Source organism: Streptomyces sp. NPDC055189, assembly GCF_053606765.1.
Genome location: NZ_JBSGSG010000017.1, coordinates 114186 through 155306 on the forward strand (window position 1 = coordinate 114186; position 41121 = coordinate 155306).

Genomic DNA, 41121 nt, shown 5'->3' on the forward strand with positions numbered 1-41121 from the left:
GGGAAGGCGGAGGTCGCGCCGAGGAAGGCGGTCTGTACGCCGTCGATGAGCGTGATCGGCGAGAAGAGGCCGAGCCAGGCGATGGCGTCGGTGCTGCCCTGTTCGTAGGCGATGGCCTGGACCGTGGACACCGCTCCGTAGCTGATGGTCAGGACGGCGATGACGGCGGCGATCCCGAAGCCCCGGCGGGGTGTGATCGCCGAGATGATGAGGGCGATGCCGGAGAAGAGGAGCGAGAGCAGCGCCACGGAGACGAGCCCCTGGCCGAAGCCCTTCGTCTGGTCCGCGAAGTCGAGCTTGGCGAGCAGCGCCCCCACGTAGAGGACGAGCAGCGGTGCGGCCGTGAGGACGAAGAGGGCCGAGGCCATCGCCGCGAACTTGGCGCGTACGTAGTCGCTGTGCTCGATGGGGCGGGAGAAGTAGAGGGGGACGGTCTTGAAGCGCAGGTCGCGCGAGACGGTCTGGGGGGCCTGGGCGGCGAGGTAGAGACTGATGACGGCCTGCAGCACGATCGCGTATCGGGTGTAGTCGAGGGGGAGGTCGTTCGCCTTGGTGGTCACGGCGACCGCCACCATGATCGCGGCGGGAACACACATCACCGCGAAGAGGATCATGGGCAGGACCTTGGACTTGGCCGAGCGGCCGAGTCCGTACGCTCCGCGCAGGCTCTGGGAGAAGAGCGAGCGGCGGGCGTAGGCGCGGCCCAGGCGCGCGCCGTCGTACTTGCGATAGCCGATGTTGTGGATCTGGGTCTGTTCGCCGGCGCGTGCCGGGGGCTGCTCAACCGCCATGACGGACCTCCTCCTTCCGCGCTTGCGTCTTCTCGGACGGTTCGTTCCGATCCGTCCGCTCGGGCTGGTCGGTCTGGAATACCTCTGCGATGTGGTGCCTGCGCTGTTCCATCCGGACCAGGCCGAGGCCGAGGTCGGCGACGAGATCACGGACCAGGTCGTACGTCTCGTCGCCGTCCGCCTCGAGCAGCACGGTGTGCCCGGCACCGGGCAGGCCGCTTCCCTCATGGGTGGCGACCCCGCGGCCCTGCAGCGCCTCGCGGAAGACCTTCGTTCCGTCGGGGTGCTCGTCCGTGTCCGTGACCTCGACGGCCAGCGTCGTGGTGGTCTGGGTGAAGTCGGTGGTGGAACTGGACCGCAGGAGCTTGCCGCCGTCGATGACGACCACGTGGTCGCAGGTGCGCTCCAGCTCGCCGAGCAGGTGCGAGGTGACCAGGACGGAGATGCCGAAGTCCGTGTGGACGCGGCGGATGAGGCCCAGCATCTCGTCACGGCCCACGGGATCGAGACCGTTGGTCGGTTCGTCCAGGAAGACCAGGTCGGGGTCGTGGACGAGGGCCTGTGCGAGCTTCACCCGCTGCTTCATCCCCGTCGAGTAGCCCCCGATGGGGCGGTAGCGCTCCTCGTAGAGACCGACGTGCCGCAGGGTGTCCGCGGTGCGTTCGCGGGCAGCCGTGGGCGGCAGCCCCGACATGCGTGCCATGTGGACGACGAACTCGGTGGCCGACACGTCGGGCGGCAGGCAGTCGTGCTCGGGCATGTAGCCGACGCGCTCGCGGATCTGGCCGCCACTGGTGGCGACGTCCAGGCCGAGCACGGCGGCGGTGCCCTCCGTGGCGGGGGACAGACCCAGCAGGATCTTGATCAGTGTGGACTTGCCGGCTCCGTTGGCTCCGACGAGTCCGGTCACACCGGGCCCGATATCCATGGAGAGCCGGTCAAGCGCGGTCACCCTCGGGAACCGCTTGCTCAGGCTTTCGGTCGCGATCACAGTCACGGTTCGAAGTTAGTGGCGCAGGCCACACCAAGGCGTCAGACCAGGGGCCTGTCCTCGCCTCACTCTCGGGTATTACGGGCCCGTAAGGGTCCTCCTGAGGTCGACCCCTCGGGGACAACCCGCAGACGTCCCCGGACTCGGGCCCGGCTCGTGCACAGCTATTGACGTAGCCGCTGAGCATTGTCACATTCACCAGTGTCAAGTTACGGACGCGTACTGCGATGGACCGGACACGCGTACTGCGATGACGGACACGGACGGACGGTGGCATGACCTCAACAGTGGCAGGTGAACTCTCCGCGGACCTGCGGGGGTTCAGGGAAGTGCAGACCCTCGCGTATGAATGCGCGGAGGCGGTCGCGGCGCAGCTCAAGCCGGGTGTGACCGAGCGCGAGGCGGCTCGGATGCAGCGTGAGTGGCTGCGTGAGCGGGGTGTGCGGGACTGGTTCCACCTGCCTTTCGCCTGGTTCGGGGACCGCACGGCGTTCGTGAACTTCCGGATACCGCTGCAGTTCTTCCCCACCAACCGCCGCCTCGAGCCGGGGATGCCCTTCATCCTCGACATGGCCCCGGTCCACAAGGGATATACGGCGGACATCGGCTACTCGGGCTGCCTGGGCCTCAACCCCGTGCACGACAAGCTGCTCGCCGACCTCGAGGCGCATCGCGAGCTGCTCCTGCGCGAGGTGCGTGAGCGCCGCACGTTGCGCGAGATCTATGAGGACGTGGACCGGCTCATGGTCCGCCAGGGCTATGCGAACCGCCATCGCGCGTATCCCTTCGGCGTCATCGCGCACAAGATCGACAGGGTCAAGGAGCGCCGCAGGTCGCCGCATGTGTTCGGCTTCGGCACCCAGTCCCTGAAGGGCCTTGCGAGCGACGCGATCCACGGCCACCGGGACGGCTGGTCCCCGCTGTGGTCGCCGTACAAATTCTCCGACCACCCGCCCCGGCCGGGGCTCTGGGCGGTCGAACCGCACCTTGGATTCAGGGGTACGGGCGCGAAGTTCGAGGAGATCCTGGTCGTCACCGACTCCAAGGACCCCGAACAGAGCGCGTTCTGGCTGGACGACGATCTGCCGCATGTGCGGCGCTGGGCTGAGGAGAGGGCCGCCGCATGAGCACCGAAGCAACCACCAAGGGGATCAAGGGCGCCCGCGAGCGCTGGGTGCGCACGGGCGGAGTGGAGCTGTGCGTCGCCGAGCTCGGCGACCCGACGCAGCCCACGGTCCTGCTCGTGCACGGCTATCCGGACTCCAAGGAGGTCTGGTCGGAGGTCGCCGAGCGCCTCGCGGACCGCTTCCACGTCGTGCTCTACGACGTGCGCGGCCACGGCAGGTCGACGGCTCCCAAGCCCCTGCGCGGCGGCTTCACGCTGGAGAAGCTCACCGATGACTTCGTGGCCGTCGCCGATGCGGTGAGCCCGGACAAGCCGGTGCATCTGGTCGGCCACGACTGGGGTTCGGTGCAGGCCTGGGAATTCGTCACGGTCAAGCGCACCGAGGGGCGGATCGCGTCCTTCACCTCGATGTCGGGGCCTTCGCTCGACCACTTCGGGCACTGGATCAAGAAGAGGATGACCCGGCCCACCCCGCGCAAGGTCGGCCAGCTCCTCGGCCAGGGCGCCAAGTCCTGGTACGTGTACATGCTGCACACGCCGGTGCTCCCCGAGCTCGCCTGGCGCGGCCCCCTCGGGAAGCAGTGGCCCAAGATCCTCCAGCGCATGGAGAAGGTGCCGGCGGGCGACTACCCGACGTCGTCGCTGCCGTCGGACGCCGCGCACGGAGCATGGCTCTACCGCGACAACGTCCGCGCGCGGATGCGCAGGCCCCGCGCCGACGCCTACGCACACGCGCCCGTGCAGCTCATCACGCCGTCCGGCGACATCTTCCTTTCGGAGCGGCTCTACGACGAGCTGGAAGTCTGGGCTCCGGAACTGGTGCGTCGCAGCATCCCGGCAAAGCACTGGGTGCCCCGTACGCGGCCCGACCAACTGGCCGCGTGGATCACGGACTTCGTCACCACCAACGAGGACGGCGTGCCCGCGAAGGACAGTGTGGCCAGGGGGAAGCACGCCGATCGCTTCGGCGGCCAGCTGGTCCTGGTCACCGGCGCGGGCAGCGGCATCGGCCGGGCCACCGCCTTCGCGTTCGCCGAGGCGGGCGCGCGCGTGGTGGCCGTGGACCGGGACGCGGAGAGCGCGGCGCGCACGGCGGAGATGTCCCGTCTTGTCGGCGCCCCCGAGGCATGGGGCGAGACGGTGGACGTCGCCGACGAGCAGGCCATGGAGAAGCTCGCCGAGAAGGTCGCAAGCGAGTACGGCATCGTCGACGTCCTGGTGAACAACGCGGGGATAGGCCTCTCCGGCTCCTTCCTCGACACGAGCGCCGAGGACTGGAAGAAGGTCCTCGACGTCAATCTGTGGGGCGTGATCCACGGCTGCCGGCTCTTCGGCAAGCAGATGGCCGAGCGCGGCCAGGGCGGCCACATCGTCAACACCGCGTCCGCCGCGGCGTATCAGCCGTCCAAGGCCCTGCCCGCCTACAGCACTTCGAAGGCCGCGGTCCTGATGCTGAGCGAGTGCCTGCGTGCGGAGCTCGCGGGCCAGGGCATCGGGGTGTCCGCGATCTGCCCGGGCTTCGTGAACACGAACATCACGGCGACCACGCACTTCACGGGCGTCGACGCCGATGAGGAGAAGCGCCGCCAGAAGAAGACCTCGCGCCTGTACGGCCTGCGGAACTACCCGCCGGAGAAGGTCGCCGACGCGATCCTGCGCGCCGTCGTCAAGAACCAGGCGGTCGTGCCGGTCACCCCGGAAGCCCGTGGCGCCCACCTCATGTCCCGCTTCACGCCCAGGGCCCTGCGTGCGATCGCTCGAATGGAGCCGCCGCTGTGAGCACGGAGAAAAGCACCGACACGAACGCCGAGGAGCACTACACGATCGTTCCACGCCGGGTCTCGTTCGACTGGGAACGGACCCCGCTGCACTGGATACCGGACGAGCCCACCGCCACCCACGTCATCAACGTGCTGCATCTGCTTCTCCCTGCGGGGGAGCGGTGGTTCGTGAAGGTCTTCAAGGAAGGCCTGCCCCTGATCACCGATCCGGTGCTGCGGGGGGACGTCAAAGGGTTCATGGGCCAGGAGGCCACGCACAGCGTGCAGCACGCGCACGTGCTGGACCACCTGGCGGCGCAGCGGCTCGACACCGCCGCGTTCACCAAGTACGTCGACTTCCTCTTCGAGAAGCTTCTCGGCGAGAAGCCGCCGATGGGGGCGCCGATACCGACGCAGGAGTGGCTGCGCTTCCGCCTCGCGGTCGTCGCTGCGATCGAGCAGTTCACGGCGGTCCTGGGGAACTGGGTGCTGCACGCCGAGGGCCTGGACCACGCGGACGCCGACGCGGTCATGCTCGATCTGCTGCGCTGGCACGGCGCGGAGGAGGTCGAGCACCGCTCGGTCGCCTTCGACATGTACCAGCACTGCGGTGGTGAGGGCCCGGCCCGTTATGTCCGCCGCATCGCGGGCATGACGGTCACGGCGCCCGTGATGCTGTACCTGTGGATCTGGGGCACCGCCTATCTGATGCGCCGGGACCCGCAGCTCGCGGGGCGCCTTCGCTACTCCCTTGCCGAGCACAACAAGGCGGTCGGGAAGGGCCTGCTGCCCACGTGGCGAGAGCTCGGTGCGGCCGTACCCCGCTATCTGCGGCGGTCGTACCATCCCTCGCAGGAAGGCTCGCTGCGCAAGGCCGTCGCATACCTGGCGGAGTCACCCGCGGCACGGGCCGCGGCGGCTGCGGTCGGCCGGGCGGCCATCGCCTAGCACGAGGTTCAACGGAGGCGGGGAGCGTGGACGATCAGTCGGGCGCGGGACAGGTACCGGTGGGTCACCACGGCACCGGGCACGGTACCGAGCAGGGGCCCGTGGACCGCCATGGCCCCGAGCACAGGCCCGTGGACCGCCACGGACCCGGGCACAGGCCCGTGGAGTACCGCATCGAGGACCTGGCGCACCACAGTGGCGCCACGGTCCGGACGATCCGCGCCTACCAGGACCGCGGCCTGCTCCCCCGGCCCGAGCGGCGCGGCCGGGCCAATGTGTACGGCGACGCCCATCTGGCCCGGTTGCGGCAGATAGCCGATCTGCTCGACAGGGGCTACACCCTGGCGTCGATCAAGGAGCTGCTCGAGGCCTGGGACGCGGGGCGTGGGCTCGGCGGCGTCCTGGGGCTCGCCGCCGAGGTCGACGGCCCGTGGACGGACGAGAAGGCCGACCGGATGACCCGGGCGGAGCTGGACGCGGCGTTCGGCGGCGAGCCGGACGAAGCCGCGGTGGCCGACGCGATCGCGCTCGGCGTCCTGGAGCCCGTGCCGGGCCGGGAAAACGAATTCCTGGTTCCGAGTCCCCAAGAGCTGGCGGTAGCGGTTGAGTTGCATGCGGCCGGTGTTCCGTTGTCCGCGATCTCGGGCCATCTGCGGGAGTTGAGGGGACAGGTCGAGCACATAGCCTCCCGTTTCCTGGAGTTCACGACCGAGCACGTCTTCGCGCGTTATCTGGGTCATAACCCGCCGAGCGAGGTGGACGCGGCGGAGGCGGCCGCTCTCGTTCGTCGCTTGAGGCCGCTCGCCCAGCAATCCGTCGACGCCGAACTGGCGCGTGCCATGCGTCTGTTCGCCACCCGTCACCTCAAGCACCACCTCGCCTCGGGGCAACCGGCCCGACCCACGGACGAGCCGTTCCCGGTGGCACTGCCGGCGTCGACAATGCAGGCCGTCGAGGCGCTGGTTGGCCGTGAGAACGCTGCGGCGTTCGTTGCCGCTGCCGCTGAACGCGAGGTCCAGGCCCGGACATTAGACGCACTTGCGGCAAGTCATGCCAATAGTGGATCTGTTGACCAAATAGGTTAAATAGCTTGGCCGTTGTCCACAGAATCGCCAATTACCCTGTGGATAACTGGACTTGGCTGTGGATCAAACCTGTGGACGAAAAGTGTCGGATGAAAAGTCGGTGGACGAAAATCAAGTGCGGGAAGAACGGCTCGCAGCGAGGCTGAACGGATGAATGGAGAACCCCCCGCCGACGAGGCGTCCGGCGATCGACGCGCGGCGGACGAACAGCGCACGGTGAAGGTGTCGAAATACCTGTCCAGGCATCTGCGCCACCAGCCCCGGCGGATCGGGCTCACGCTCGACGAGAACGGCTGGGTGGAGATCGACGCACTTGTCGCCGCGGCAGAGGCACACGGTTTCCGCTTCACCCGTGCCGAGCTCGACCATGTGGTGGCCGTGAACGACAAACAGCGCTTCGCCGTGGAAGACGGCAGAATCCGCGCCAGCCAGGGCCACTCCGTCGACGTCGACCTCCATCTGCCTCCGGCGACCCCGCCCCCGTACCTCTTCCACGGCACGGTGGCCCGCAACACGGCGGCGATCCGTGCCGAAGGACTGCGGCCCATGAACCGCCATGCCGTGCACCTCTCGCCCGACCGCGAGACCGCCACCCGTGTCGGCGCCCGCCGCGGGCGGCCCGTCGTGCTCTCCGTGGACACGGGAGCGATGCACCGCGACGGGCATGTCTTCCAGGTCAGCGCCAACGGCGTCTGGCTCACCGCCGCCGTGCCCCCGGGCTACATCCGCTTCCCGGCCAAGCACTGACGGGCTCCCTGCCGCCCGCCGACCGCACCGCGGCGCGCAGCAGAAGAAGCGTCGCTCCCCGGGGCATACGCTCTGATGCATGAGTTTGCGTCTGAGCACCGTGATCCTGCCCGTCCGCCGCTGGCACGAGGGCGGCAAGGAGCGTTGGCAGCGGGCAGAGGAGCTCGGCTTCCACACCGCGTACACCTATGACCACCTGTCCTGGCGGACCTTCCGCGACGGGCCGTGGTTCGGCGCGGTGCCGACCCTGACCGCGGCCGCGGCCGCCACCGACCGGCTGCGCCTCGGCACCCTGGTCACCTCGCCGAACTTCCGGCACCCGGTCACCCTCGCCAAGGACCTGATCACGCTGGACGACGTGTCCGACGGCCGGATCACCCTCGGCATCGGCGCGGGCGGCAACGGCTTCGACGCCACCGCGCTGCTCAAGACCGGCGAGGAGCCCTGGACGCCGCGCGAGCGTGCCGACCACTTCGGCGAGTTTCTGCCCCTGCTCGACCGTCTTCTTACGGAAGACGTCGTTTCGCACGAGGGCGAGCACTACTCGGCATCCGAGGTGCGCAACATCCCCGGCTGCGTCCAGCGCCCCCGGCTGCCCTTCGCCGTGGCCGCCACCGGGCCCCGCGGCCTGAAGCTCGCCGCCCGCCACGGGCAGGCCTGGGTGACCACGGGCGACCCGAAGCTCTTCGAGAACGGCACCCCGGAACAGTCACTTCAAGCCATCCGCGGACAGGCGGAGAAGCTGGCAACGGCGTGCGACGCGATCGGCCGCGACGCCGCCGAACTCGACAAGATCCTGCTCACCGGGTTCACCCCTGACCGCCCTCTTGACTCCTTCGACGCCTTCGTGGACTTCGCCGGCAACCACGCTGAGCTGGGCTTCAACGAGATCGTTCTGCACTGGCCGCTTCCGGGGACGGATTTCGCGGCCGACGAGAAGCTCTTCGAGCGGATCGCCACGGAGGCCCTGGTCCAGCTGGGCGGCGGCACAGCAGGGGCGTAAAGGCACTCAGATGTGCGACCCAGCGCACGCCCGTGCAGCCATGTGCGGGACAATCGATGGCGTGACCTCAGCTACCGAACGGCCCGAGACCCCGGCCGCCTCCGTCCCTCACCGGCCCAAGGCCCGGCTGATCGCCACGGACCTGGACGGCACCCTGCTGCGTGACGACAAGTCGGTCTCCGACCGCACCGTCGCCGCACTCGCCGCCGCCGAGCGGGCCGGAATCGAGGTTTTCTTCGTGACCGGCCGCCCGGCCCGCTGGATGGACGTCGTCAGCGCCCACGTACACGGCCACGGCCTCGCCATCTGCGGCAACGGCGCCGCCGTGGTCGACCTGCACGACGGCTCCGGCGGCCATCGTTTCGTGAAGGTGCGGGAGTTGCGGCGCGAGGACGCGCTGGACGTCGTCCGCCTGCTGCGCGAGGCGGCCCCCGGCACGTCCTTCGCGGTCGAGCGGACCGGCGGCCTGCACCACGAGCCGACGTATCCGCCGCTGCACCTGGAGCCAGGCGAGAGCGTCGCCCCCGCGGAGAAGCTCCTCGCCGAGGACTCGGACAACGCGACCCAGCCCATCCTGAAGGTGCTGGCCTTCCACCCCGAGATCGCGCCCGACGACTTCCTGGTCGTGGCCCGCAAGGCCGTGCGCGGACAGGTGGAGATCACCCGCTCCAGCCCCAGCGCCCTCCTGGAGATCAGCGGTCCCGGCGTCTCCAAGGCCAGCACCCTGGAACTGTGCTGTGCCGAGCGCGGCATCATGCCCGAGGAGGTCGTCGCCTTCGGCGACATGCCGAACGACATCGAGATGCTCAGCTGGGCGGGCACCTCGTACGCGATGGGCAACGCGCACCCGGACGTGCTCGCAGCCGCTTCGGGGCGCACGGTCGCCAACAACGAGGACGGCGTCGCGGTCGTCATCGAGCGCATCCTGAACGAACAGCGGGACTAGAGAAGCTAGGGGGCCGGAGGCCGGCGGGGCCAGAGGCCGGCGAGGGAGACAAGAACGGCCCGGCGCCCAGCGCTAGAGCCGCACCCCCCGCCCCTCCAGCCACTTGCCGGGATCCACCGCCGACCCCTGACGCGGCGTGAGCCGCACCTCGAAGTGCAGGTGCGGCCCCGTCGAGTTGCCGGTGGTGCCCGCCTGGCCGAGCCACTGCCCGGGCCGCACCCGTTCGCCCTGGTCGACGGTGACGGCGGCCAGATGCGCGTACTGCGTGTAGTAACCGCCCTTGTGCGACACCACGACCTCGATGCCGAAGCCGCCTCCGCACGACACGGACTTCACCCGGCCCGCGCCGACCGCCCGCACCGGCGCCCCGATGCCGACCGCGAAGTCCTGCCCGGTGTGCCGGTGCGCCCAGCGCGCACCGGCGCTGTCGAAGCCCGCCGACAGCTCGTACCTCTTCACCGGCGTAACCCACGCGCGCGTGGAGGCCCTTTTCGGCTGATCAAGACGTACGGAGCCCCTGCACTTCCCGGCCGCGACCGACCGGTCGGCCTCGCCCTGCAGGGTCCACCGCGCCGACTCCAGCTTGTTCTCGATCCCGCGCTTCAGCTTCGCGAGGCGTGCGTTGCGCCGGTCGAGGACGCGTTCGGCGCGGTCCGCCCTGCCTTTGGCGTCCGCGAGCCTGGCGGCGGCCCGCCGGGTCTTGCCGACGGCGTGGGTGACGGCGAGGTCCGCCCGCCCCATCAGCCGACGGCCGCGCATCAGCTCCTCCGGGCTCTCCGCGAGCAGGAGCTGGGCGGTCAGCGGAAGACCGCCTCCGCTGCGGTACTGGGCGCCGGCCATCCGACCGAGGTCTTCATGCAGCACATCGACCGCGCGCCGCTCCTTCGTGCGGAGCCGGTCCAGCTTCCGGACCTTCTTGCGTTGCACCTTCGCGGCGCGCCGCCCCGCTTCGTAGCGCACGGTCGCCGCGGAAGCCTCCTCGTAGAGGCGGGCCACCTCGGCGCTCGTACCCGGCCCTTCAGCGGCATCGGCGGTATCGGCAGCATCGGCAGGCCCAGGGCACAGCAGCGCACACAGCAGTACCGACACGATGACGAGCGGGCGGCGGCTACCGCGGTGACGTAAGCGCATGTCACGGATCGTTGCCCTGCGGCCGTCGCCGGTCCCGTGCAACTCCTGCACCTGGGGCAACCGGTGCCACGAAAGGCCGACTGCGGTACGGCTGAACAGGGCCCCAGAGACGCTTGCGGAGCCTCCTGGGGAGAGCACCCGTCAGCACCCGTCAGCACCCGTCAGTACGGCGCCTGCCACACCACCGTCGTACCGGCCCCGTCCTCCCCGATGCCGGCCCCGTACCAACTGTCTCCGCCGAGCGACTCCGCACGCCTCTTGAGGTTCTTCAGGCCACTGCGCCGGCCGCCCTCCGCGATGCCGACCCCGTCGTCCGACACCGTCAGACGTACGCCCTGCTGCCCGTCGGGAAGGATCACCGTCGAGTCGACGACGACGTCGATACGGTCGGCTCGCGCGTGCCGGAACGCGTTGGACAGCGCCTCGCGCAGCGCCGCGATGAGGTTCTTGCCGGTGAGCTCGCCGACCACCGTGTCCACGGGCCCCGCGAAGTGGTGCGTGGGCTTGAAGCCGAGCGGCACCGCGGCCATATTGATCTCGCGCAGGACGCGCGTGCGCAGCCCGGAGGGAGCCTCGGCCGGACCCTGCTGCAAGGCGAAGATCGCCGTCCGGATCTCCTGGATCGTCACGTCGAGTTCGTCGACGGCCTTGCCGACACCCGTCTGCACCTCGGGCACGACGGACCTTCGCTGGGCGCTCTCCAGCATCATCCCGGTGGCGAACAGGCGCTGGATGACCAGGTCGTGCAGGTCCCGCGCGATGCGGTCGCGGTCCTCGTACACCGCGAGCCGCTCCCGGTCGCGCTGCGCCTCGGCCATCATCAGGGCGAGCGCGGCCTGCGAGGCGAACTGGGTCGCGAGGGTCCGCTCGGTCTCGCTGAACGGTCGCGCGCCACGCGCGCGTGGCGTGACGAGCGTCCCCATGACGCGGCCGTCGCTCTGCAGCGGCAGCATCATGACGGGGCCGTAGCCGCGGGCGAGGTCGGTCAGGACGCGCGGGTCCGTGGCCGCGTCGTCGAGGAAGACGGAGTCCCCGGCGAGCAGTTCGCCGATGATGTGGCTCTCCGGAGGGACGATCACGCCGAGCATCCCGGAGGGCTCGTCCGAGGAGACGGCGACGATCTCCATCCCGCCCTCATCGTCGGGCAGGAGCACGATCCCGGCGGCCGAGTCGGCCAGGTGGCGGGCCTGTTCGGCGACGACGGCGAGCGCCTCCTCCGCGTCGCTGCCCGAGAGCAGCGCCGTGGTGACCGCCACGGAGCCGTCGATCCAGCGCTCGCGCTGCATGGCGGCTTCGTAGAGACGCGCGTTGCCGATGGCGATGCCCGCCTCCGTGGCGAGCACGCGGACCATGTGCACGTCGTACTCGTTGAAGTCGGCGTCGCCCCGCTTCTCGGTGAGATAGAGGTTGCCGAAGATCTCGCCCTGGACGCGGATGGGAACGCCGAGGAAGGTCCGCATCGGCGGGTGGTGGGCCGGGAAACCGCACGAGCGCGGGTCGGTCGAAAGGTCCGCGAGGCGCAGGGTCTCCGGCTGGTGGATGAGCGCGCCGAGCAGCCCCTTGTGTCCGTCGGGCAGGCGTCCGATGCGCTCGGCGGTCTCCTCGTCGATGCCGGTGTAGACGAAATCGGAGAGCCCTTTGCCGTCCTCGGACACGACGCCGATCGCCGCGTAGTGGGCGTCCGCGAGCTCGGCCGCCGTCTCGCAGATGCGGTCCAGCGTGGTGTGCAGTTCGAGCCCGGCGCCGACGGAACGCATCGCCTCGAGGAGCTGCGGCACCCGCGCGGTGAGCTCGGGGGAGAGCCCTTGGAGGCCGCGGGTCGCCTGCTGGGCTCCCTCAGCCGAGCCCGATGCGCCAGGCGCGCCCGATGCACCCGATGTGTCTTCGGGTTGCGGAGAGGCGGCGGAGGCCGAGGGGGCTGACATGCCTTTGAGAGTAGTTAGTCCTATTTGGCGAGGAAAGTCGGCGTACGTGGTCGACCGGTCGCGGGCGACGGCCTTCCTATCCCGCCACCACCAGTCCCGCCGCCACCAGCAGATCCGCCGCCCGCTCCCGCTCCCGCATGCGCCGCAGCGGCCCGTCCACCACCACGAGGTCCGCGTACGCACCGCGCTGCACCACCTGCCCCGCGTCCAGGACGATCACCTCGTCCACCGCGTCGAGCCCGGCGAGGCGATGCGTGATGAGCAGCGTCGTACGTCCTTCGGTGGCGGCGAGGAGATCGTCGGTGAGGGCGTCGGCGGTCGGCAGGTCGAGGTGTTCGGCGGGCTCGTCCAGGACGAGTACGGGGAAGTCGGCGAGCAGCGCGCGGGCCAGTGCGATGCGCTGGCGCTGGCCCCCGGAGAGGCGGGCCCCGTGCTCGCCGACCAGGGTGTCGAGCCCTTCGGGGAGCGAGTCGGTCCACTCCCTGAGCCGGGCCCGCTCCAGGGCGCCGAGCAGTTCGTCGTCGCCGGCGCCCTTGCGGGCGATGAGCAGGTTCTCGCGTACGGAGCTGTCGAAGATGTGCGCGTCCTGCGCGCAGAGCCCGACGAGTTCGCGCACGGTGTCGCCGTCCAGCGTGGCCGCGTCCGTGCCGCCCAGGCTGTACGTGCCGTCGCTCGCCCCCAGGAAGCGCAGCAGCACCTGGGCGAGCGTCGTCTTGCCGGAACCGGAGGCCCCGACCACCGCGACGCGCCGTCCGCGCTCCAGCGTCAGGCTCACACCCGCGAGCGCGTCACGGTCCTGCCCCTCGTACCGGGCGTGAAGGCCCTCGACACGGAGCGGGAAGGGCGTCTGCGGGCGCTCTGCGGGCACGGCGGGCTCGGGGACGGGCTCGGGCGCGTCGAGGACCTCGTAGACGCGCTCGGCGCTCTTCATGACGCGCTGGCGGTACTGCACGGCGAGCGGGAGACCCAGGACGGCCTCGAAGGCGGCGAGCGGAGTCAGGACGACGACGGCGAGCGCGACACCGCTGAGCCTGCCGTCGTGCAGCGCCTGTACGCCGACGACAGCGGCGGCGGCCACGGTGAGCCCCGTGGCGAGTGCGCCGAGCGCGTCGCCGAGCGCGGTGGCCGTGGCGGTCCTGGAGGCGATCCGGGTCAGCTCGGCATCGGCTTCCTTCGCCTTGGCCGTACGACGGGTCAGCGCGCCTGCGACCGTCAACTCCGCGGTGCCGGTGAGCAGATCGGCCACGCGGGTGGCCAGCACCCCGCGCGCGGGGGCCAGCTTCCGCTCGGCCCGGCGGGCGACGGCTCCGGAGAGCAGCGGTACGCCCACTCCGGCGAGGAGCAGTCCGACGGCGAGGACCGCACCGGCCTCGGGCAGCAGCCAGGCCGTGAAGCCGACGGCTCCGAGGCCCACCGCCGCGGCGGCCGACGCGGGCAGGAGCCAGCGCAGCCAGTAGTCCTGGAGGGCGTCCACGTCGGCGACCAGGCGGGAGAGCAGATCGCCGCGGCGGGTCTTGCCGAGCCCGGCAGGGGCGAGGCGTTCCAGGCGCCGGTAGACGGCGACGCGGGTGTCGGCCAGCATGCGAAGGACGGCGTCGTGCGAGACGAGCCGCTCCGCGTAACGGAAGACGGCGCGGCCCATCCCGAAGGCACGGGTCGCCGTCACCGCGATCATCAGGTACATCACCGGGGGCTGCTCCGATGCCCGGCTGATCAGCCACCCGGAGGTGGCCATAAGGCCTACGGAGCTGCCGATCGCGAGAGCGCCGAGCAGGAGCGCGAGCGCGAGCTTGCCCTTACGCGCCTGCGCCGCACCCCGCACCCTGGCCAGGACCCCGGCGTTCGGGCGGACGTCCCGCGAAGCCTCCACCGCGTCACCCGCCGCCGCGCTGCCCGACACAGGCGCAGGCGCAGTCACCGGCGCCGCCAAGTCCCCCGTCACCGACACCGCCACCGGCGCCGCCAAGTCCCCCGTCACCACCGCCCGCGAGACGACAGCCCCGTTCACCCGCGGCTGCTCGCCCCCCGCGCCCGGGACGGCCTCAAGCCGTACGACCCGGTCGGCGATCCCCAGCAGCGCCGGCCGGTGCACCACCAGCAGTACGGTCCGCCCCACGGCAAGGCGCCGTACCGCCTCGACGACCCCCGCCTCGGTCTCCCCGTCCAGAGCCGCGGTCGGCTCGTCGAGCAGAACCACAGGCCGGTCGGCGAGGAAAGCCCGCGCCAGAGCGAGCCGCTGCCGCTGCCCGGCGGACAGTCCGGCCCCGTCCTCCCCCAGCACGGTCTGCGCCCCGGAGGGCAGCGCGGCGACGAACTCCCCGGCCCCCGCGGCCTCCAGCGCATCCCGCACAGCGGCATCGTCCGCATCCGGCCGCGCGAGCCGTACGTTCTCCGCGATGGAACCCGCGTACAAGTGCGGCCGCTGCGGCACCCAGGCGATCCGCTCCCGCCACCGCTCCGGCGCGACCCCGGCCAGATCGACGCCCCCGACGCACACCCGCCCCTCGGCAGGCTCGACGAACCCGAGGATCACGTCGAGGAGGGTCGACTTGCCCACGCCGCTCGGCCCGACCAGAGCCACGGTCTCACCGGGCTCCACGGCGAACGACACCGCCGAGACGGCGTCCGATGACCGCCCCGGATACCGCACCGTCACGCCCTCCACGCTCAGCGCGCCGTCCGGCACCGCCCCCGTCCCGGCGGCCCGCACCGGGGTCTCCAGGACCTCGAAGATCTCCTCGGCGGCGGAGAGCCCCTCCGCCGCCGCGTGGTACTGCGCACCGACCTGCCGCAGCGGCAGATACGCCTCGGGCGCCAGGATCAGGATCACCAGACCCACGTACAGATCCATGTCCCCGTGGACGAGCCGCATCCCGATCGTCACCGCGACCAGCGCCACCGAGAGCGTCGCGAGCAGTTCGAGCGCGAAGGACGACAGGAAGGCGATGCGCAGCGTGCGCATCGTCGCCTGCCGGTACTCGCCCGTGATCTGCCGGATCGACTCGGCCTGTGCCTTCGCCCGCCCGAACACCTTCAGGGTCGGCAGACCCGCCACCACGTCCAGGAAGTGCCCCGACAGGCGGGAGAGGAGCCGCCACTGACGGTCCATGCGGTTCTGGGTCGCCATGCCGATCAGGATCATGAAGACCGGGATCAGCGGCAGCGTCACGACGATGATCGCCGCCGACACCCAGTCCTCGGTGACAATCCTCGCGAGCACCGCCACCGGAACCACCACCGCGAGCCCCAGCTGCGGCAGATAACGCGAGAAGTAGTCGTCCAGGGCGTCCACGCCCCGCGTCGCCAGCGAGACCAGCGAGCCGGTCCGCTGCCCTCCCAGCCAACCCGGACCCAGCGCACCCGCCCGCTCAAGGAGCCGCCCCCGCAGCTCCGACTTCACCGCCGCGCTCGCCCGGTGTGCGGCGAGCTCGGTCAGCCAGGCGACGAGCGCCCGCCCCGCCGCGACCACCGCGAGCAGGACGAGCGGCGTCCCCAGGTCGCCTAGGGCGAGCCCCTTCTGGAAGGCCCCGACCACGATCTCGGCGATGAGCATCGCCTGGGCGATCACGAGCCCCGCCCCGGCGACACCGAGGACCACCACCGCGACCAGGAAGAACCGGGTGGCGCGGGCGTAACGGAGCAGACGCGGGTCGATTGGTTTCACGTGAAACACACCCTCCGAAGGAATCGGCGGCCAAGGAGATCAGCGGGCGAAGAACTCAGTGCGCCGCATCAGCAATGTGCTGCGTCCCGATCCGCTTGCGGAACACCCAGTAGGTCCACGACTGGTAGAGCAGCACGACCGGCGTCGCGATTCCGGCACACCAGGTCATGATCTTCAGGGTGTAAGGGCTCGACGAGGCGTTGGTGACCGTGAGGCTCCACTCCTCGTTCAGCGACGACGGCATGACGTTCGGGAAGAGCGTCAGGAAGAGCATCGCCACGGCGGCCGCGATCGTGATGCCCGACAGCGCGAACGACCAGCCCTCGCGCCCCATCTTGATCGCCACGATCGCACCGACAAGCGCCACCACGGCCACGACCATCGCGACCAGGCTCTTGCCGTCCCCGTTCTCCGCCTGCGTCCAGATCAGGAACCCGAGCGCCAGGACAGCGGTCACCAGACCGAGCCCGAGCGCCAGCTTCCGCGCCCGCATCCGGATGTCCCCCACCGTCTTGAGCGAGGCGAACACCGCGCCGTGGAAGGTGAACAGCGTCAGGGTGACCAGGCCGCCGAGGATCGCGTACGGGTTCAGCAGGTCCCAGACGTTGCCCACGTACTCCTTGTGGGCGTCGATCTTCACGCCGCGCGTGATGTTGGCGAAGGCCACGCCCCACATGACCGCCGGGATCAGCGAGGTCCAGAAGATGGCCTGCTCCCAGTTGCGCTGCCACTTCTCCTCGGGCCGCTTCGCCCGGTACTCGAAGGCGACACCGCGCACGATCAGGCAGAGCAGGATGATCAGGAGCGGCAGATAGAAGCCGGAGAAGAGCGTCGCGTACCACTCGGGGAAGGCGGCGAAGGTAGCGCCGCCCGCCGTGAGCAGCCACACCTCGTTGCCGTCCCACACGGGACCGATGGTGTTGATGAGGACCCGCTTCTCGGTCCGGTCCCGGGCGAGCAGCTTGGTGAGGACGCCGATCCCGAAGTCGAAGCCCTCCAGGAAGAAGTAGCCGATCCACAAAACGGCGATCAGCACGAACCAGATGTCGTGAAGTTCCATGTCGGTCAACTCCTTCAGTACGAGAAGGCCATGGGCCGGTCGGCGTCTTCGTCACTGTCCGAGCCCGATCCGGCTCCCGGCCCACCGATCTTGGTGGGCGGGTTGAGATCGGCCTCGGTGAGCTCGGGCGGGCCCTGCTTGATGTACTTGAGCAGCAGCTTCACCTCGATCACGGCGAGGATCGCGTAGATCGCGGTGAACACGATCAGCGAGGTGATCACCTCACCCTGCGAAACCCCCGGCGATACCCCGTCCTTGGTCTTCAGGACGCCGTAGACCACCCAGGGCTGACGCCCGGTCTCGGTGAAGATCCAGCCCCAGGCGGTGCCGATGAGGGGGAAGATCAGCGTCCACTGGGAGAGCCGCCACCACCAGTTGCCGAGCTTCGGCGTCAGCTCCTTGTTCTTGGTGAGCATGAGCTTGGGCACGTCGTCCTCGCCCGTGCGGTGCTCCGGCGCCAGCCAGAACTTCCGCCGCGTGAGGAAGAGCCCGGCGGTGCACAGGGCCATGGAGACCCCGCCGAAGCCGATCATCCAGCGGTAGGACCAGTAGGCGGTGGGGATGTTGGGCCGGTAGTCGCCGGGCCCGTACTTCTCCTGCGCTTCCTTGTTGAGGTCGTTGATGCCGGGGATCTCGGCGCTGAAGTTGTTCTTGGCGAGGAAGGACAGTATTCCGGGGATCTCGATGGCCACGTCGTTGTGCCCCTTGGACACGTCGCCGTAAGCGAAGAGCGAGAACGGCGCCGGCTTCTCCGACTCCCACAGGGCCTCGGCGGCCGACATCTTCATCGGCTGCTGCTCGTACATGACCTTGCCGAGGGTGTCGGCGCTGATCACGGTGAGCAGGGTGCCGACGAACGCGGTGACCAGGCCGAGTCGCATCGACATCCGCATGGTGCGGATGTGCTGCTTCTTACGGAGGTGGAAGATCGCGATGCCGGTCATGAAGGCGCCGCCGACCAGGACGGCCGCGGAGATGACGTGGGCGAAGTTGACGATCGTCGTCTCTTGGAAGAGCACCTTCGAGAAGTCGGTGAGCTCCGCGCGCTTGGTGCCGTCCCGCTCCACGATCTTGTAGCCGACCGGGTGCTGCATAAAGGCGTTGGCGGCGATGATGAAGTACGCCGACGCGATGGTCCCGGCGGAGACGATCCAGATCGTGGCGCAGTGCAGCTTCTTCGGGAGCTTGTCCCAGCCGAAGATCCACAGGCCGATGAAGGTCGACTCGAAGAAGAACGCGATGAGAGCTTCGAAGGCGAGCGGGGCCCCGAAGATGTCACCGACGAACCGCGAGTAGTCGGACCAGTTCATGCCGAACTGGAACTCCTGGACGATGCCGGTGACGACGCCCATCGCGATGTTGATCAGGAACAGCTTTCCCCAGAACTTGGTCGCCCTGAGGTAGTGCTCCTTGCCCGTGCGCACCCAGGCCGTCTCCAGGATCGCCGTGAGGGCGGCCAGGGAGATCGTCAGTGGGACGAACAGGAAGTGGTAGACGGTGGTGATGCCGAACTGCCATCGCGCCAATGTCTCGGGCGCCAGAGCCAGATCCACGTCGACTTCTCCTTACGGCCGTGATCACACCGGCAGTTTGCCCCTTTAATTCCACTGATCTTCGGAGGAACCGGGACACGCTTGTGAACGCGTTCACATTCACAAGCATTATGTCGTACCGGTTCCGAGCAATGACAGGGGGTCCCCCTTATTGACGGGAACCTCACACCACCGGCCTCGTGCGGGCACAGCGAAAGGGGCCGAGGACATGTCCCCGACCCCTCTGCGCACCACCGCCGGAGGCTAGAGCTCCTTGCGGAACGCCTCCGCCGCCTGCAGGAAGATGTCGTTGGCCTCGGTCTCCCCGATCGTGGCCCGCATCCCCTCGCCCGCGAACGGCCGCACGACCACGCCGGCCTTCTCACACGCCGCCGCGAAGTCGGCCGTACGCTCCCCGAGCCGCAGCCACACGAAGTTCGCCTGCGTCTCGGGCACCGTCCAGCCCTGCCCACGCAGCGCCTCGACCACTCGCGTGCGCTCGCCGACCAAGGACCCGACGCGACCCATCAGTTCGTCCTCGGCCCGCAGCGAGGCCACCGCCGCGTCCTGCGCGAGCTGGCTCACACCGAAGGGCACCGCCGTCTTGCGCAGCGCAGCGGCCACCGGCTCATGGGCGATCGCGAATCCGACGCGCAGGCCCGCGAGGCCGTACGCCTTGGAGAACGTACGCAGCACGGCCACGTTCGGACGGTCGCGGTAGAGCTCGACGCCGTCGGGCACCTCGGTGTCGCGGATGAACTCGCGGTAGGCCTCGTCGAGCACCACCAGGACATCGCTCGGCACCCGGTCCAGGAACCGCTCCAGCTCGGCCCTGCGCACCACCGTGCCGGTCGGGTTGTTCGGGTTGCAGACGAAGATCATCCGCGTCCGGTCGGTGATGGCGTCGGCCATCGCGTCCAGGTCGTGGACGTCCCCCGGCGTCAGCGGCACTTTCACCGACGTGGCACCGCTCACCTGCGTGATGATCGGGTACGCCTCGAAGGACCGCCAGGCGTAGATGACCTCGTCACCGGGGCCCGACGTGGCCTGCAGCAGCTGCTGCGCGACACCGACGGAACCGGTGCCCGTCGCCACGTGCGAGACCGGCACCCCGAAGCGGTCGGCGAGTTCGCTCATCAGGCCCGTGCACGCCATGTCCGGGTAGCGGTTGAACGTGCCCGCGGCGGCGAGCGCGCTCTCCATGACGCCCGGCAGGGGCGGATAGGGGTTCTCGTTCGAGGACAGCTTGTAGGCCGCCGGGCCATCGGCGGCGGCAGGCTTCCCCGGCTTATAGGTGGGGATACCCTCCAGCTCGGCACGCAGCCTCGGGCTCGTCTCGCTCACCGCAGTCCTCCTCTTGATATCCGAAACACCTGATACATCCGAAACGCCTGGAACATCCGAAGTGCCTGGCACATCTGAAACACCTGGCATGTCTGAAACACCTGGCACGTCCGAAACGCCTGAACACCTGACGTCAATACTCCTCACCTTATGAGGATTCAGCGCTGCTGCGAATGGGTCAGCGCCATCGGCTCCGACAGGCGCGCATGGAGGGGGGAGCGCTCCTCGTCATGGCGCGCGCCGGTGGCTCACTCCGTGGCGCGCATCACCCGTGAAGGTGAGTTGAGACCTCTTCGAAACCTCGCTCCATTGGCAGGCCCGTGCGCGGCGACAAGGGAGCGTCACCCCCACAACCCGTCAACTCCCTTACAATCCAAGGTCGTTGACCTACTTTCGCCATGCAGAAACGTGCCTGTCAACGAGTGAATATGCGTCCGCCCTACCCACCCCCATGAGCCCTACTATCGGCTCGCCATGACAGCAGCAGGGAACCACCAGGTGAGCCGAGCGGAGACCGCCCGCCGGGGCAACCGGCAGAGCCGAGCGGGCATCAGAGACGTCGCCGCCGCCGCCGGTGTCTCCATCACGACTGTCTCCGACGCACTCAACGGCAAGGGCCGGCTCCCGGACGCCACCCGACGCCATGTCCGCGAGGTCGCCGAACGGCTGGGCTATCGCCCTTCCGCGGCGGCCCGAACGCTCCGTACCGGCAAGTCGGGCCTGATCGGCCTGACCGTGACGACCTACGGGGATGAACCTTTCACCTTCACCGAATTCGCGTACTTCGCGGAGATGGCCAGAGCCGCGACCTCGGCCGCGCTGGCCCGCGGCTACGCCCTTGTCATCCTGCCCGCCACCTCCCGGCGCAGCCCCGTCGACGTGTGGTCGAACGTAGCGCTCGACGGCACCGTCGTCGTCGATCCGTCCGACCACGACCCCGTCGTCAGCGAGCTCGTGCGCCAAGGCCTTCCCGTGGTGTCCGACGGCCGCCCGGCCGGTTCTCTGCCGGTCACCGCCTGGGTCGACAACGACCACGAGGCGGCGGTCCTGGAGATCCTCGACCACCTCGCGGCGGCCGGAGCCCGCCGTATCGGGCTTCTCACCGGGACCACCACGGACACCTACACCCATCTGTCCACGACCGCCTATCTGCGCTGGTGCGAGCGCGTCGGCCAGGACCCGGTCTACGAGTCCTACCCGGCCCACGACCCGTGTGCCGGCGCCGTCGCGGCCGACCGGCTGCTCGCCAGACCCGACCGGCCCGACGCCGTCTACGGCCTCTTCGACCCGAACGGCACCGATCTCCTCGCCGCCGCCCGGCGGTACGGACTGCGTGTCCCGGACGACCTGCTGCTCGTGTGCTGCAGCGAGTCCACCGTCTACGCCACCACCGAACCGCCCATCACCACGCTCTCGCTCAAACCGCGCCGCATCGGCACGGCCGTGGTCCAGTTGCTCATCGACGCCATCGAAGGACTGGATTCGGGCCGTCCCGTCGAGCAGGTGATACCGACGGAGCTGATCGTGCGCACCTCGTCCGAGCGACGTCCACCGCGTACGACGGTCAGCCCACCCCGCTCGCCCGGACCGGGTTGAGCGGACCGCTCGGCGGGGAGAACCCCCGTCAACCGGGCAGTGCCCGGCACTGCCCGGTCATGGCCCGGGGGGAAACCCCTACCCAATTCGGGAGAAAACCTCGGTGAACTGGGGTTCAGCACTGATTCACCACCCCTGGTGCACCACACAGCGCGAGCCGCATTCCTATGATGGGCGGACGACACCGCGGGCCGCTGCGACCAGGCAGTCCGTTCTCGGTGCAGATGCGGCGCAATGGTGGTGGAGGGGTCGATGACTCAGGGGGCCGGTCAGGGACCCGATGTGCGGACGGCGACGTTGCGCGACTTCCGCGTTCCGGCGTACGTCCATGAGACCGGGCCGGTCCAGGGGGGTTCGGCGGATGTGGCGGCTCCGGGCGCGCCGGTGGAGATCACCGGAGTGCCCGACGAGGGCTACACCCCGACCCAGCGCGACCTGCCGGTCATCAATCGCGGGGACACCGTGCAAGTGGAGGTGCAGCCCATGCCGGAGCCTCCGCAGGCGCCGACCGACGAACACGGTCCGCTGTTCGTCGTGGGCGATGTGCACGGCTATCTGGACGAGCTGCTCGGGGCACTCCACGAGCAGGGCCTCATCGACGGGGACGGCGACTGGTCCGCTGGGAACGCGCGCCTGTGGTTCCTCGGCGACTTCACCGACCGCGGCCCGGACGGCATCGGCGTCATCGACCTCGTGATGCGCCTGTCCGCGCAGGCGGCCGCCGCGGGCGGCTACTGCAAGGCTCTGATGGGCAACCACGAGCTGCTCCTGCTCGGCGCCAAGCGGTTCGGCGACACCCCGGTCAACTCCGGCGCCGGCACGGCCACCTTCCAGGCCGCCTGGCTCCTGAACGGCGGCCAGAAGACCGACATGGAGCGCTTGGAGGACCACCACCTGCAGTGGATGGCCCGCCTCGACGCGATCGAGTCGGAGGACGGGCATCTCCTGATGCACTCCGACACGACCGCCTATCTGGATTACGGCGACTCGATCGAAGCCGTGAACGACACGGTCCGCGAGACCCTCACCCGCAACGACGCCGACGAGTGCTGGGACCTCTTCAGGAAGTTCACCAAGCGCTTCGCCTTCCGCGACGAGTCGGGCCCGGGTGCCGTACGTGAACTCCTCGACATGTACGGCGGCCACCGCATCGTGCATGGCCACAGCCCCATCCCGTATCTGCTCGGCGATGTCGGCTCAGAAGATGACTCCGACGGCGGCGGACCCGTCATCGAGGGACCACACATCTACGCAGGCGGACTGGCCATCGCCATGGACGGCGGCGTGACCATGGCCGGAAAACTGCTGGTCTGCCAACTGCCCCTGGATAACTGAGCGTTCACTGGGCAGGCGCACCCTTACACGATCACGCGGGCCGGGGGGCCTATTTCTGGAAACCCCCTGTCACCGCGTGCCGTCACGGCTCTACCATCGGCTTATCCGTAGCAGGCTCCCCTCCGTTTCTGCCCGACGGCTCGCAGCCATGCGAGCTCCCAAGCCCTACGGAGCATCGGGGGATGCACATGAACAGCGCTCCACAACTGCTCAATGAGGACCGCCCCGAGTACGAGCGGATCCTCGATGAGGCGCTGCGCACCGCACCGAACCGTCCTGATCTAGCCGCACTGGGCGAGCGGCTCAATCCCGAGCAGCTGCGCACGATGGCGCTGAACGCCACCGCGCTGATCACTGCCGCCGCAACGACCGAGTACACGCACTACGTGAAGGTCCGCGAGGAACTGCGCGAAAACGGATCCGCCGCACCATCGATCCGCGAGCGGAGCACCGAGGGCACGGCGGAAGCCGGTTCCGGCGGTCTCGGTATCGCCACCACGATGGGGGAGGTCACCGTTCAGGCTTCGGGGGCGGGCGCCGTCGCCGTCGTCGCGGTGCTCGCCCCCGTTCTCGCCGGGGCGGCCGCCGCGATCTTCCTGCTCGTCGGCTACATCCTGAAGATGCTCAACCCGGAGCCCGCCTTCGCGGACACCCTGCTCACCGCGGGATGGCTGTTCGGCGCGCTCACCGCGGGGGGCATCCTGGTCGGCGCGGTCGGTCTGCTCCTGACCGCCCTGCGCAACGGCTCCACTTCGCTCCAGGCCGGTTCGTACGGCGAACAGAACGAGGAGGTGGTTCGCGCCAGGGAAGCCTGGGGCGAGGCACTCATGGAGCGCGGCGTCCTGCCGTTCCTGCGGGAGGCGCTCGCGGATCCGGGGGCGGCTCACGCGGCCCGCACACCGGCTGCGGACCCGCACGGCCGGATGCCCCAACTCGGCTATCACAGGCCGGGATTCAGCAGCCCGGGAGGCGGCCAGGCGACGGGACCTCGCCCGAGCTTCTCGAGCCCGGACTTCTCGAGCCCGGACTTCGGCGGCCCCGACCACAAGCCGGAGTAGGACGCGGCGGGCTTCGGGGCAGTGCATGGCGCGGCTTCGGGCGGACGGCGATGACCGTCCGCCCGAAGAGCCGCGCCGTCGAAGAGCCGCGCCGTAACACGGTGCCTTAAAGCTGCTCGGTCACGTCGTGAGGTGGCGCCTTGAGGTGGCGCCCGCCTTGAATGGCGCCGGTCAGTCGGCGATCGGCAGGTACACGCGGTTTCCGGCTGCCGCGAACTCCTTGGACTTCTGGTCCATGCCGGCCGCGATCTCCTCCTGCGTGCCGCCGTGCTCACGCCGGATGTCGTGCGAGATCTTCATGGAGCAGAACTTCGGCCCGCACATCGAGCAGAAGTGCGCCGTCTTCGCGGGCTCGGCGGGGAGCGTCTCGTCGTGGAACTCCCGTGCCGTGACCGGGTCGAGGGCCAGGTTGAACTGGTCCTCCCAGCGGAACTCGAAGCGTGCGTCGGAGAGCGCGTCGTCCCAGTCCTGCGCGCCGGGGTGGCCCTTGGCGAGGTCCGCCGCGTGGGCCGCGATCTTGTACGTGATGACGCCGGTCTTCACGTCGTCGCGGTTGGGCAGGCCCAGGTGCTCCTTGGGCGTGACGTAGCAGAGCATCGCCGTGCCCCACCAGCCGATCATCGCGGCGCCGATGCCGGAGGTGATGTGGTCGTACGCCGGCGCGATGTCGGTGGTCAGCGGGCCGAGCGTGTAGAACGGCGCCTCCTCGCAGATCTCCTGCTGGAGGTCGATGTTCTCCTTGATCTTGTGCATCGGGACGTGGCCCGGGCCCTCGATCATCGTCTGTACGTTATAACGCTTGGCGATCGTGTTGAGTTCCCCGAGGGTGCGCAGCTCGGCGAACTGCGCCTCGTCGTTGGCGTCCGCGATCGAGCCGGGGCGCAGGCCGTCGCCGAGCGAGTACGTCACGTCGTACGACGCGAGGATCTCGCAGAGCTCCTCGAAGTTCTCGTAGAGGAAGCTCTCCTTGTGGTGCGCGAGGCACCACGCCGCCATGATCGAGCCGCCGCGCGAGACGATGCCGGTCTTGCGGTTGGCGGTCAGCGGCACGTACGGAAGGCGCACGCCCGCGTGCACCGTCATGTAGTCCACGCCCTGTTCGGCCTGCTCGATGACCGTGTCCTTATAGATCTCCCAGGTCAGCGCCTCGGCCTGGCCGTCGACCTTCTCCAGGGCCTGATAGAGCGGCACGGTGCCGATGGGCACGGGGGAGTTGCGCAGGACCCACTCGCGGGTGGTGTGGATGTTGCGCCCGGTGGAGAGGTCCATGACCGTGTCGGCGCCCCACTTGGTCGCCCAGGTCATCTTGTCCACCTCCTCCTCGATGGAGGAGGTCACCGCGGAGTTGCCGATGTTGGCGTTCACCTTCACCAGGAACTTCTTGCCGATGATCATCGGCTCGATCTCCGGGTGATTGACGTTGGCGGGGATGACCGCGCGGCCCGCGGCGACCTCCGCGCGTACGACCTCGGGGTCGAGGTTCTCGCGGATCCCGATGAACTCCATCTCGGGCGTGATCTCACCGCGGCGGGCGTACGCGAGCTGCGTCACCGCCTGTCCCGCGCGCCCCCTGCGCGGCTGCCGCGGGCGGCCGGGGAAGACCGCGTCGAGGTTCTTCAGGCCTCCGCGCGGCGAGGTGTGCTTGATGCCGTCGTCCTCGGGACGGGGCGGGCGGCCCGTGTACTCCTCGGTGTCGCCGCGGGCGATGATCCAGTTCTCGCGGAGGGGTGCCAGGCCCCTGCGGACGTCGGTGTCGATGGACTCGTCGGTGTACGGACCCGAAGTGTCGTACAGCGTCACGGCCTTGCCGTTGGTGAGGTGCACCTGGCGGACCGGCACCCGCAGATCGGGGCGCGAGCCCTCGACATACGCCTTGTGCCAGCCGATGGACTTCCCGGCCTCGTCGCTCTGGTGCTGCGCGTTCTGCGCGTTCTGCGTCGAGGCAGGCGTGCGTGCGTCCGATGTGGTCATGAGACCTACTCCCTACGCCGGCATTACCCGGTAACAGGTTCGGCGGTCGACGCAGCGAATCCCGTACGGCTCGTGCACTTTTTGTGCCGCTTCGTACGGAGGTCAGCGCCCTCTCAGCCCGGTGCTCCGAGCTCCCGCGATTGCAAAGGTGGCTCCACGCTAGCGTCATATCGGGCGCGCTGAACAGAGGGCCCTCTCCGTTCTTGCGATGATCGGGCAGTGACCACCACAGAGCCGCCGTCCCAGCCGCCCGTCCCGAACACGCCTCCGGACCCGCATGGGCACTCCCACAGCCACGGTCCGGCCGCGCCCGTATCGAAGCATCTGCGCAAGGTCATCGCCGCCGTGCTGATTCCTTTCGCCACCGCGGTGATCGTGGGACTCGCGGTCTTCTGGCCCGGCGGCGCACCGGCCCACGAGCGCACCGGAGTCGGCTTCGACCGCCAGACCCAGTCGGCGGACGTGACGAAGGTGCAGGAGCTCCCCTGCAAGGACGTCAACGCCTCGCAGACCCCGCCCAACGGCGACACCTCCACCGCCGAGGGGCAGTCCGCGCAGTCCCGTGCGAAGGGCGTCTGCAAGAAGGCGACGATCGAGGTGACGAGCGGCAAGGACAAGGGCCGCACGTTCACCGAGATCGTCCAGCCCGACTCGCCGCGGCAGTTGCGCCAAGGTCAGGAGGTGGTGGTCGCCTACGAGCCCACGGCCCCGGAGGAACTGCAGTACTCGGTCACCGACGTGAACCGGAAGTTCCCCATGGCGCTGCTCGCCGGGATCTTCGCCCTCGCCGTCGTCGTGGTGGGACGGCTGCGCGGCCTGATGGCCCTGATCGCACTGGCGTTGAGCTTCCTGGTCCTGACGTTCTTCATCCTGCCCGCCATCCTGCAGGGCTCGAACCCGCTGGTCGTTGCGGTGATCGGGGCCAGCGCCATCATGCTGATCGCGCTCTATCTGTGCCACGGTCTCACGGCCCGCACGTCGGTCGCGGTCCTGGGCACGCTGATCTCTCTGCTCCTCATCGGGCTGCTCGGCTCGCTCTTCATCGGCTGGGCCTCGCTGACCGGCAACACGGACGACAACACCGGCCTGATCCACGGCCTGTACCCGTCCATCGACATGAGCGGTCTGCTGCTCGCCGGCGTCATCATCGGCTCGCTCGGCGTACTCGACGACGTGACGGTGACGCAGACGTCCGCCGTCTGGGAACTGCACCAGGCCAACCCCACGATGGGCTGGCGCGGACTGTACGGCGCGGCCATCCGCATCGGCCGCGATCACATCGCCTCGGTCGTCAACACCCTGGTCCTGGCCTACGCGGGCGCGGCGCTGCCCCTGCTTCTGCTCTTCTCGATCGCGCAGAGCAGCGTGGGCACGGTGGCCAACAGCGAGCTGGTGGCCGAGGAGATCGTGCGCACCCTGGTCGGCTCGATCGGCCTGGTCGCCTCGGTACCGGTGACGACGGCGCTCGCGGCCCTGGTGGTCTCGGCCGACCGGTCTGCCCCGGCGAACCGTCCGACCCCGGCGGCCCATCCCGGCAGCGCGGGCCATCCGGGCAGTGCGGGCCATCCGGGCAGCGGTGCGACCCCCGCCCCCAAGCAGACCCGTGGCGGAAAGGGACGGCGCCGCAAGGCCTGAGCGGCCGATGCCACAAAATGCACCAATCTGCCGTACGGCTTCGCCCGGCGCGCGAGGTCAGCCCGCGCTCTGCTCCTCGGCGAGGATCCGGTCCAACGCTTCGTCCAGGTGCGTCTCGAAGTCGGCGAGCGCCCGCTCCTGACCCAGCGGGACCAGCTTGTCCGTACGGTCGAGGAAGGCGAGCAACGGCGGGATTCCTACCCGGAACAGCGCCTGGTCCGAACCCACCTGAAGCCTGATCAGCACCTCGTCGAGCAGTTCGGGATCGGTGGGCGCGATGTGCACGTCGCCCTCACCGCACGCTCCGCCCACCCCGTCGACCAGTAGCTCGCGCCCGAAGGCCCAGGTCACGGGGGCATCGCCGGGGAGGTGGAAGGTGAACCGGACGGCGTACGGATCGCCGGCCTCGTAACGCAGCTCCACCGGGATGCGAAACGACAACTCCTCGGAGACGAGGAAGTTCATCATGACCTCTGCCTGGACCGACTCTCGCATCGCCCGCCTACCCCGTCGCTGAAGCTCGACTGGCCAGGAACCAACTCCCTGACACTCTTGGCATCTTGCTTAACGTACACATCAGATCACAAGGAGTGAGTTTTCAGATGCTGATAGAGAAAGCCAGTGTCCCCAACAACTTCCCGATCTCGTCTTGCAGGCGCTCGGCTGCGGGCAGTAGTCGATCTTCCTGATAGGAGGGAACGGAGATCGCCATGGTCCCCGCTGCGTTACCCGCAGTGATCGGAATCGCGGCGCAGACCGTCCCCAACGCGTACTCCTGCCGCTCCACCACGGGCTTCATACGGCCCATCCCGTCCAGCCGGCGCAGCAGACTCCTGCCGTCACGGACCGAGTACGGAGTGATCGACTGCACCGGGTAGCGGGAGAGGTGGTCCTGCCGCTGCTCGTCGTCGAGTTGGGAGAGAAGACATTGCCCGATCGCATGGGCGTGTCCGGTCTCGCGGAAGTCGGCCCATTCCTCCACGGCGGGATTCCCGGGCGTGTCCGCGACGGCCACCACCTCGATCTCGCCCTCGCGGTAGAGGGCGAAATACACCGGCACCCCGATGACGTCACGCCAGTGCCCCAAGGCCTCCCTGATCATGCCGCGACGATTCTGCTGCGCCCCGCTCGCGCTCAGCCGCTCGGCGGCCTCGCCGAGCACGAGCACACCCTTGTCCCGGCGCAGATAGCCCTCGTGCGTCAGCGTGCGCAACAGGTGATACGCCGTGGGCAACGCGAGTCCCGCCTCACGGGCCAACTGTTTGGCGGGCGCCCCCTCCTGGTGGTCGGAGGCGGCCTCCAGCAAGCGCATCGCCCGCTGTACGGAGCCAATGAGAGTCGGCGGAGCGGAGGTTGAGGCCGTGGCCCTCGACGACGCCCCGTACGGGGCGTCGTTGGGCGAGGCGCCGGCTGTGCCGGCGGTCGCCGCGGTCTCTGCCGTCTTCGCGGCGTCTGCCGTCTCTGCGGCGTCTGCGGTCTCAGCGGCGTCAGTGGTGTCTGCGGGTGTGGCGTCAACCGTGGCCAAGGTTCACTCCCGAAACGCGTGGGGGTTCCGCCCGTGCCCGGGGATACACGGGTGGGAGCGCAGTGCGCCCGTGCGGGGCTCGCCCCGCGCCGGTTTTCGGACTCTAACCGTTGGTCACCGGCCTAAGGCGCCGCACCTGGAAACTTCCCCCACCCGAGCGAACTGTGGCCGGGAATCACCAATTGCCGCGTGACGAGGTCGAACCGGATATGAACTTCCGTACGACGTAGATGAGTCCACCCACCAGGGCGACGAAAATCAGTGCCTTGAACAACAGGCCGACGACGAATCCCACGACGGTCGCTATCACGCTGCCGAACACGACCAGGGCGATGACCGGCACCGCGATCCACTTCACCCACCACGGCAATCCCGAGAAGATTTCCTGCGCTGCCATCGTCCTTGACCTCTCTCCCGCACCTGTCCTACTTCTTGCATTCGATGCTAGGGCGGCGGAGTGCCCGACGGGGGCCTCGCATCCCTTGTCCTCCCCTGATCCTCCCCCTAGGGAACCCCGAGGTCGCAGCCCCGATAAGTCAGCCCGCAGGAGGGGAACAGCGCTTCGTAAGGGCGCCAGCCCTTCGTAAGCGGTCAGCCTTTCGTAAGGCGGTCAGCCCTCGGGCGGCGAGAAGACCACGAGCACCCGCAGGTCCTCGCTGATGTGATGGAACTTGTGGGCCACCCCGGCCGGCACATAGACGACACTGCCGCGGGCGACCTGGGTGGTCTCCATGCCGACCGTGATCGACGCCCGACCGCTGACGATCATGTAGACCTCGTCCTGCTGGTGGGGCTGCTGCGGATCGGTGTCCCCGGCATCGAGCGCGTACAGCCCGACCGACATGTTCCGCTCGCGCAGAAACTGCAGGTACGCACCGTCGTTCGCGGCGCGCTCCGTCTCCAGTTCATCCAGCCGGAATGCCTTCATCGTCCTCGTACGCCCCTTGCCCCACCTAGCGGGCCGACCGCTCTGGCCGTCCGTCTGCAACGATCAGACACATGAAGAATTTCGTAGTCAAGACGATCGCCAACGCGGCGGCCCTGGCCGTCGCCGTGTGGCTCCTCGACAAGATCACGCTGACCGGTGACAGCACGGGCGGGAAGACGATCACGCTGATCGTCGTCGCGCTGCTCTTCGGTCTGGTGAACTTCCTGGTCAAGCCGATCGTGAAGGTGCTCACCTTCCCGCTGTTCATTCTGACCCTCGGCCTGATCACGCTCGTGGTCAACGCCCTGATGCTGCTGCTCACCTCGTGGCTTGCCGACAAGTTCGACGTGAGCTTCCACGTCGAGGGGTTCTGGACCGCCGTACTCGGCGGCCTGATCATCTCGATCGTGTCCTGGGCGTTGAACGTCGTCCTGCCCGACGACAAGGACTGAGCCCGCCCCATGGCCTTCTCCGTGAGCTTCGTCTGCACCGGCAACATCTGCCGGTCCCCCATGGCCGAGTCCGTCTTCCGCGCGCGGGTCGACGAGGCCGGACTCGGCGGACTTGTCCGGGTGGACAGCGCGGGCACCGACGGCTGGCACGAGGGGGACGGCGCCGATCCGCGCACCGTCGCCGTCCTGGCGGCTGCCGGCTATGAGAGCGATCACGTGGCGCGCCGTTTCGAGGCCTCCTGGTTCTCGCGGCTCGACCTGGTGATCGCCCTGGACTCCGGCCATCTGCGGGCCCTGCGGCGCCTGGCGCCCACGGCGGCCGACGCGGACAAGGTGCGGCTGCTGCGCTCGTACGACCCCGAGGCCGTCGACCCGGGCGACCTTGACGTCCCCGATCCGTACTACGGAGAGGACGACGGGTTCGACGAGTGCCTGAGAATGGTGGAGGCGGCGAGCGAGGGACTGCTCGACGCTGTACGCGAAGCAGAGGAAAGGCGGGCGGCATGACGGACTCCGCAGGGATAACCGCAGGTACCGGCGCGGGAACAGGCACCGGGATGGGCGACGGCACGAGAGCGGTGCGGGCCGGGCTCCCCGAGCCGGTGAAGCACGAGCCGACCCTTCCGGGCCCCGTGTTCGCCGCGCACTTCCACCTGCCGGGCGATCCCACGGGTCCGTACACCTATGGACGGGACGACAACCCGACCTGGACGCTCCTCGAACAGGCGATCGGCGAGCTCGAAGCGCCGGGCGACGCAGCCGGCGGGGCCTCGGCCAATGCTTCGGGCGATGCTTCGGGCGAGGGCAGTGACGGGGCACCCGCGGCCGACGTCGAGACCCTGGTCTTCGCCTCCGGGATGGCCGCCATCTCGGCGGTGCTCTTCTCGCAGCTGCGCGCCGGTGACGCGGTGGTCCTGCCGGACGACGGCTATCAGGCGCTGCCCCTGGTCAGGGAGCAGCTCACCGCGTACGGCATCGAGGTACGCACGGCCCCGACCGGCAACGACGCCCAGCTCGACGTCCTGGACGGCGCCAAGCTGCTGTGGATCGAGACGCCGTCGAACCCGGGCCTCGACGTGTGCGACGTACGGCGCCTCGCCGACGCGGCACACGCGCGTGGTGCCCTGGTGGCGGTCGACAACACCCTGGCCACACCGCTCGGCCAGCGCCCCCTCGAACTCGGCGCGGACTTCTCCGTGGCCAGCGGCACGAAGATGCTCACCGGCCACGGCGACATCCTCCTTGGATACGTTGCCTGCCGCGACGCGGAGTTGACCGCTTCCGTACGGCGCTGGCGCAAGATCGTCGGTGCCATCCCCGGGCCGATGGAGGCCTGGCTGGCGCACCGTTCGCTCGCCACGCTCCAGCTTCGCGCCGAGCGGCAGAACGCCAACGCCCTGGCCGTGGCCGAGGCGCTGCGCAGCCGCGGTGAGGTGACCGGGCTGCGCTATCCCGGGCTTCCGGACGACCCCTCGTACAAGATCGCCTCGCAGCAGATGCGGCGCTTCGGGTGCGTGGTCTCCTTCACGCTGCCCTCGCGCGTACGTGCCGACCGTTTCCTCGACGCGCTGCGCCTGGTTGACGATGCCACGAGTTTCGGCGGTGTACGTTCCACCGCCGAGCGGCGTGGCCGCTGGGGCGGGGACGCCGTCGCGGAGGGCTTCATCCGCCTCTCGGCCGGCTCCGAGGACCCCGCTGACCTGGTCGCGGACGTGCTGCGCGCACTGGACGAGTCGGCTGACTGACGGCCCTGGAAGCGTGCGGTCCGCCGCCTGCCGGTACGAGGCCGCGTACAACGCGGCTAGTACCGGGCTACGCAGAACGAACGGTCCGAGCCTCCCCCCTCGTGGCTCGGACCGTTCCGGTTCTGCGCGCGAAGAACCGCGCGAACAAGGCTAGTTGACTCTGTGTCAGTGTCCAATCACAGTAGCGGCAGAGACCTATCGACATATTTATAGTTGGGCGCGGCCCCAAGGGCCGGGAGTGGAGGACACCACCGTGGACCTGGCTCTTCTGCGCACGTTTGTGACCGTGCACCGGGCCGGCTCCTTCACCCGTGCGGCAGCCCTGCTCGGCCTGTCCCAGCCCGCCGTCACCTCGCAGATACGCACCCTCGAGCGGCAACTGGGCCGCCCCCTGTTCCTGCGCCAGGCGCGCGGCGTGACCCCCACGACCATCGGGGACGAACTCGCCCACAAGGCCGCCCCGCATCTCGACGCCCTGGTGGAGATCGCCGAGACGGGGCTCGAAGAGGACTCCTCGGTACGCACCCTCCACCTCGCGGGGCCTCCCGAGTTCACCGCGACTCGCGCGCTACCCGCTCTGACCACACTGACCGGGCAGGACGGGCAGGGCCTCGCGCTGCGTGCCTCGTTCGGCAATGCGGAGGAGGTCCTCGACGGGCTCTCCGCCGGTCACCACGATCTGGCCATCACCACGGCCCGGCCACGGGGCACGCTGCTCACCGCGACCCCTCTCTGCGACGAGGAGCACGTCCTGGTCGCGGGCCCGCACTGGGTCGACCGCATCGGACCCGGCAAACTGCGCCGCAAAGGCGCCTCCGCCCTGGAGAACCTGCCGGTGGTGGAGGTGCACGAGTCGCTGCCGCTGGTCGCCCGATACTGGGCCGCCGTCTTCGACACCCGTCCGGCCGCATCGGGCGCCGTCATTGTGCCGGACCTGCGGGCGGTGCTCGCCTGCGTCGCCAACGGGGCAGGGCTCGCCGTGCTGCCGCGCTATCTCTGTGCGCCCGCTCTCAAGAGTGGCGAGGTCGTGGCCCTGCTGGACCCGGCGGTGCCTCCGCTGCGCACGTATTTCCTCGCCGTACGCACCGGCACACTCGCGATGCCGCATATCGCGCGGGCGCACGAGTGGCTGCTGCGCGCTGCCGTGGACTGGGCTTGAGTGAGACTCCGACTGGTTCACGATGTTTCACGTGGAACGGTCCGGGCCACATTTCTCCCATGACCGTTCGACCCGTGGTCAAGCGCACCGCACGCGCCATCCTGCTCGATGGAAACGACCTGATCCTGATCAAGCGGACCAAGCCCGGCGTCGATCCCTACTGGCTCACCCCTGGTGGCGGCGTGGAACCGGAGGACGCGACCGTGGTCGACGCTCTCCATCGTGAGGTGCACGAGGAGCTCGGCGCCAAGATCTCCGACGTCGTCCCCTGCTTCGTGGACACCGTCGAGCACATCGGCGAGGACAGCAGCACGACCGGCGTGAAAGTGCAGCACTTCTTCGTCTGCCGCCTGGAATCCATGGACGTCGCGCAGCGGCACGGCCCCGAGATCGAGGAGCCCTGCGGCGAGTACGAGATCGTCTACGTGCCCTTCACCAGAGTCGGAATCGCCTCGGTCCATCTGGTCCCGCTGTCGCTGCGGCACTATCTGGACGGCAACATCGAGGGCGTACGCGCGATGCACGCCCCTGATCTGGGCTGATCTGCTCCCGGTCCTGCTCCCGGGCCGCCCTTGGCTATTCCAGGCTTGGCTGTTCCAGGCTGTTCCAGGCTGCTCAGGGCTGCTCCCGGCCGTTCCGATCCCCGGCTGCGTCTCAGTCAGCCGTCGCCATCAGTTCCTCCACGGAGTCGTGGCGGATGCGGCCGACGGGGATGCCGACGTCCCGCAGGGCGTCCACACCGCTGCGGATCATGCCGGGCGGACCGGAGAGGTAGGCGTCGTACTCGTTCCAGGGACCGTACTCGCGCACGGCCTCCGGGAATTGGGCGTGATCGTCGACAACCGGGCGGACCGAGAGCCACGGGTGGGTCTGCTGGAGCCTCATCATCGTGTCGATGTCATACAGGTCGTGGTCGGTGCGGGCGCCGTAGAACACCTCGACCGGCCGCCGTTCGCCGTGCTCGGCGACGTCCTCGACAAGGGCCTTGATGGGGGCGATGCCCGTCCCGCCGCCCAGGCAGAGCAGGCCGCTGTCGGTGGTGTGGTCGACGGTCATCGAGCCGGCCGGCGCGCCGAGACGCAGGACGTCACCCGGCCGCGCGTGGTGCACCAGGGCGTTGGAGACCCAGCCCGCGGGGACCGCCTTCACGTGGAACGAGAGCAGCCCGTCGGAGCGCGGTGCCGACGCGAACGAGTAGTGCCGCCAGATCCGCGGCCACCAGGGCGTCTCCAGGCTCGTGTACTGGCCTGCAAGAAAGGGGTACGGCTGGTCGGGGCGGACCGTGACGACAGCGATGTCAGGCGTTCTGAGGTCGTGCGACACGACCTCGGCGAGCCACCAGGCGGGCGCGCGCAGTTCATCCGCGGCAGCCGCGTCGATCATGATCTGGGAGATCTTCGTGTACGTCCGCACCCAGGCGGCCTCGGTCTCCTCGTCCCAGACGGCGCTCGCGTACCGGCTGAGCGAGCCGATCAGGCATTCGCCGACGGCCGGGTAGTGCTCGGACCGGGTGCCGTACTTGCGATGTCCGCGGCCGAGATTCCTCAGATACTCGGCGAGGACGTCGGAGTGGTCGATGAGTTCGGCCGCGGTCAGCAGCGCCTTGAGCAGCCGGTCGCGCTGAGTGTCCATCGCGGCGGGGAACAGGGGGCGCAGGTCGGGGTGCCGGGTGAAGAGCAGCGCGTAGAAGTACGAGGTCACCTTGTCGGCGACGGGGCCTATCTCGGCCATCGTGCGCTGGACGCGGATCGCGTCGGGGGAACCCGTGGGGGAGGGCTGCGGTGCGGGCCGGGACTGCGCCTGAAGGTCGGGCCGCATCGCGCCCAGCGCAGGTGCCGGCTCTGATGCCTGTCGGGCCGCCGGTATTCGCTCCTCGGCGGAGTGCTGGGGTTCGGGCGCGGGAGGGTTCTCCGGGGCGGGCGCGGGCCGGTTCTGGGGGGCGGGCGTGGCGGGGCCGGACCTGCCCAGCGGACGTATGGCGGACACCCGGCGCCCTTCGGACGTCTCGGGCTCACCGCTCCCGGACTCACCGCTCTCGGGCCGTGTCGGCTCGCTGCCCTCCGATTGCTTCGGCGCCTTGCGTGGGGTGAACCAGCCGCCTCCACCGCCGCTGTCGCCGGAAGTGCCGTTGCCCGCCGACGTGGTGGTCGGAGCGTCCATGCTGTGCCTCGCCTCGAACATCTCTCAGTCGGTCCATGCACTTCCCTGTAGGAAGCCGCTTACTTTCCCCGCTCCGCCTCGGCAGCCAATGTGGCCACATTGAACCTCGAATTACCGGACCCTACGGACAAGTAGGTGTCAAATGTGACATTGCCCGCAGTCACCTTGTCGCAGCGTCTCATCCCTCACCGTCACGCCGGTCGCATAACGGAAAGTTCAGGTCTTCGATCTCTTCGCCCCGTTAAGCTGCGTTGCCCTCCGCCCGTGCCCCCCGGGGGTGCGCTGAGATACACCCGGCCCGAACCGGACTCGACCATACCGGCAGCCGTCCGGCACACAAGTCCTGCCGCGCTTCACCGGGAATTCAGTGGCCGACGCCCGCTAATTGCCCCAACTACCCGGCGGCTCGCACCAATTCATACGCCTTACGCAGATCGCGACCGACATAAGAGTGGGTAGCGAGCCCGACCAGCCGCTGATCCGCATTGACGGCGACCGAAACAGGCACGGCTCCGAACAGATCCAGATCCGAGAGCGAGTCGCCATAAGCGACGCAATCGGACCGCCCGACCCCGAACTCTTCACAGAGACGTTTCGCGATCTTCACCTTGGCCGCGGCGTTGAGGATGCCCGTCGGATTCACCGGCTCGGTGAACGGGAGGGCGGGGAAACGCGACCCGTGCGCGGCATGCGCACCCCAGCCGAGCAGCCGCTCCACGAAGAACGACGGCGACAGCGAGATCACCGCGCAGTAGTCCCCTCCCTCCCGGATCTCGGCCCAGGTCTCCCTGATCCCCGTCAGCCACGGCGCCCCCTCAAAGGCCGCTGTGACCTCGCTGTCCGTGAGGTCCGCCCATAGCGCGCGCACACGGACCGCGTACTGCGGCGAGTCGATCCGCTGCGCGACAAAGTCTCGTTCCAGCTCCGCGATCTCCGTTTCCAGACCGAGCTGTCGCGAGATCTCCACGGGGGCCGCCGTGCCGTGCAGCAGCGTTCCGTCCAGGTCGAACAGGTGAAGTCGTGCCATGTACGCCGAGGCTAGTACCCGCGGTTACTCCCGCTGTCAGACGCCCTCGACCGTCGCTCCCGGCACCGTGTTTCACGTGAAACTAAGCCGCCCCGCTCGCCGGGCCACCCTCGTCGTCCATGTCACCGCCGCCGCAGGCTGGCTCGGGCTCACGCTCGGGCTGCTCGCGCTCGCCTTCGCGGCCATCACCACGGGTTCCGCCGCGACCACCGAAGCCGCCGCCCGCTCCATGAAGCTCTTCGCGGACTGGCTGGTGCTCCCGCTCGCCCTCCTCACCCTGCTGAGCGGTCTGCTGCTTTCCCTCGGAACGCCATGGGGACTCTCCAGGCATCGCTGGGTCTACGCGAAGTTCTGGCTGACCCTGGCCACCACCGCCGCGTCGGCCTTCGCACTGCGACCGGGCATCAACGACACAGTGGCCACCGTGTCCGCGGGCTCCCCTGTGGCGGACCCGACCGGCCTGATCGCCGGTCCCGTCGTCTCCCTGAGCGCCTATCTCTTCATGACGGTCATCTCGGTGCTCAAGCCCTGGGGCCTCACCCGCCGCGGCCGGAAGCAACGTGACCAAAAGAAGCGTGTCTCTACCCACAAACCGGTGGACGCCAAGGTCATGCGTCAGACAGCCTGAGCAGAGTGTCGACACCTATCCTCTCCGCTCTGCCCATCCGCCGACTAACCCTCCGCGACCTCACCGCCTGCGCCGACCTGTCGCAGGATCGTGGCTGGCCACGCGAGGACCACAAATGGGGGCTGCTGCTCTCGGCCGGCACGGGCTACGGCATCGATGACCCCGACGGTGGCGGTCTCATCGCCGCCTGCGTGGTGACCGAGTACGGCCCACTGGAGAGCCCCGGCCTCGGCGCCATCGGCATGGTCCTTGTCGCCGAGCGGCACGCCCGCAAGGGCCTGGGCCGCCGTCTGATGCGGTACGTCGTCGAAGGCGCGGGCACCACTCCGCTCACCCTCCATGCGACGCCGAACGGCCGCCCCCTGTACGAGCAGCTCGGATTCAAGACCACCGGCCGCGCCGAAATGGTCCGCGGCATGTTCACCCCCGGCGGCCCGCTGCCGGATGTCGCCACCCGGCCGGCGACCGCGGAGGACCTGCCCGCGATCGTGCGTCTCGACACCGAGGTCTTCGGCCTCGACCGCACGCACGTACTCACCCGGCTTCGCGCTTTCGTCGACCAGTTGAGGGTCGCGGAGGCGGACGGCACGATCACTGGTTATGCCGGCGCCTGGCCGAACATGGAGACCCATGTCATCGGCCCTCTCATCGCCCGGGACACGGAGACGGCGAAGGCCCTGATCGCTTCGCTCGCCGCGGGCTCCGACCGACCGCTGCGCACCGACATCGACGTACGCCATGAAGAGCTGCTCGCCTGGGTGAAGGAGCACGGCCTCCAGCCGATCGCCTTCAACGACGTGATGACGTACGGCATCCCCGGGCTGCCCGGCGACTGGACCCGTCGTTTCGCGCCGCTGACGGTCGCGGCAGGCTGACCGAACGAGAGGCCCGCCCCCAAGCACAGAGGCCCGCCCTCAAGCACCGGATGGTTACCGGCGCTTGAGGGCGGGCCTTCGTCATGTCCTCGCGCGGTGGCGTACTACGCGAGGTCCTCCACTGCCGCGGTGGCGAAGCCATGGTCCTGCTCGGGCGCTCCGCCGCCGACGCCGATGGCGCCGATCAGACGGCCGTCGCGGTGGACGGGGACACCGCCCGCGATGAAGAGCAGCGGACGGTCGAGGGCGGTGGGCAGGGTGTGGAAGGGACCGTCGGGCTTGACCAGGTCGACGAGGTCGGCGGTCGGGGCGTTGAGCTGCAGCGCCGTGTACGCCTTGCGGGTGCTGGTCTCGCCGGAGATCAGCACCGCCCGGTCGTCGCGCCGGAAGGCGAGCAGGTGACCGCCCGCGTCGAGGACGGTGACGCTGACCGTGACATCGGCCGCCTCGGCCGCGCGGCGGGCCGCGGTGACGAGCGCCTCGGCGTCCTGAATGGTCAACGGGGCGACGGCGGGGGTGGTGGTGCTCATGGGGTGCTCCTTGTGCGTGTGGTGCCTTGGCCGCCGGTGTTTCTGGCCGGCGGCTCGTCAGGGGGTCAGTGGTGGACGGGCTGCGCCTGCTCGACAGGGGCGGCGCCCGTGACGACCAGGCCGGGAGCGGCCGAGCGGCGCTCCAGGGCGGCCGAGACGACGGCCAGGACGAGCGCGGAGCCCGCGAGGACGGCGCCCACCCAGTTCGGGGCGGTGTAGCCGAGGCCCGCGGAGATCACGAGGCCGCCGAGCCAGGCCGAGAGCGCGTTGCCGAGGTTGAAGGCGCCGATGTTCATGGCCGAGGCGAGCGTGGGCGCGCCGGAGGCCTGGTCGAGCACCCGCTTCTGCAGCGGGGGCACGGTGGCGAAGCCCAGGGCGCCGATCAGCCCGATGGTCACGGCTGCCGCGATCTTGTTGTGCGCGGTGAAAGTGAAGAGGGCGAGTACGACGGCCAGCGCGCTCAGGGAGATGTAGAGCAGCGGCATCAGGGCGCGATCCGCGAACTTTCCGCCGATCAGGTTGCCCGCGACCATGCCGAGGCCGAAGAGGACGAGCAGCCAGGTAACGGAGGAGTCCGCGTAGCCTGCGACGTCCGTCATCATCGGCGCGAGATAGGTGACGGCCGCGAAGACACCGCCGAAGCCGAGGATCGTCATCGCCATGGCGAGCAGCACCTGCACGTTGCGGAACGCGGCCAGCTCATGGCGCAGCCGTACGCCCTCGGGCTTGGGCAGGTCCGGTACGAGCTTGGCGATACCGGCCAGGCCGATGACGCCGAGCCCCGCGACGATTGCGAAGGTGGTGCGCCAGCCGAGGGTCTGCCCGACGAGCGTGCCGAGCGGCACACCGACCACGTTGGCCACGGTCAGGCCCGTGAACATCATGGCGATGGCTCCGGCCTTCTTCTGCGGAGCGACCAGCTCGGCCGCGACGACCGAGCCGATGCCGAAAAAGGCACCGTGGGCGAGCGAGGCGACGACACGGCCCGCCAGCATGACGCCGAATACCGGGGCCACGGCGGAGAGCAGGTTGCCCGCGATGAACAGGCCCATGAGCAGCATCAGCATCCGCTTGCGGGAGATGCGGGTGCCGAGAACCGTCATCAGGGGAGCGCCGAGTACGACGCCGAGTGCGTAGCCGGTCACGAGGAGACCGGCCGTGGGGATGGAGACGCCGAAGTCACCCGCGACCTCAGGGAGCAGCCCCATGATCACGAACTCTGTGGTCCCGATTCCGAAGGCCCCGATCGCGAGGGCCAGTAGCGCGAGAGGCATGGTTCTACCTTCCAAAACGGTTGCAGGTGCGCTTAGCTAGCGTCCACAATAGTTGCACACGCGGGTTACTTGCAACCGCCGGATATTGCATCGGTGGACTATCCTGGTCCTCAGCAGCTCCGGGACGGAGGAACAAGAGCCATGACAGCGACGGACCCCGCACTGACCGCCCTTGCGCAGGGCTGGTGCGCGCTCTCCCTGCTCCACGGGAAGATCGAGACCCACATCGAGCGCGCCCTGCAGGCCAAGCACGGCCTGAGCGTGCGCGAGTACTCTCTGCTCGATGTGCTCAGCCGCCAGCACGACGGCGAGGGCGGGCATCTGCAGATGAAGCAGGTGGCCGACGCCGTCGTCCTCAGCCAGAGCGCCACCACGCGCCTGGTCACCCGGCTCGAGGACCGCGGGCTGCTCTCCCGCTACCTGTGCCCCACCGATCGCCGCGGCATCTACACGGACGTCAGCGAGTCGGGCGCCGCGCTCCTCGCCGAGGCGCGCCCCACCAACGACGCCGCACTGCGCGAGGCACTGGACGAGGCAGCGCTCAACCCGGAGCTCACGCCGCTGGTCAGGGCAGTGGAAGCGGTGCGCGTACCGGCGTAGGACTCCTGTGGCCGCAGTTTCCCTGCCAGGAAAGCGGGCTGCTGCATAGGCTGCAGCTCATGGGAGATCTTGAAATACGCCCGGCGATCGCCGACGACATCCCGGCCGTCGTGGGGATGCTGGCCGATGACCCTCTGGGCAGCACGCGCGAGTCGCCCGACGACCTCACTCCGTACCTTGCCGCGTTCGAGCGGCTCAACAAGGACCCGAACCAGCATCTGGTCGTCGCCGTGCGCGAGGGACGCGTCGTCGGCACGCTCCAGCTCACGATCGTTCCGGGGCTGTCCCGGAAGGGGGCCACGCGGTCGATCATCGAAGGCGTACGCGTCCACGCCGACGAACGCGGCAGCGGCCTCGGCACCCGCTTCATCGAGTGGGCGGTCGACGAGTCCCGGCGCCAGAACTGCCAGTTGGTACAGCTGACCTCCGACGCAACCCGCACCGATGCCCACCGCTTCTATGAGCGGCTCGGGTTCACGGCCTCCCATGTGGGCTTCAAGCTGCAGCTCTGAAGCTGTCGGTGACTGGTCACGCCGGTGGGGCGTCGTGTTTCACGTGAAACACGACGCC

General features: G+C 69.3%; 37 protein-coding genes (1 of these 37 cut by a window edge). 20 read left to right on the forward strand and 17 right to left on the reverse strand.

Going from position 1 to position 41121, the window contains the following annotated elements:
* Positions 1 to 791 carry the 5' portion of an ABC transporter permease gene (locus ACWFR3_RS15870; protein WP_453735133.1) on the reverse strand. It extends 115 nt beyond the left edge of the window, so only the first 791 of its 906 coding nucleotides appear in the window; it begins with the start codon at positions 789 to 791; its stop codon lies off the left edge, out of view.
* Positions 781 to 1788: an ABC transporter ATP-binding protein gene (locus ACWFR3_RS15875; protein ID WP_453735134.1), complete on the reverse strand. Its 1008-nt coding sequence runs from the start codon at positions 1786 to 1788 to the stop codon at positions 781 to 783. Before ACWFR3_RS15875 ends, ACWFR3_RS15870 begins: the two co-directional genes overlap by 11 nt.
* Before the next feature lie 269 nt (positions 1789 to 2057).
* On the opposite strand from ACWFR3_RS15875, the gene ACWFR3_RS15880 reads away from it, so the two are divergent.
* The 7 genes from ACWFR3_RS15880 (at position 2058) to ACWFR3_RS15910 (ending at position 9397) form a co-directional block, all read left to right on the forward strand.
* On the forward strand, positions 2058 to 2909 hold the full coding sequence (locus ACWFR3_RS15880; protein ID WP_453735135.1) for a M24 family metallopeptidase: 852 nt from the start codon (positions 2058 to 2060) through the stop codon (positions 2907 to 2909).
* Positions 2906 to 4687 (forward strand): SDR family oxidoreductase, encoded by a 1782-nt coding sequence (locus ACWFR3_RS15885; RefSeq protein ID WP_453735136.1) that lies wholly within the window; start codon positions 2906 to 2908, stop codon positions 4685 to 4687. Before ACWFR3_RS15880 ends, ACWFR3_RS15885 begins: the two co-directional genes overlap by 4 nt.
* Entirely contained in the window at positions 4684 to 5616 is a 933-nt protein-coding gene (locus ACWFR3_RS15890) for a metal-dependent hydrolase (RefSeq protein ID WP_453735137.1), read from the forward strand. Before ACWFR3_RS15885 ends, ACWFR3_RS15890 begins: the two co-directional genes overlap by 4 nt.
* Before the next feature lie 161 nt (positions 5617 to 5777).
* On the forward strand, positions 5778 to 6701 hold the full coding sequence (locus ACWFR3_RS15895; protein WP_453735171.1) for a MerR family transcriptional regulator: 924 nt from the start codon (positions 5778 to 5780) through the stop codon (positions 6699 to 6701).
* Positions 6702 to 6851: 150 nt separating this feature from the next.
* A complete protein-coding gene (locus ACWFR3_RS15900) occupies positions 6852 to 7448 on the forward strand; it encodes an RNA 2'-phosphotransferase (protein ID WP_453735138.1) in 597 nt (198 codons plus the stop codon).
* 79 nt (positions 7449 to 7527) lie between these two features.
* Positions 7528 to 8451, forward strand: coding sequence for an LLM class flavin-dependent oxidoreductase (locus tag ACWFR3_RS15905; RefSeq protein ID WP_453735139.1), 924 nt, complete (start codon positions 7528 to 7530; stop codon positions 8449 to 8451).
* Positions 8452 to 8512: 61 nt separating this feature from the next.
* Positions 8513 to 9397 (forward strand): Cof-type HAD-IIB family hydrolase, encoded by an 885-nt coding sequence (locus ACWFR3_RS15910; RefSeq protein WP_453735140.1) that lies wholly within the window; start codon positions 8513 to 8515, stop codon positions 9395 to 9397.
* A gap of 72 nt (positions 9398 to 9469) precedes the next feature.
* Here the strand turns inward: ACWFR3_RS15910 and ACWFR3_RS15915 are convergent, their stop codons facing one another.
* The 6 genes from ACWFR3_RS15915 to hisC all read right to left on the reverse strand — a co-directional run bounded on the left by ACWFR3_RS15915 (position 9470) and on the right by hisC (position 20053).
* Entirely contained in the window at positions 9470 to 10528 is a 1059-nt protein-coding gene (locus ACWFR3_RS15915; RefSeq protein ID WP_453735141.1) for a M23 family metallopeptidase, read from the reverse strand.
* 161 nt (positions 10529 to 10689) lie between these two features.
* Complete coding sequence (locus ACWFR3_RS15920) at positions 10690 to 12453, reverse strand: GAF domain-containing sensor histidine kinase (RefSeq protein ID WP_453735142.1); 1764 nt, start codon at positions 12451 to 12453, stop codon at positions 10690 to 10692.
* 76 nt (positions 12454 to 12529) lie between these two features.
* Positions 12530 to 16117 carry a thiol reductant ABC exporter subunit CydD gene (gene cydD, locus ACWFR3_RS15925; RefSeq protein ID WP_453735143.1) on the reverse strand — a complete coding sequence of 1196 codons (3588 nt, stop codon included), beginning with the start codon at positions 16115 to 16117 and terminating at the stop codon, positions 12530 to 12532.
* A gap of 55 nt (positions 16118 to 16172) precedes the next feature.
* Positions 16173 to 17177 (reverse strand): cytochrome d ubiquinol oxidase subunit II, encoded by a 1005-nt coding sequence (cydB, locus tag ACWFR3_RS15930; protein WP_453735144.1) that lies wholly within the window; start codon positions 17175 to 17177, stop codon positions 16173 to 16175.
* A gap of 14 nt (positions 17178 to 17191) precedes the next feature.
* A complete protein-coding gene (locus ACWFR3_RS15935) occupies positions 17192 to 18730 on the reverse strand; it encodes a cytochrome ubiquinol oxidase subunit I (RefSeq protein WP_453735145.1) in 1539 nt (512 codons plus the stop codon).
* A 243-nt stretch (positions 18731 to 18973) separates the two neighbouring features.
* Positions 18974 to 20053 (reverse strand): histidinol-phosphate transaminase, encoded by a 1080-nt coding sequence (hisC, locus tag ACWFR3_RS15940; protein WP_453735146.1) that lies wholly within the window; start codon positions 20051 to 20053, stop codon positions 18974 to 18976.
* A 474-nt stretch (positions 20054 to 20527) separates the two neighbouring features.
* Between hisC and ACWFR3_RS15945 the strand changes: the two genes are divergently transcribed.
* The 3 genes from ACWFR3_RS15945 to ACWFR3_RS15955 all read left to right on the forward strand — a co-directional run bounded on the left by ACWFR3_RS15945 (position 20528) and on the right by ACWFR3_RS15955 (position 24042).
* Positions 20528 to 21649, forward strand: coding sequence for a LacI family DNA-binding transcriptional regulator (locus tag ACWFR3_RS15945; protein WP_190082941.1), 1122 nt, complete (start codon positions 20528 to 20530; stop codon positions 21647 to 21649).
* Between the two features lie 237 nt (positions 21650 to 21886).
* Positions 21887 to 22984 carry a metallophosphoesterase gene (locus tag ACWFR3_RS15950; protein WP_453735172.1) on the forward strand — a complete coding sequence of 366 codons (1098 nt, stop codon included), beginning with the start codon at positions 21887 to 21889 and terminating at the stop codon, positions 22982 to 22984.
* Between the two features lie 182 nt (positions 22985 to 23166).
* On the forward strand, positions 23167 to 24042 hold the full coding sequence (locus ACWFR3_RS15955; RefSeq protein ID WP_453735147.1) for a hypothetical protein: 876 nt from the start codon (positions 23167 to 23169) through the stop codon (positions 24040 to 24042).
* A gap of 171 nt (positions 24043 to 24213) precedes the next feature.
* Here ACWFR3_RS15955 and thiC read toward each other — a convergent pair whose 3' ends face one another.
* Complete coding sequence (gene thiC / locus ACWFR3_RS15960; protein ID WP_453735148.1) at positions 24214 to 26013, reverse strand: phosphomethylpyrimidine synthase ThiC; 1800 nt, start codon at positions 26011 to 26013, stop codon at positions 24214 to 24216.
* Between the two features lie 219 nt (positions 26014 to 26232).
* On the opposite strand from thiC, the gene ACWFR3_RS15965 reads away from it, so the two are divergent.
* Positions 26233 to 27648, forward strand: a complete 1416-nt coding sequence (locus ACWFR3_RS15965) for a YibE/F family protein (protein WP_453735149.1) — start codon at positions 26233 to 26235, stop codon at positions 27646 to 27648.
* 57 nt (positions 27649 to 27705) lie between these two features.
* On the opposite strand, the gene ACWFR3_RS15970 is transcribed toward ACWFR3_RS15965, so the two are convergent.
* The 4 genes from ACWFR3_RS15970 to ACWFR3_RS15985 all read right to left on the reverse strand — a co-directional run bounded on the left by ACWFR3_RS15970 (position 27706) and on the right by ACWFR3_RS15985 (position 30101).
* The gene (locus ACWFR3_RS15970) at positions 27706 to 28143 is read right to left on the reverse strand and encodes an SsgA family sporulation/cell division regulator (RefSeq protein ID WP_453735150.1); all 438 of its coding nucleotides are present in this window, start codon (positions 28141 to 28143) and stop codon (positions 27706 to 27708) included.
* Between the two features lie 103 nt (positions 28144 to 28246).
* Positions 28247 to 28960, reverse strand: a complete 714-nt coding sequence (locus tag ACWFR3_RS15975) for an IclR family transcriptional regulator (protein WP_453735151.1) — start codon at positions 28958 to 28960, stop codon at positions 28247 to 28249.
* A 388-nt stretch (positions 28961 to 29348) separates the two neighbouring features.
* Positions 29349 to 29570, reverse strand: a complete 222-nt coding sequence (locus ACWFR3_RS15980) for a DUF5326 family protein (protein WP_453735152.1) — start codon at positions 29568 to 29570, stop codon at positions 29349 to 29351.
* 213 nt (positions 29571 to 29783) lie between these two features.
* Complete coding sequence (locus ACWFR3_RS15985; RefSeq protein WP_453735153.1) at positions 29784 to 30101, reverse strand: cupin domain-containing protein; 318 nt, start codon at positions 30099 to 30101, stop codon at positions 29784 to 29786.
* Between the two features lie 71 nt (positions 30102 to 30172).
* Here ACWFR3_RS15985 and ACWFR3_RS15990 point away from each other — a divergent pair, with 71 nt between their 5' ends.
* The 5 genes from ACWFR3_RS15990 to ACWFR3_RS16010 all read left to right on the forward strand — a co-directional run bounded on the left by ACWFR3_RS15990 (position 30173) and on the right by ACWFR3_RS16010 (position 33999).
* The gene (locus ACWFR3_RS15990; RefSeq protein WP_453735154.1) at positions 30173 to 30553 is read left to right on the forward strand and encodes a phage holin family protein; all 381 of its coding nucleotides are present in this window, start codon (positions 30173 to 30175) and stop codon (positions 30551 to 30553) included.
* Between the two features lie 9 nt (positions 30554 to 30562).
* Positions 30563 to 31060, forward strand: coding sequence for a low molecular weight protein-tyrosine-phosphatase (locus tag ACWFR3_RS15995; protein WP_453735155.1), 498 nt, complete (start codon positions 30563 to 30565; stop codon positions 31058 to 31060).
* Positions 31057 to 32298 carry a cystathionine gamma-lyase gene (locus tag ACWFR3_RS16000; protein ID WP_453735156.1) on the forward strand — a complete coding sequence of 414 codons (1242 nt, stop codon included), beginning with the start codon at positions 31057 to 31059 and terminating at the stop codon, positions 32296 to 32298. The genes ACWFR3_RS15995 and ACWFR3_RS16000 overlap by 4 nt, the downstream gene beginning before the upstream one ends.
* A 253-nt stretch (positions 32299 to 32551) precedes the next feature.
* On the forward strand, positions 32552 to 33457 hold the full coding sequence (locus tag ACWFR3_RS16005; RefSeq protein ID WP_453735157.1) for a LysR family transcriptional regulator: 906 nt from the start codon (positions 32552 to 32554) through the stop codon (positions 33455 to 33457).
* 59 nt (positions 33458 to 33516) lie between these two features.
* A complete protein-coding gene (locus ACWFR3_RS16010; protein ID WP_453735158.1) occupies positions 33517 to 33999 on the forward strand; it encodes an NUDIX domain-containing protein in 483 nt (160 codons plus the stop codon).
* A 112-nt stretch (positions 34000 to 34111) separates the two neighbouring features.
* Here the strand turns inward: ACWFR3_RS16010 and ACWFR3_RS16015 are convergent, their stop codons facing one another.
* Together ACWFR3_RS16015 and ACWFR3_RS16020 are read right to left on the reverse strand one after the other, a co-directional pair.
* Positions 34112 to 35617 (reverse strand): globin domain-containing protein, encoded by a 1506-nt coding sequence (locus ACWFR3_RS16015; RefSeq protein WP_453735159.1) that lies wholly within the window; start codon positions 35615 to 35617, stop codon positions 34112 to 34114.
* Positions 35618 to 36011: 394 nt separating this feature from the next.
* Entirely contained in the window at positions 36012 to 36644 is a 633-nt protein-coding gene (locus ACWFR3_RS16020) for an HAD family hydrolase (protein WP_453735160.1), read from the reverse strand.
* 76 nt (positions 36645 to 36720) lie between these two features.
* On the opposite strand from ACWFR3_RS16020, the gene ACWFR3_RS16025 reads away from it, so the two are divergent.
* Together ACWFR3_RS16025 and ACWFR3_RS16030 are read left to right on the forward strand one after the other, a co-directional pair.
* Positions 36721 to 37272: a DUF2269 domain-containing protein gene (locus ACWFR3_RS16025; RefSeq protein ID WP_453735161.1), complete on the forward strand. Its 552-nt coding sequence runs from the start codon at positions 36721 to 36723 to the stop codon at positions 37270 to 37272.
* A gap of 5 nt (positions 37273 to 37277) precedes the next feature.
* Positions 37278 to 38147: a GNAT family N-acetyltransferase gene (locus tag ACWFR3_RS16030; protein ID WP_453735162.1), complete on the forward strand. Its 870-nt coding sequence runs from the start codon at positions 37278 to 37280 to the stop codon at positions 38145 to 38147.
* 104 nt (positions 38148 to 38251) lie between these two features.
* On the opposite strand, the gene ACWFR3_RS16035 is transcribed toward ACWFR3_RS16030, so the two are convergent.
* Together ACWFR3_RS16035 and ACWFR3_RS16040 are read right to left on the reverse strand one after the other, a co-directional pair.
* Complete coding sequence (locus ACWFR3_RS16035) at positions 38252 to 38677, reverse strand: GlcG/HbpS family heme-binding protein (RefSeq protein WP_453735163.1); 426 nt, start codon at positions 38675 to 38677, stop codon at positions 38252 to 38254.
* Positions 38678 to 38742: 65 nt separating this feature from the next.
* Positions 38743 to 39951 carry an MFS transporter gene (locus ACWFR3_RS16040; protein ID WP_453735164.1) on the reverse strand — a complete coding sequence of 403 codons (1209 nt, stop codon included), beginning with the start codon at positions 39949 to 39951 and terminating at the stop codon, positions 38743 to 38745.
* A gap of 141 nt (positions 39952 to 40092) precedes the next feature.
* Here ACWFR3_RS16040 and ACWFR3_RS16045 point away from each other — a divergent pair, with 141 nt between their 5' ends.
* Both ACWFR3_RS16045 and ACWFR3_RS16050 read left to right on the forward strand, forming a co-directional pair.
* Positions 40093 to 40551 carry a MarR family winged helix-turn-helix transcriptional regulator gene (locus tag ACWFR3_RS16045; RefSeq protein WP_365861220.1) on the forward strand — a complete coding sequence of 153 codons (459 nt, stop codon included), beginning with the start codon at positions 40093 to 40095 and terminating at the stop codon, positions 40549 to 40551.
* Positions 40552 to 40610: 59 nt separating this feature from the next.
* Positions 40611 to 41063: an N-acetyltransferase family protein gene (locus ACWFR3_RS16050; protein WP_453735165.1), complete on the forward strand. Its 453-nt coding sequence runs from the start codon at positions 40611 to 40613 to the stop codon at positions 41061 to 41063.
* Positions 41064 to 41121 lie beyond the last annotated feature (58 nt).

Excerpts from the sequence above, each read along its gene's own strand:
- ACWFR3_RS16040 (WP_453735164.1), bottom strand. The coding sequence starts at position 39,951 with ATGCCTCTCGCGCTACTGGCCCTCGCGATCGGGGCCTTCGGAATCGGG.
- ACWFR3_RS15920 (WP_453735142.1), bottom strand. The coding sequence starts at position 12,453 with ATGTCAGCCCCCTCGGCCTCCGCCGCCTCTCCGCAACCCGAAGACACA.
- thiC (WP_453735148.1), bottom strand. The coding sequence starts at position 26,013 with ATGACCACATCGGACGCACGCACGCCTGCCTCGACGCAGAACGCGCAG.
- ACWFR3_RS16045 (WP_365861220.1), top strand. The coding sequence starts at position 40,093 with ATGACAGCGACGGACCCCGCACTGACCGCCCTTGCGCAGGGCTGGTGC.
- ACWFR3_RS15980 (WP_453735152.1), bottom strand. The coding sequence starts at position 29,570 with ATGGCAGCGCAGGAAATCTTCTCGGGATTGCCGTGGTGGGTGAAGTGG.
- ACWFR3_RS15945 (WP_190082941.1), top strand. The coding sequence starts at position 20,528 with ATGACAGCAGCAGGGAACCACCAGGTGAGCCGAGCGGAGACCGCCCGC.
- ACWFR3_RS16010 (WP_453735158.1), top strand. The coding sequence starts at position 33,517 with ATGACCGTTCGACCCGTGGTCAAGCGCACCGCACGCGCCATCCTGCTC.
- ACWFR3_RS16015 (WP_453735159.1), bottom strand. The coding sequence starts at position 35,617 with ATGGACGCTCCGACCACCACGTCGGCGGGCAACGGCACTTCCGGCGAC.
- ACWFR3_RS16000 (WP_453735156.1), top strand. The coding sequence starts at position 31,057 with ATGACGGACTCCGCAGGGATAACCGCAGGTACCGGCGCGGGAACAGGC.
- ACWFR3_RS15990 (WP_453735154.1), top strand. The coding sequence starts at position 30,173 with ATGAAGAATTTCGTAGTCAAGACGATCGCCAACGCGGCGGCCCTGGCC.
- ACWFR3_RS16035 (WP_453735163.1), bottom strand. The coding sequence starts at position 38,677 with ATGAGCACCACCACCCCCGCCGTCGCCCCGTTGACCATTCAGGACGCC.
- ACWFR3_RS15915 (WP_453735141.1), bottom strand. The coding sequence starts at position 10,528 with ATGCGCTTACGTCACCGCGGTAGCCGCCGCCCGCTCGTCATCGTGTCG.
- ACWFR3_RS15905 (WP_453735139.1), top strand. The coding sequence starts at position 7,528 with ATGAGTTTGCGTCTGAGCACCGTGATCCTGCCCGTCCGCCGCTGGCAC.
- cydB (WP_453735144.1), bottom strand. The coding sequence starts at position 17,177 with ATGGAACTTCACGACATCTGGTTCGTGCTGATCGCCGTTTTGTGGATC.
- ACWFR3_RS15985 (WP_453735153.1), bottom strand. The coding sequence starts at position 30,101 with ATGAAGGCATTCCGGCTGGATGAACTGGAGACGGAGCGCGCCGCGAAC.
- ACWFR3_RS15880 (WP_453735135.1), top strand. The coding sequence starts at position 2,058 with ATGACCTCAACAGTGGCAGGTGAACTCTCCGCGGACCTGCGGGGGTTC.
- ACWFR3_RS16020 (WP_453735160.1), bottom strand. The coding sequence starts at position 36,644 with ATGGCACGACTTCACCTGTTCGACCTGGACGGAACGCTGCTGCACGGC.
- ACWFR3_RS15955 (WP_453735147.1), top strand. The coding sequence starts at position 23,167 with ATGCACATGAACAGCGCTCCACAACTGCTCAATGAGGACCGCCCCGAG.
- ACWFR3_RS15900 (WP_453735138.1), top strand. The coding sequence starts at position 6,852 with ATGAATGGAGAACCCCCCGCCGACGAGGCGTCCGGCGATCGACGCGCG.
- ACWFR3_RS16050 (WP_453735165.1), top strand. The coding sequence starts at position 40,611 with ATGGGAGATCTTGAAATACGCCCGGCGATCGCCGACGACATCCCGGCC.
- ACWFR3_RS15995 (WP_453735155.1), top strand. The coding sequence starts at position 30,563 with ATGGCCTTCTCCGTGAGCTTCGTCTGCACCGGCAACATCTGCCGGTCC.
- ACWFR3_RS15975 (WP_453735151.1), bottom strand. The coding sequence starts at position 28,960 with ATGCGCTTGCTGGAGGCCGCCTCCGACCACCAGGAGGGGGCGCCCGCC.
- ACWFR3_RS15885 (WP_453735136.1), top strand. The coding sequence starts at position 2,906 with ATGAGCACCGAAGCAACCACCAAGGGGATCAAGGGCGCCCGCGAGCGC.
- ACWFR3_RS15970 (WP_453735150.1), bottom strand. The coding sequence starts at position 28,143 with ATGCGAGAGTCGGTCCAGGCAGAGGTCATGATGAACTTCCTCGTCTCC.